Below are 57,671 nucleotides of genomic sequence, written 5' to 3' on the forward strand. Positions count from 1 at the left end.
GAGCTTCTGCCGGCTGCCAGAGCAACGGTGCGGCGCGGTTTAGAATGGACAGGCCGCGTTGAGAAGTTGTTCATGCAAGTCAATGCTTCATCGCACTTATGGGAAAAGCCGGTGGAAATGGCGGTTCATGCGCTCTATTCCTTTGCAGAGCAGACGCCACAGTCCCTCGATACACCGGAAAAGCAAGCGCGTTGGGCGGCTCTCATCCAACAGGCGGCAACAGACGCGAGCCCATTGGTTCAGCAATTGCGCCGAACGTTGAGAACATGGGAGGGGACGATTGATTCCTCTTCGCTTCAACCTGTGCAGCGCACCATCAGCCGTATCGAGCAGACGCTAGCGTCTATTCAAGAAACAGCGGCGCTAGTGAAACAACATCCAACAGGCGTCGAAGGGAAGATCACTCACCTGCGTGAACAAATGGCCTTATTGGACGCACAGGCGCAGCAACTTGATCAAGCATATCGCCAACGGCTGCTGCCTATGCTGCGGGCAAAATGGAATCAAACAGGGGAACAGGTGCGACAAGCGAAACAAACGCTTCTTCGCATGGATCAAGCGTTAAATGAGGCAGAGCAATGGTTGTCAAACACAGATCATGATTTAGCGGCCGCGCAACAAGCGCTAAAGACCGCACAGGCTCAATATCCATTTCTCTCCCGCCAGGTCCGCGAGCTGGCCGCCTTCCTATCGAAAATCAAAAGAGAAACCAACATCGACGAACTGATTCGCTTGTTGAAACAAGATCCACAGGCGAAAGGCGCCTTTTTGGCCCACCCGGTTGACGTCAAAACGTTCCGCCTTTTCCCGCTGCCGAACTATGGTTCGGGCATGAATCCATTTTACACGGTGCTGGCCATATGGGTAGGATGTTTGTTGCTTGTTTCCGTCTTGTCGACCGATCCTTCTTCGTTTTCGGAAGCGAATGAGCGGGAACGATATGCCGGACGGTTGTTGACCTTTTGGACGCTGAATGCTTTGCAGGCGATGGTCGTGACGGCTGGAGCGGCTTTCATCTTGCCGAATATTTTCGTCCGTGAGCCGGGATGGTTCATGACGTTCGGCCTTTTGTGCAGCTTTGTCTTTATGGCGGTGGTTTTTTCGCTTGTTTCCTTGTTCGGCAATGTGGGAAAAGCGATGGCGATTGTGTTGCTCGTCTTGCAAATTGCCGGAGCGGGAGGCACGTATCCGATTGAGCTGATTCCTCCGTTCTTTCAGCAATTAAACCCTTGGTTGCCGTTTACCTATGCCATTGACATCATGCGCGAGGCGGTCGGCGGGATCGTATGGGAACGTGTTGAGCATGACGTCAAGCGGCTTCTCTTGTTTGCCGTTGCCGCCCTTTTGGCCGGGCTTGTGTTGAAAGGCCCGTTAAGCCCGTGGATGCGCGTGCTGAAAGAGAAAGCCGCTCTAAGCGGGTTGTTTCATTGAAACATTTTCTCTATTTTCTTTTGGAAGCATCTGCTACAATAAGGACGAGAGCGTTGCTTCCTGTTCAATGGCCCCGTAGGATGCATGCTTCTCGTTTTGCGAGATGAGTGAACCAATGGCGGGGAAAAGGGGAGAGAATTGTGTCGATCCGTCGACTGCTTGGTGTTGCGTTCCTTTTTTTGGCGATTTCGATGTTTATCGAGCAAATGTGGTGGGTCGGGGGAATTTGCCTCTTGATTGGAATTGGAATGACGGGGAAGTGGAGGAAAAAGAAGCATATATGGTAATGATCGAGAGCGATAAGCTCAGACAGCACGATGAGCAGTTGATGATAAAAGCAGAACAGTTTATCATGGCCAGCTATCGGGAGCTTGGGAAAAGTGAGCAAGAAATAAAGCGGCGGGTGAATGAAATCCGTCGGGAAGTGGAACAAACCGGAACATACCGCCATACGTATGAAGAGATCAGCTACGGGGCGAAGATGGCTTGGCGCCACAGCAACCGCTGCATCGGCCGCTTGTTTTGGCAATCGCTCCATGTCATCGATGCGAGAGAGGCGGTTACCGTAGACGAGGTTTTTTCTTATCTATTCCATCATATTGAGTTTGCGACCAATGGCGGGAAAATCCGGCCGACGATCACGATCTTCCGTCCCAATGGGGAAGTGCGCATTTGGAATCATCAACTGATTCGTTATGCCGGTTATGAAACCGAAGAAGGGATCATTGGCGACTCCTCCTCCCTCACGTTCACCCGCGCCTGTGAACAGCTTGGGTGGAAGGGGAGAAAACGCCTTTTGACGTGTTGCCCTTGGTGATCCAGGTAGGCGGCCAGAAGCCTGTTTGGACGCCGATCCCTAAAGAATTGGTGCTTGAGGTGCCGATTGAACATCCGGCGTTTCCGTGGTTTCGCGATCTGCAGGTAAAATGGTACGCGGTCCCGATTATTTCCGATATGTGCCTCGAAATCGGCGGCATTCGTTATATGGCAGCACCGTTTAACGGGTGGTACATGGGTACGGAGATTGGAGCCCGCAACTTGGCGGACGACTATCGCTACAACATGCTTCCAAAAGTGGCCTCTTGCATGGGGCTTGACACCACCTCCAACGCATCATTATGGAAAGACAAGGCGTTGGTCGAATTGAATATCGCGGTTTTGTATTCCTACAAAAAGGCGGGCGTCAGCATCGTGGACCATCATACCGCCGCGCGCCAATTTCAGTTGTTTGAACAGCAAGAGAAAGCAGCCGGCCGCCATGTCACCGGCGATTGGACATGGCTGATTCCGCCTCTTTCTCCGGCGACAACCCACATTTTTCATCGGTCGTATGACAACGCGATGATGCTGCCCAACTTTTTCTATCAGGACCGTCCATACGAACCACAAAGGGGAGGGGAACAATGACCGTCATCATCCGCATGCGCGATGTGTCATGGGCAAGAGGAGAGCGCACGATTTTGCGCGATATAAACTGGGAAGTAAAAGAAGGCGAGCAATGGGCGATTCTTGGACTAAACGGCTCCGGGAAAACATCGCTTCTCAATATCGTCACTGGCTATCAGTACCCGACGCGCGGTGAGGTCGAGGTGTTGAGGTATCGGTTTGGGCAAGCGAGTTTGCCGGAGATGCGCCGGCACATCGGATTTGTCAGCAGCGCGCTCGATCAGTTTCACGACACGCTGCAAACCGAGACGGTTGAAGATGTCATCATCAGCGGCAAGTTTGCGACGATTGGCCTGTATGATGCGGTAACCCGCGAGGACCGGGATCAAGCGGAGGCATTGATGGAATCGTTCCGCCTGCAAGCGGTGAAAGGGAAGCGATACGCGACGCTGTCGCAGGGGGAAAAACGGAAAACGTTGATCGCCCGAGCGTTGATGGCGAATCCGAAGCTGCTCATTTTGGACGAGCCGACGGTCGGCCTTGACTTATTGGCCCGCGAAGAAATTTTAGCATTGATCGGACAGATCGTCACTCAGCCGTGCCATCTCTTATACGTCACCCATTATATCGAAGAAATCGTCGACTCCATTACCCATGTCTTGCTTTTGCAAGACGGGCGCATCCTTGCGGCTGGCCAAAAAGAGGAAGTGTTAACCGACGAGCGGCTTTCAGAAGCGTTTCGCCTTCCGATCCGCGTTCATTGGGAAGATGGCCGGCCGTGGGTGTCGATTGGACGTTGAAGACAGATGGACTACCGGCTCCCTAAGGTACGAAAACCATACCGGGAGCCCTTCCAACCGTAAAAACGCGCAAAAGCATGTCACAACCATCTAGCCGCCTGCACGATAATCCAGTTTTTCCTTGCCGGAAGAGCCGATGGAAAGATGGACGGAAATGTTTCGAATGGTATTCGTTTTCAATGGGATGATGCCGTTTTGTTCCCATTGTCTCCATTTATGAACGTTGCTGCGGTATAATTGGTCTGATACATTCAGCACGTCAATGTTTCGATTGACTCCCCATTCATAGGCTTGTTGGATTTCCTGTTTCACCGTTCGCGCCGTCAGCTTAGCCAGCTGTTCTCTTGACAGCGGCCGGCGCAGCTCGATCAGACTTCCTTGAGCTTGGATGGTCAACTGAAACGCAGGACCATCTTTGGTCGAAAGGACCGACCATTTCGCTTTTGGATGACGAACGACAAGAGAGGCAACCGTTTGCCGTCCTTCTTTCACGTAAATGGGCGTTCGGATCACATCCCGTTCTGTCCAACGAACGCCTAACAGCTTCTCACGGTCCGTGCATTGTTGTAGTTCGTAATCATGCAAAAAGCACACACCGCTAAGGGACAGCATTTTCTTTTTTTTCGTATCTTCTGTCCAACTAGCAGGGTCAAGGGTAATATACGGAATTCGAAGCGTTGCGCTACGTTCATCACTGATCGCAATCAGACGGTTAAATCGAAGCGGGCGAATAAAGGAGCTTTGCCTGAATAGTTCTTCAGGATTCGCCAGCATGGAAAAGTACGAAGAAGCATGCAATAATGGAGTCGCTTGAAACAAATCGCTCAAAGGAGCGTCGGTCGCGTAAACCCAAATGGTGTGGCGGATCTCATGATACCTCGTTAATAAATCGATGACTCCTCGCACCACTTCCTTTTTCAGCGCCCGTTTCGTAAACACGATGCTTTTGACGTGTCCCCACGAGACCATTTGCTGGATGGACGTGTAAAGTTCATGCGCGGCGATTTCGGGTGTTTCTCCTGCTGACCGTCCAATGACCACGGTTTCGGTCTGCCTTCCTCCGCCATACTCTGCTTTTGCCAATCCGCTGAAGTTGATGAGCTGTACGTACAAGACGAATTGGCGATGATCATAGTCAATGCCGATTGAGTGAATATAGACGATTTGGTCAATATTCCGGTTTCCCCAACAGCCGCTGAGCAACAACATCATCAGCCCCACGGCAACAAGACGGAGGTACATAGGAAATGGTCCTCCTCCCATTTTCACATTGATCCATTTTATCATTTTGAACCAAGAAGGTCCCCAACTTCCATGAATGAGCGTAAGTGGGAGAAAGATGATCGGGATGAGCCCCCGCCTAGAATATCCTGTTAGGAAAGGCTGGATTTGCTGTCTTTGAGAGTAAAACAGCCTAACCGTAGAACGCATGGGGATGGCTAGGCTGGCAAATAGTCGTGGGGCAAGTGTATCCAACACTCTTCCACCTTTGCGCCTTTGTATTAGATGGGAGAGCGTTTCATTTCCTAGCGGCTCAAAAGGCTCAGTTAACAGGCGGAAGATGGATGCCATCCGCCTCTTGGCGGCTGTCAGCTGGCGTCACTTCGATCACCGGCGGCCGACCGTTTTCAAAACCGCGGGCGATGTCGCGAATCGGGCTCATTTCATCAGGAACGCCGATCCCTGGGGTATAGCGCGGCAGGCTGGAAGCGGCGCCAGTTTCTTCCCAAGGCTCTCTCATGGATCAACACCTCCATGTTTTTAGTATGGCCATTGATGGAGACTGTATAAATGGAAATTACATCCTTTTCTGTCCACTTCTTCACGCACACCACTTGGTTTTCGCGGATGAGACGGGCGGACCGTTTGTGCAGGAAATCGTTCCGGCAGTTCGTGATTTTCTCATAAAGCTTGGCCACTCATCCTCCACTTACGTTCACGCGTGGATGTCAGGGTCTTCTCGGCGAGAGATAATAAAAATGTTTAAAATATTCTAAATGTGATGTATAATAAAAGAAAAAACATACTAACCGGTTGGTATATCATCTGTTGAAAACGGATTCAGAATCCAATCGAAAGGCGGGAAGATCATGAGGCTAAACGGAAAAGCGGCGATTGTCACCGGCGGCGCGAGCGGCATCGGCCGGGAGACGGCAATCCGCTTTGCGGAAGAAGGCGCCAAAGTGGCGGTGAGCGACATTAATGAGGAAGGAGGGGAAGAAACGGTCCGCCTGATTCGGGAAAAAGGAGGGGAGGCGATTTTTGTCCAGACGGATGTCGCCGATTCCAAGCAAGTGAGCCGCCTTGTCCAAACGGCGGTTGATGCCTTTGGCGGCCTCCATATTCTCTTCAACAATGCCGGCATCGGCCATTCGGAAGTGCGGAGCACCGACTTGTCTGAAGAAGAGTGGGACCGGGTCATTAACGTCAACTTAAAGGGCGTGTTTCTTGGCATCAAATACGCGGTGCCGGCACTGAAAGCATCCGGGGGTGGGGCGATTGTCAACACGGCCAGCCTGCTCGGGCTGAAGGGAAAAAAATATCAAGCCGCCTACAACGCATCAAAAGCAGGTGTCATTTTGTTAACTCAAAATGCCGCATTGGAATATGGGAAATTTAACATTCGCGTCAACGCCATTGCGCCGGGGGTCATTGATACGAACATCATCACGCCGTGGAAACAAGATGAGCGCAAATGGCCGATCATCTCGAAGGCGAACGCCCTCGGCCGCATCGGGACGCCAGAGGAAGTGGCAAACGCGGTGTTGTTTTTGGCGTCCGATGAAGCGTCGTTTATCACAGGCGCAACATTATCGGTTGACGGTGGCGGGCTGACGTTTTAGCGGCCGAAGTTTGAAAAAAGAAGGGCACGCCCTAACCGCTAGGCTAGCAACAGAAATGAGGGGAGAGGAAAACGATGCGTTTTTTGAATACCGTGGCCGTGGTCACAGGAGGAGGCAGCGGCATCGGCAAGGCGGCGGCTCTCCGTTTGGCGAAAGAAGGCGCCGCTGTCGTGCTTGTCGGCCGTACAGCAGCGAAACTGGAGGAGGCTGCAGAAGAAATCGCACGTCTCGGGACGCCGGGGGCGTTGACCGGTTTGCGGCGGATGTCACCGACCGCGAACAAGTGCAAGCATTGGCCGAGTATGTCCGACAGCGGTACGGCGACTTGCATGTGCTTGTCAATAACGCCGGTATCTCCACTCATGCGAGATGGCTTGAGTTGACGGAACAAGAGTGGGATGACGTCCAACGCATCAACCTCAAAAGCGTGTTTCTTGTGTCGCAGGCGTTCGCTTCGCTGATGATCGAAGGGGCAAAACGCGAGCGCGCCAATCGGTCGATTGTGAACGTAGCGTCATTGTCCGGCCATCAGGCCGGGGCGGAAATTCCGCACTACAGCGCGGCGAAAGCAGGGGTCATCAACTTGACTAAATCGCTCGCTTTGGAGCTGGCGCCGTATGGCATCCGCGTCAATTCCGTCTCGCCCGGTTTTGTCGAGACGCCGCTTACCGAGCGCGGACTGCAAAACGAGCGATTTGTGAAAGCCATCGAGCGCAACACTGCCTTGGGCCGAGTCGGGACGCCTGAGGAAATTGCGAACGTCATTGCGTTTCTTGCCTCCTCGGAAGCGTCGTACATGACCGGCTCTGATGTGTTGGTCGATGGCGGATGGCTCATCAAATGAAACGGAAAAGTTCAAAATGGAAAAGGAGAGGAAAGGAATATGGAAACCTCGCATTTGCTTGTGGAACAATCCGGTTCTGTATTATGGTTGACGCTGAATCGCCCGGAGCGGCTCAATGCCTTCAGCCCGGAGATGATTGCCGGACTGACGGATGAAATCGAACGCGCCGCGGCGGATGATGCCGTCCGCGCCATCGTCTTATCCGGCGCTGGGCGGGCGTTTTGCGCCGGCGGGGATGTAAAAACGATGGGGCAATCAAGCGCCTCGCAGGCGTATGAGCATATCGGCCGACTGAATCGGCTCATTCTGACTATGCAACGATGCGAAAAACCGATCATGGCCGCGGTGCACGGATTCGCTGCCGGGGCGGGATTTAACCTCGCGCTGGCGTGTGATTTGATCATTGCGGCGGATGATGCGCAATTCATTTTAAGCTTTGCCAAAGTCGGCCTTGTCTCCGACGGTGGCGGGTCGTATTGGCTCCCGCGGCTTGTCGGTCCGCATTTGGCGAAACAGTTTTTCTTCACCGCCGATCCGATTCCAGCCCGTCGCCTGTATGAATTGGGCCTCCTAAGCGAGGTCGTCCCAGCTGAGAAACTGCGCGAGGCGACAGAATCGCTCGCCTCGAAGCTGGCGTGCGGGCCCACGAAAGCCATCGGAAAACAAAAACGGCTGATTGAGCACGCCCTGACCGCGACACTCGAGGAGATTCTCGAAGAAGAGCGTCTCGTTCAAGGGCTGATGGTGGAAACCGAAGACCATCGCGAAGGGGTGGCGGCGTTTAAAGAGAAACGGAGCCCGGTGTTCCAAGGAAAATAAGCGAGCGGCAGTGCCAAAAGAGCGCTGCGCCCTGTTTCTCCATCAGCGAGAAACGGGGCGTATTTTGTTTTCACTTCGCCTCAAATGAAACAGCCCCCTTTCCAAATGGGGAAAAGGGGTGGCTGGTCGGGGAACGGTGCGATCAAGCGTCAAAGCGCCCCTGCTTGATTCCGGATGGGTTCTGCGAGCAACTGATCCACGTCGTCGATCAACTCGTCAACATGATCATACGGCGCATCCAGCTGCAGCATTTTCCGCAAGATCCGACGAGCGTTTGGCGATAAATCGAGCTCTTCTTCCCAGCTTTTTTCCTCGTCACTGGTCGGTTCATAGGCAGAATACAATAAAAACAAGGTGAAGTGTCCAAGGGCATAGAAATCGCTTCGTGGATGCGGTTCGCGCCGCAGCCGCTTCTCAAGCGGGTCGTCATCGCGGAAATCCACCGGTTCGCCGATGCGGCAGGCCAAGCCGAAATCGATGATCGCCGCCGTTCCATCGCGCCAAATGATGTTCGGGATGCGCAAATCGCGGTGGACGATGCCGAAAGCATGGACGTGCCGGACGACCTCAAGCACCTTCTTTAACAATCGAAACGCCTCTTGTTCCGTGTACTTGGCTTCCAGCTTGAAAATCTGGTCTTCCACCGTTTCTCCGTCGATATACTCCATCACGAGATGCGGCTGTCCGCGCTCCACAAACCGATCATACAGCCTCGGAATTTGCGGGTGGCGCAGGCGGGCGAGCACGTCAGCTTCGCGCTGAAGCAAGCGGCGGCCGTCTTCGCCTTTTGTCCGCCGCGCTTGTTTGATGACGACAAGACGGCCTGTCAGGTGATCGCGCCCTTTGTAGGCGATGCCGTAGCTTCCCATCCCAAGCTCTTCGATGATTTCATAGCGGCCCAAAAGCACCTTCCCGCCCCGATGCGGCCGATCAACCCAGCAGGAAACGAACGGATGGCGTTCAAAAAACCGTTTCATCAGCTGCCGAAAAAGCTTGAGAAGAAGCTGCCGCTATGATGTTTCTTTTTGTAGTGATGATGCCCGTACTGGGACGGGTGGTGGTGCGAATGATACGTCGGGTTGTAATAATGGTGGTCGCTGCTGCTGTAATGTTTATGGTAGTGCGACGGATGATGGGGATGGCCGAAAAGGGATTTTAGCCATTTTTTCAACATCGTGATCGCTCCTTTGCGATAGATTTATCTATATATACGAGGCAATGAGAGGGAGGTTTCAGATTCAAAGATGAAAAAGAAACCGCCAGGGGCATTAGCCCCCAGCGCCGTGCAGTAGTCTCATTCCTCTTTTTGGCTCAATGCCTGCTTGAGCAGCTCTCCTAAACTGACCCCAAACGATTCGTTCGACGCGCTGTATTTTTTGAGAAGCTCCCGTTCGCTTCCTTTTGCGGCGATGCGTTTGGTCTCGTCCGCTTTTTCGACAATATTGCACGGGCGGCATTGGAAATAAAGTCCTGCTTTTCCTTCATGCATTTCCATACGCCGGTGGCATTGCGGGCAACGGTGGTTCGACAGTTTCGGGTCGCGCCGGCGGCGGTAGCGGCACGCTAAGTTCGAGCAGACAAGCATCCGTCCGTCTTTCGTTTTCCGCTCTTTTAAAAGCGCACCGCATTCTGGGCATGTGAGATTCGTGAGGTTTGGCGCTTTGTATACCTGCTCGCTTTGCTTGATTTCGGCAACGAGTTGCTGCGTTTGCCGGCGGATGTTGGCCAAAAATTGTTGTGGATTTCCTTTTCCGCGGGCGATCGCCTCCAGCTCCCGCTCCCAGCAGGCGGTCAATTCCGGCGATTTCAGCTCTTTATTGACGAGCTCAATCAACTGTTTCCCTTTTTTCGTCGGATAAAACCGTCCGTCTTTTCGCTCGACCACTTCGGTTTCGACCAGCCGTTCGATGATGTCCGCCCTTGTCGCTGGCGTGCCGAGCCCGTATTTTTCCATTTGCGCGAGCAAGTCAGCTTCCGAATAACGGGCAGGCGGTTCGGTGAACGATTGTTCCCTCTCAAGCTGCACCGATGGGAGCGTCTGACCTTCTGCGAGGTGTGACAACGTCGGTTTGGCATCCGTTTCTTCTTTGCCGAGAACCGCTTTAAATCCGAAGTTCACAACCGCCGTCTCCTTGGCGACAAACATTTCGCCGCCGATGTCAAAGACAGCTGTCGTTGTTTCGGATTCATACGGCGGGAAAAACAGCGCCAAAAAGCGACGGGCGATGAGATCATACAGCTTGCGCTCATCAGTCGACAGCCTGCTAAGGTTGAGCCGCTCATCCGTTGGAACGATGGCGTGATGATCGGTCACTTTGTCATCGTTAAATACCCGCTTGGCTGCTTTGGCTTTGCCTTTGGCAAGGAGCGGAGCGATGACGTCCTCATAACCGGATTTCATCGCCAACAACCGCTCGGTCATCGTCGCTTCCATATCGCTTGGCAAATAACGCGAATCGGTGCGCGGGTACGTGACGAGTTTGTGTTGTTCATACAGCCGCTGCAACACCGAGAGCGTCTTTTTCGCCGAAAAGCCAAACCGCTTGTTCGCATCCCGCTGCAGTTCGGTTAAATCATACGGCAGCGGGGCGGGCTCGCTTTTTCGTTTCCGCTTGACGGACACGACGCGCGCCGGCTGACCGTCAAGGCGGGCGAGCAGCTGCTTCGCTTCGTCTTGGTCAAACAGACGATGTCCTCCATGCCGCTCCCATACGGCTGTGATGGACCCGATCTTGGCCCGAATTGTCCAATATGGCACGGGAACGAACGATTGGATCTCGCGTTCGCGCTCGATGATCATCGCGAGCGTTGGCGTCTGCACCCGCCCGGCGGAAAGCGGATCGTTGTATTTGGTTGTCAAGGCGCGCGAGACGTTTAACCCGATCAGCCAGTCGGCTTCGGCGCGGCAGACGGCCGATTGATACAGCCGGTCAAACTGCGCCCCGGGCTTGAGTTGGCGGAAGCCGTCGCGGATGGCGCGGTCGGTTTGCGAGGAGATCCATAGCCGCCAAATCGGCTTCGTCCAACCGATCATCTCTAAAATCCAGCGCGCCACCAGTTCCCCCTCGCGGCCCGCGTCGGTCGCGATGATGACATCTTTCACATCCGGCCGTTTCGCCAACCGTTCAATGGCGCGAAACTGGTGGCTCGTTTGCCGGATGACTTTCAACCCCATTTTCTTTGGGATGATCGGCAAGTCCTCCAGCCGCCATGTTTCATATTTCCGGTCGTAGTCTTCCGGCATCTTCAGCTCCACTAAATGGCCGAGCGCCCAGGTGACAATGTGCTGCTTTCCTTCAAAATAATGTTTATGCGCTTGCTTGCAGCCGAGCACGCGGGCGATGTCGCGAGCGACGCTCGGCTTTTCCGCTAACACGAGCGATTTCATCGATAAACCCCTTTCTGTCGTCTCTACATGAGCACAGTCTGCTTCTTAGTATAAAGGAAGAAGGAAAAAGACGCATCCGCCAAGGTTTGTCTCCTTGGCAGGACAAGACGCCTTGGCGCGGCGCAAAGCCGCATCTCCACACTTTCTGCACATTTGTCAAATAAAATAGTAAAATTGAAACGACACTCGGGCTTGATGGATGAGGAGAGGAATCCGTGCGAAAACTGTCATGGAAACTCGGAATGCTGTTTTTTGCCTTTGTCTTGGCCATTGAAATGGTGCTGTTCGTTTCCCTCTATGCTACGCTCGTCCATGCGCGCATCGAGGAAGAATTCGCGCAACTTCTGGCGCGGGGAAACAGCCACCGCAACGTCTTGGAGAAAAATAACGATCGAACGACATTGGCGCATGTTGTGATGATGGAATCGGAGGCGGAAACCGATGTCGCCATTACGGACGCCCGGCGCCGGATTGTATCGGCGTCTAGCGGCATTGTTCCGTTTGCCAAGCGCATCATTCCTTTAACGAACGGCCGCCATATTCCCCGCCGGGGAATGATGGTTGAAACCGACTGGAAGCGGGCGTCGCATATCGCTGCCGTCAGCCCGATTCAAATCAGGGGTGAAACAAGAGGATATGTGTATATGTTTCAAGACACCCGCTCGATCCGGACGATGGTGTATAAACTGAAGCATCATTTTATCGTCGTTGGCGTGCTGTCGGTGGCGATCACCGTGTTGACCATCGCCTTTTTCTCCCGCGCCATCACGATGCCGCTCCTTCGCATGAAACAGGCGACCGAGGCGCTCAGCCGGGGGATTTTTCCGTCCGCCTCGAGATGAAAGGCAACGACGAGCTGGCGCAACTCGGGAGAGCGATTCAAACGCTGGCCAACGATTTGGCGTATTTGAAACAAGAGCGGAGCGAATTTTTAGCGAGCATCTCTCATGAATTGCGCACGCCGCTGACGTATGTGAAAGGATACGCCGACATTGCTAGGCGTCCGCATCTGTCTGAGGAGCAACGGGCGAACTATATGGCGATCATTTACGAAGAAGCGGAAAAGATCGAAAAGATGGTCAAAGATTTGTTTGAATTAGCCAAACTGGAGCAACACTCGTTCCAGATTGAAAAGCAGCCGACGAATCTTTGTTCGTTTTTGACAAAATTGTGTGAAAAACTGCGCCCCGCGTTTCAGGAAAAATCGCTGTCGCTTGTGTGCCAGTGCCCTGGTTCGGTCATGGCCGCGATCGATCGGCAGCGGTTCGAGCAAGTGATGATCAACGTGCTTGACAATGCACGAAAGTACGCGTTTTCCGGCACGACGGTGGCCGTCGCCGTTCACCTTCAAAAGCAAGGAATCGTCATTGCCGTGTCCGATGAAGGAACCGGCATTCCGCCGGAAGATGTGCCCCGGATTTTCGAGCGGTTTTACCGGGTTGACAAATCGCGGTCGCGGACAAGCGGCGGGACCGGACTCGGTTTGGCGATTGCCAAAGAAATCGTCGAGGCGCACGGGGGAACGATCGCTGCTCGAAGCGAACAAGGAAAAGGAACGACCATCCTCATTACGCTGCCGGAGGGATAACGATGTATACCTTGCTGTTGGTTGATGATGAAGAGCGGATGCTTGATTTATTGGAATTGTATTTAGCGCCGAACGGCTACCGCTGCGTGAAACGGCGTTCAGGGGCGGAAGCCATTGACTATTTGCGGCGCCATCACGCCGATTTGGTGCTGCTTGATGTCATGATGCCAGAACTCGACGGATGGGAAACGTGCCGCCGCATCCGTTCGTTTTCGAATGTGCCGATCATGATGGTCACCGCTCGCGATGAGACGGCGGATATTGTCCAAGGATTGAAAATCGGAGCGGACGATTATGTGACGAAACCGTTTGACGAGGCGGAACTGCTTGCTCGCATTGAAGCGGTGCTGCGCCGTACAGCCGGCGGTCGTTCCGCCATTCGCGCGGCCGGGCTTGTATGGGACGAAGAGGAACATACGGTCCGCTACGAAGATAAGCCGATTGCGTTGACGCCGAAAGAATTTGCCATTTTGGGGCTGCTGTTAAAGCACCCGAATCAGGTGTTCAGCCGCGGGCAAATCATCGCATCGCTATGGGGCTATCTCGCTGATACGGAAGAGAGGACCGTTGATTCCCACATGAAAAACATCCGCGAAAAATTGCGGAAAGCGGGGTTCCCAGCGGACGAATATTTGCAGACGGTCTGGGGCGTCGGCTACAAATGGGAAGGGCGCAAGTCATAACCATTTTCGGAAAGAGAGGCGTTTGGGCCAAATGGAAGAACGGATGATTGAGTTCTTTCAAGCATACGGCGGAACGGCGTACTTCTTGAGTCTAGATTGCAATGTGGCGATCAGCGTGCTCGGGGTCGTACCAAGCGCCTTTTTGACTGCCGCCAATTTGACCGTTTTCGGATTTTGGCCCGGTTTTTGGGTGTCGTTTGCCGGCGAGGCGCTCGGAGCGGTCGTCTCGTTTGTCTTGTATCGAAAAGGACTTCGCCGATGGAGCGAGACGACATGGCTTTCCCATCCCAAGGTGAAGCCGTTGCTTCATGCAAGTGGCAAGGAGGCGTTTGGGCTCATTTTCGCGCTTCGACTGTTGCCGTTTGTGCCATCAGGCGCGGTGACGTTTGTTGCCGCCATCGGCCGCACGTCTCTTCTCGTGTTTGCGGCGGCGAGTTCGCTTGGCAAGCTCCCAGCTTTATGGATGGAAGCGTATGCCGTCCATCAATTCCTCGAGGCCGCCTGGCCGGGTAAACTGATGCTCGCTGTTGCATCGATCGTTCTTTTGTGGTTCGTCTGGCGAAAGATAGGGCAAAAAGCAGCGGGGTGAAACAGCCCCGCCCAAAAGGGAGTTCAGCCTAGGCGCCATACGGCCTTTAGCGGCAAATGGCCGGACGCCGTCGGCATGATCGTCACGACTTGTGCGCCCGCCGCGATGGCGAGGAATGGAAACAAAAGCGGTTTCTCCACAAAATCTGCACAAATGTCCGGTATGCTAACAAGGCAAGGAGGGTGAAAACGATGAAAAACTTGAAAATGTTGTTAGGCACAACTTCAGTTATGGCAGCGCTCTTGTTATCGGCCTGCACCGGTGCCAACGACAACAAAGCGCCAAAGGAACATACAGCTTCTCACACCGGGCATGAAGGAATGAATCACTCGGGTTCCAAAGAGGTTCCGGCTGGATTGAAGGAGGCGAAACAACCAAAGTATCCGGTTGGAAGCCAAGTCATCATCCATGCCGACCATATGCCGGGAATGGATGGAGCCAAGGCGACTGTCACCGGTGCCTTTGACACGATCGTCTATACGGTCACATACACCCCAACTACAGGCGGGGACCCAGTGAAAAACCATAAATGGGTCATTCACGAAGAAATCGAAAACGCCGGAGACAAACCGTTCCAGCCGGGCGATGAAGTCGTCTTGAATGCCGATCACATGGAAGGGATGAAAGGGGCCAAAGCAGTCATTGATTCGGCGAAACAAACGACGGTGTATATGGTCGATTACATCGATACGGAAACTGGTCAAAAAGTGACCAACCACAAATGGGTGACCGAAGACGAGCTGTCGCCGGCCAACTAACGAATCATCATCGGTGTTTCCGCAAAACGCGCAGCCATTTCCCTTGGAGCATAGGGGAATGGCTTGTTTTTTTCGGCTCATTTGTGAAAATTGTGGTATAATTATACGAAAATCCCCTATTTTTTCAAAACGGGAGAAAGAAAGGGAGAAACGATGCGGAGATTTTGGTTGGGAGTTATGTGGTTTTCAGTGGTTTGGGTGCTTTACGGCATCGGAGCGGCAGGGCATCACTTATGGACGGAACACCGGATGGACGGACAGGCGCTGATTCTCGCGCTCGGCATGGCGATCATGGCCTGGCGGGCATGGGACGAATATCGTGGGAACGGTTGGACACGAAAAAAGGAAGACGGGCGCCGTCTATGATGAAAGGACGCCCGTCTCTAGCTGTCGCCCGGGCGAAAAGAGGCGGTTTGGTTACGCCGTTCGCCCGGGCGCTTTTGTTGCTTGATGCTGCTTTTCTTTGACAGTGGAATAGATGAATAAGAGAACCAAGACGGCCACGCAGAGAAGCGAACCGATTCGATGCTCTCTTTGAAGCAAAAAGCCAAGCCAAATCGCCCCGAGCGCCCCGACCGCCGCCATCGTTGTGTACGGAAACCCTTTCGTTCGGAAAAACGGCTTCGTTTTGTAGTGCGGCCGCAGCTTCAGCTGAGCGGCGCCGATCATCATCCAAACGATGAGCACGGTAAACCCAGGAATCGTCATCAATTCCCCGATGATCCGCCCGGGCGCCAAGTAGGCGCCGATCACGCCAGCGGCGATGCAGATGGCGACCATGCCCATCCCGTACAGCGGAACCCCGTGTTTCGTCGTCCGCTGCAAGCGGCGGCTTGCTTCTCCTTGTTCAGCCATGGTGTAAAGCAGTCGAGAAGTCGCATAGACGCCTGTATTGGCCGCCGATAAGACGGCAATGAGCAACACCGCGTTCATGACATGGGCCGCGCCGGGCAACCCGATCGCTTCCAACACTTGGACAAAGGGACTGTTCGTTTCCGAAACGGTGTTCCATGGCATAATGCCGCAAATGATGGCCATTGGCAAAAGATAAAAGCCGACAACCCGCCAGATTGTGGTGCGAATGACGCGCGGCAGCACCTGCTCGGCGTCTTTCATCTCCGTCACCGCCACCCCGATCAGCTCCGCTCCGCCATAGGAAAACATCACGATAAGCAAGGCGCTGAGCGTTCCGGCAAACCCGTGCGGAAACCATCCGCCGTCGCCGGCAGACGGAAACGAGCCGCTTATGCCGCTTGGATCACGCCAGCCCATACGCCCGCCCCGAGCACGATAAACACCACTAGCGCCGCCACTTTCAGGCCGGCCAGCCAAAATTCCGCTTCCCCGTAATACTTCACAGGGAAAAGATTCAACCCCATGATCAGACACGCGCATAGGAGGGCAAGCAGCCATAACGGCGCAGACGGAAACCAATAGCTCAGGAAACTTCCGGCAGCCAGCAGTTCGACAACAGTGACCAACGTCCAATTGATCCAATACAGCCAGCCGACGATCCATGACAGGCGAAAGCCAAACGCCCGGCGGATCAAATGTTGAACGTTCGAACCCGGATACGCGATCGCCATCTCGGCCAGTGCAGCCATAATCCAAAACAACAGCACGCCGCCGATCAAGTACGTGAGCACGACGCTTGGTCCGGCGATATGAATGGCCTCGGCGCTTCCTTTAAAAATGCCGGTGCCGATCATCCCTCCTAACGCGATCAGCTGAACGTGGCGGGGCAATAGTCCTTTTTGCAGCTGGGACGGGATTGTTCCATGTTGACAACAACCTTTCTGTTCTGATGTTGATTCATAGATGTGCTTTTTCGCTTTTATGCGGTTAAGCAAAAAAGATAGTTTCAGAATATAATAGTTTGGTCGTTCTGTCAACGATTGTCGAAAAAAGGCATCGCCAACATGGAAATGTTTCGTTATACTGGAAATAGAAATGATGTGCAAAAAGGAGATTAAGAGAATGCTTCCTCATAGAGGCAAACCCATTTCATCAAAAGCGGTCACCGTGTGGCGTCTCACGGGGGCGCTTGGGGCATTGGCTTCCGGTGTGGCGATCGGGGGAATCATATGGCTGCTCTCGCAGTTCCATGCTCCTCCTTGGCTATTGATAGTGTTGGCCGGCGTTTGGATGGTGCAAGCCATTGTATGGGTCGTCTGGCTCCCGCCGTTGCGCCAAAGACGTTGGCGCTATGACATTCGCGAAGAAGAGATTGACATTCAGCGAGGAGTCTGGTCCACGAGACGGACTTTGATCCCGATGGCTCGCGTTCAGTACGTCGATGTGCGACAAGGTCCGCTTCTCAAGCGGTACGGGTTGGCTTCCATCGCGGTGTTCACAGCGGCGGCTGCCCATGAAATTCCCGCTCTTCCGATGGAAGAAGCGGAGCAGCTTTGCCGCTTGATTGCCGAGTGGGCGAAGGTGGCGGATGACGATGACGCCTAGACGCCGCCTTCATCCTGTTGCGATTATGGCGGGAGTCGGAAAAGAGCTGAAAAATATGGTCGTTCCGCTCCTTGTGATCATGGTGGCTGGCAGCCGCAACCGCTTCTCTTGGAGGGATTTCATCGTGCCGCTGGCGGCTGTCGTATACACGGTGGTGATGGGTGTTCTTTCTTGGATCCGCTTTACGTACGCTTGGGATGAAGACCGCTTGCTCGTGGAAGAAGGCGTGTTTGTCCGCAAAAGACGTTCGATTCCGTTCGAGCGCATCCATGGGATTTCGGTGACAGAGGGCATATGGCAACGGATGGCGGGAGTGGTTCAAGTACATGTTGAGGCGGCGGGCGATGCCCTCGGTGAAGCAGAAGTGACGCTTCGGGCCATATCAAAGGAAGAAGCCCGCCGCCTGCAACGATGCGTGGAACAGGCGAAAAACAAGGCGGAAAACGCCGCCCATCCGGAACCATCCGCGAACCGCCCACATCCTGCTCTGTTTACCTTATCGATGAAAGAAGTATGGATGGCTTCGTTGACAAGCGGCGGCACGCTTGGCGTGGTTGCCGCGTTATGTGCGTTTTTGTCACAATTAGGCGACTTCATTCCATATGAGGCGCTCATCCGTGATCTTCAGTCGACATGGAACGGACATGGAGGATTGCTTATTGCCCTATTCATCTTGTCGCTTCTCTTGGCCGCTTATGGAGTAGCTATCGTACAAAACATGATCCGGTACGCTTCGTTTGTCGTGCGGAAACAAGAAGACACGATTGTCATTGCCCGCGGATGGCTGGAACGAAAAGCGGTGTCCGTCCCAGTTGCCCGCGTCCAAGGTGTCGTGATTCATGAGAATTGGCTGCGCCGTTTGTTTGGGTACGCCTCTGTGTCCTTGATTCATGCCGGTGGGAGGCTCGATGGCGGCGGAGCAGGGGATGTTGTTCTTTGTCCGTTTGTCGAAAAGAGGAGAGTTGCGTCGATCATTCAAGCTTGTTTGCCCGAGTACGATCTCGGCGTTCCTTTTTCTCCATTGCCCAAGCGCGCGAAGCGCCGCTACATGCTTCGTCCGCTTGTTTGGATCGTGATTCCCGCCATCTTGGCGGCATATATCGAACGTCCATGGGGGGCGGCTGTGTTGGTGGTGTTGCCGCTCGGGGCATGGATCGGCATCCGCCGCTTTCAAATCGCGGGATGGGCGCTTTCGTCGAAGCAGCTGGCGCTTCGAAGCGGATGGTTTCGGCAAACGACGACGTATGTCTTGAAACGTCACGTTCAATCACTTGAAACATCAGCGACGTGGTGGCAAAAGCGAAAACGGCTGGCGACCATTTCCATTGCCGTCATGCCGCTTGGCACCCGCGTCCGCGTCGTGGATGTGGATGAAGCAGATGCGGCTTCGGTCTACCGCTGGCTGCAAGGGAAAAGGAGGAAGCAAACATGATGAGAGCCTCTTTTCATGGGATCATCCTTGCGTTTGGGCTCATGTTGCCGCTGGGGTGCAAAACGTGTTCGACAGATGAAATCTGCGAACATTCCGTGATGCCGCAGTATTCTCGTTAAAGCTCTCTAAACCGACCCCGTGAGACATCAAAAGACTTTCTGCATGTAGGAGAATGGGCTGTTTTTCACGAACGAATGATCTGGTACAATGAAGAAGAAAATAGAGAAAAGAAAGGGAAAGGGCATGTCAACAGGGCGTGAATCCCGCGGACGGATCATTTTTCATATCGACTGCAACTCGTTTTTCGCCAGCTGCGAGATTGCCCGCGCTCCGTCGCTTCGGGGAAGGCCGGTCGTTGTGGCGGGGATCCAAAAGAGCGGAGGGGGATCGTGCTGGCGGCCAGTTATGCGGCGAAACAACAGTTTGGCATCTATACGACGATGCCGCTTACGGAAGCGAAGAAGCGCTGTCCGTCGCTCGTTGTGCGTCCGCCGGATTTTGCCTTTTATCGCGAGATGAGCCACCGCTTATTCCAATGGCTCAAGCGTTTCTCTCCTGTATTGGAGCGCGCCTCGATCGATGAAGGCTATTTGGACATGACGGGCTGGGCGTCAACCGCTCATCCGCTGGTTGTGGCCCGTCAGATCCAGCATGGGCTGTTGAGGCAGCTGTCCATTCCGGTGAGCATCGGAATCGCCCCGAATAAGTTTTTGGCCAAAATGGCAAGCGAGATGAAAAAGCCGCTCGGCATCACTGTGCTGCGCAAACGCGACGCTCCGCACGTCCTTTGGCCGCTTCCGGTTGAACAGATGCATGGTGTTGGTGACAAAACCGCCAAGAAACTGCAGGCTCTAGGCATGCGTACGATCGGCGATATCGCGAACGCCGACCGGGCGCTTCTTGAGCAGGCGTTTGGCGTCTATGGCCTGCGTCTTTACGAGCGGGCGAATGGCATCGACCCGCGCCCGGTTGATCCAGCAGCGGCGGAGAAATGGAAATCAGTCGGGAACTCAACGACGCTGCCGCGCGATGTAGACGACGAACAAGAACTACGGGCCGTTTTGCGCAAGCTGGCCGAATCTGTCAGCGCGCGGATGAAACAAAAGCGGGTTGTCTCGCGGACTGTCCAGTTGACGATCCGCTACCACGATTTTCATACAATCACCCGCAGCCAAACCGAGACGGCGCCGTTGCAAACGGCGGACGACCTCTTTTTGACGGCGGCGCGGCTGTTGAAAAAGCATTGGGACGGACGCCCAGTGCGGCTTCTTGGCGTTGCCGCACTTCATGTGTTTGACGAACGGGAAGAAGGAAAACAGCTCGATTTGTTTCATTATGAAGAGGAAGAGAAAATGGAAGAACTTTGGAAGACCATCGAACAGCTGCGGACCAAATTCGGCGATCGCGTCCTTCGAACAGGCGCTGAGCTGATGAGCAGTGTCCATTCCGTGCGGGAAAACAGTGATGTCTGAATCCAAAGCGAAGAGGCGGGAACACTCCCGCCTCTTCGCTATTGAGAGGTTTTCGTCTTTTTGAATAGAGACCATAATCCCCATTTTGACGGTTTCCCTTCCCCCATAAAAGAGTCTTCTCCATGAATGATGGCGTTATCTTGGATCAAAACGGAGGCGGAAGGAAGGAATGCCGTCGCTTCATAGGTTCCGGAATCTGATTGCTGCCCGTCGGCTGAAATGTCGGATGCCGATGTTGGATCTTGCATCACCGCCTCTTGGCCATCGGGAGAAACTAGAGATTCCTGATTCTCTTTGATTTCCATGTTTGGGTCTGTTTTTTTAGGTCGTTCATCCTCGTTTTTTAACGGGTCCGCCGCTTTATGGATGCTTTCTAAACTCACTTCATCTGCCTGTGTAAACAGCTGGTGTTCCTTTTTCTGTTCCAGCCTTGAAGCGTCTGAGCGTTTTTCTAGATTTGGAGCAGTATGATCGTTTTGAACGCTTATGTTCAATCGGTTGTCCTCATCCTCTGCAAGAGGTGATGAATGCTGGGATGGGTGGCGATGATGGGAAGATGGATTTTCCATTCGGACGCGTTTGATTGGGACCGATTTTTGTGAATATAGATGGGATGTGGGAAAGTTGAAGGCATGCGTTTCTTTGCGTTTCACAGGTGAGACGACAATAGGTTGGTTGGTTCCATCCATAAACTCCTGTAATTTCAAAAAACTGTTAGGGGATGGCGGCGCCTTTTCCGTTTGCATGTTTGTTGAAAAGGGTTTAGCTGATTGGATCGGTAATGTTGCTGGTTCTTTCGATTTCTCATCAGAGGATGCCGTTAACCGCTCCATGAGTTGGGACAGCATCTCCTTCCATTCCATTGTATCGTCATTTGGCGATTCCTTGGGTGGGTCATTCCGCGATCGGGTTAAATCGGCGATTTGGTTCGAGAGATGCTTGATTTCACTGGCAAGACTTGTGACCTTTTCCATCATCAACTCCAACTCCATTTGTTGGGTGAACATATGTTTTTGCAGCATCAATGAGTCTTTTTGTCTTTCTAAATCCATTTTTGACAGTTTTTCTTCTGTTTCTTGAATTTTCTTGGTTAAAACGTCTACATCTTTTTCCGGTTCGTGTACTTTGGTACTGTTGCGTAAAGCGTTTTGCAGTTTTGGAAACTCCTTTGCGATTTTCTCTATTTGTTCCTTCATCACCTTATAATCGTTTTCCATTCTCTCTGACCAAGATGTCCATGAGTCGATTGATTCGTTCATAAAAGAAAGAGTCCCGTCCTTTCGTAGTCGATTTTTTTCTTTTGTTTTTGTTCGTTCTTCATTCCATTCCATTTCCTTTTGTTGAAACGCCTTCAGTGTCGCTTCTAAAGACTGGATGTGTTTTTGATTGGCTTCCGCTTGTTCTTGCCAGTAGACGCATTCTGTTTTCCATTGCTCTGTCTCCTGCCGCAGCCATTCTTTTTCTTCCTCCATTGTTTTCAATGCTTCCGATAAGCGCTCGATCTCATTCTTTTGCTCGGACAGCAGCTCTTCATAATGGCGGCATTGTTCGATGAGTTCATCATGCTTCGCCTGGAGTTCATCCTTTTCCGTGTGAAGACGCTCCCATTCTTCTTGAGAGCCTAATGAAGCGAGCAGTGTTTTGTATTTGTCCAATTCTGATTTCAGATGGATGATTTTCTGCTGCAATTGGGTGGTTTTTTGCTCCTTGCTCATGTCCATCACCTTTTTCCGCATGTCATGGTAGCCATTATATGCAGATATCGAAAAATGGGTGTCCTGCTTGCTCATGCATGAACCATATCATTTTTGTTTTCAAAAATGAATAAAAATAGTTGTTTTTACTATAACTTGTATTTCTCCCCATCATACTATAGAGTAGCCTGACAAAAATTCATGAAAGAAAGGATTGGTTCTATGCCTATCAATTTAGAGCAATTTGCTCAACAATTTGATCCAGAGTGCATTCAAGTGTGCAAAGTCTATGACTGGACGACACACGTTGTACAGCTGGCGCAAGACATCACGTTTACATTCCCGGCTGGTTCTTTAGATGGAGTCACGGTTTCCCAAGTCAATTGTTCGATCACATTGTTGGAGTGTGCGGAAGACGCTCCTCGCCGGGATATTGAGTGCACGGTCGGCAATCAAATTGTGACGTTGCAAGCCGTCACCTTAAGCAAAACGATTCAAGTCGTGTTGGAGGTAACGGGAACGAACGCAACGGGCGCTCAAGTGACCGTCGTCAGCAACCCCGCCTTAATCACAACCAGCGAGGAAGTCATCCTTTGCGCTCCAGAAGGCACAACGGTGTGCTGCAACGCTGTACAAAACACCTTTAATAGTTGCCGGGTCGGGGCGTTTACGCAAAGCGGAAACAGCATTACGGCGAATATTTCGATCCGCATTTGCCAAAGCATTGTCGTGACCTTTGAAGTTATTTTGGAAGTCGCTGCACGGTTCTGCCAACCGCGCCCGGAAATCATCTGTGAAGAAGAATGCCCGGTGGATGTCTTTCCGCCGCAATGCCCCGCTGTATTTCCTGCAATGTAAAAAACACGTCTCTAGTTGCGGAAAAAAGAGGAGATGTTCTCCTCTTTTTTTCATACATATACATTTAAGAAATGGAAAAGTGACGTCATAAGAGGGGAAAGATGATGGATTCGATTCTCGAGTTGGAACAGAAAATACAATCGATTGAGAAAGAACTTCGCGCTGTTAAACAAGCCGTAACGGAAATGAGACAGTTGCCGAAACAAGTCTTATCAGATGAAATTTGTGTGATTTGCTACTTCACCTATTCCTTATTGCTTCCGAAGTCAGGCGGGCAAAAAGGGATCATTGCCGGGAACTTTGTGATCCGCAATATGGGATCTTCTCCTTTGGAGAACCCCTATATTTGCCTGCGGGTTTCCCCTAAGGAGCATATGGTGTTATCCGCCAAGTTAGGGATGATATTCAATACGATCGCCGCCTTAATCCACTAGTGATGGAATCTTGGCGATATATGAATCAGGAGGCGGAGAACAGGGTGGAGGAGAAGGGGAATTTTGGCTAAAGCCGGTTCATGTGTCACGCATCGAGCCAGGGCAAACTCTCTCTTTTTCTAATTTCCAATTTCAAGTTGGTATGCGTGAAGTCTCAACCACCTACAAAGTGGACGGATTTTTTTTCTGCCAACAGCTGCCCAATGGAGTGCGATCATTGAACCATATTGTTGTCCATGCTTAACAGCCTGAAGACATATGCGCCATAAAGCAAAAACAACCGGCTCAGAGGGCAATCGCCTTTCGCTGAGCCGGTTTTTCCGGGTTATACGTTGCGAACAACAAGAGCGTTCAGGGCGCGAGTTTCCGCTGTAATGCCGCTTAGCAAGGTGGATAAAATCCCACCGTTCGTTTCAATCACAATGCGATAGACATGCGTCCCTACGCCCGGTGCGTCGACCCATGTCAAGTTCGGGAAAAGCGTTGTATTGGCAGCGAGTGACAGTACGGGGAGAAGGGATTCAACATCAAGCGATGCAATCGGGACAAAAACTCCTCCGTTTGTCGACCGTTCCAGCCGATACGTGATCCCTGTTAACGTAACGCCGGATAGAAGGGCTAAAACAGCCAGTTCCAACTCAACCATCGAATCGAGCTTGACGCGGTCGCCGCTGAGGGTCGTAATCGGCTGCAAACGAAGCACTTCCGTGACGGCAGTTCCGATCAGAGGAATGGTAATGGGCAAATCCGTTGAAGACTGCGTAAAAAACAATTGGGGAAACAATCCACCATTGCATACACAAGCCATTCGTCTATCATCCTTTCATAAATTTTTAGATTTGATACTACTGTATTAAATGATGATGCTAAAAAAATCGATTCTGACGAATAACTATTTTTTTAAAAATGAGAGAGAAACCTATAATCAAGGGTCATTGCTTTCATCTAGAAAATTTGAGCAAAAATATTGTTTCTCCTTTACAAATAAATATTAATTTATTATAATTCTAATGTACTAATCATTATCAATTATAGAAAGGGAAGAACGAATGGGGAACCAACAAAATGCTTCCAAATGTCCATATCATGGCAGCGTCACAAGCTACAACTCAAACCGAACAACCAATAAAGACTGGTGGCCGAACCAACTGAACTTAAACATTCTCCATCAACACGACCGAAAAACGAATCCTCATGATGAAGAGTTCAACTATGCTGAGGAGTTTCAAAAACTCGACTATTGGGCGCTCAAAGAAGATTTGCGCAAACTGATGACAGAAAGCCAAGACTGGTGGCCGGCCGATTATGGCCATTACGGGCCGCTGTTCATCCGCATGGCGTGGCATTCGGCGGGAACGTACCGCATCGGCGACGGCCGCGGCGGTGCTTCGACCGGCACGCAGCGTTTTGCGCCGTTAAACAGCTGGCCGGATAACGCCAACTTGGATAAAGCGCGGCGGCTATTGTGGCCGATCAAGAAAAAGTATGGAAACAAAATTTCTTGGGCTGACTTGATGATCCTTGCCGGCAATGTCGCCATCGAATCCATGGGAGGAAAAACGATCGGATTCGGCGGCGGCCGAGAAGACGTATGGCATCCGGAAGAAGACATTTATTGGGGCGCGGAAAAAGAATGGCTCTCTTCAGAACGTTACAGCGGGGATCGCGAACTTGAAAATCCGCTCGCCGCGGTGCAAATGGGGCTCATTTACGTCAACCCGGAAGGCCCTGACGGCAAGCCGGATCCGAAAGCGGCGGCGCGCGACATTCGCGAGACGTTCCGCCGCATGGGGATGAACGACGAAGAAACTGTCGCCTTGATCGCCGGCGGCCACACGTTCGGCAAAGCGCACGGCGCAGGCCCTGCCTCGCACGTCGGCCCCGAACCGGAAGCCGCCCCGATTGAAGCGCAAGGATTGGGATGGATCAGCTCATACGGAAAAGGGAAAGGCCGCGACACGATCACAAGCGGCATCGAAGGCGCGTGGACGCCGACACCGACGAAGTGGGATATGTCGTATTTCGATATGCTGTTTGGCTATGACTGGTGGCTGACGAAAAGCCCATCTGGGGCATGGCAATGGATGGCAGTTGACCCGAAAGAAGAGCATCTCGCACCGGATGTCGAAGACCCATCGAAAAAAGTTCCGACGATGATGATGACAACCGACCTGGCGCTTCGCTTTGATCCGGAATTCGAAAAAATCGCCCGCCGCTTCCATGAAAACCCGGATGAATTCGCGGATGCGTTCGCCCGCGCTTGGTTCAAACTGACGCATCGCGATATGGGGCCGAAAACGAGATACTTAGGTCCGGAAGTGCCGGAAGAAGATTTCATCTGGCAGGACCCGATTCCAACGGTCGACTATGAATTGACCGATGCCGAAATCGAAGAAATCAAAGCGAAAATTTTGAACTCGGGTCTGACCGTCAGCGAACTCGTCAAAACCGCTTGGGCGGCAGCCAGCACGTTCCGCAACTCCGATAAACGAGGCGGAGCCAACGGCGCCCGCATCCGCCTTGCGCCGCAAAAAGATTGGGAAGTGAACGAACCAGAGCGGCTCGCCAAATTGCTTTCGGTGTATGAGGACATCCAGCGCGAGCTGCCGAAGAAAGTCAGCATCGCCGATCTCATCGTTCTTGGCGGCAGCGCGGCGGTGGAAAAAGCGGCACGTGACGCTGGCTTTGATGTCAAAGTGCCGTTTATTCCAGGACGGGGCGATGCGACGCAAGAGCAAACCGATGTCCAGAGCTTTGCGGTGCTCGAACCGTTCGCCGATGGCTTCCGCAACTATCAAAAGAAAGAGTACAGCGTCGGTCCCGAAGAATTGCTCATCGACAAAGCGCAGCTTCTAGGGTTGACCGCACCTGAGATGACCGTGCTCATCGGCGGTCTGCGGGTATTGGGCGCGAACTATCGCGATCTCCCGCACGGGGTTTTCACTGATCGCGTCGGGGTGCTGACGAACGACTTCTTTGTCAACTTAGTCGACATGAACTATGAATGGGTGCCGACAGACAGCGGCATTTATGAAATCCGCGACCGGAAAACGGGCGAAGTGCGGTGGACGGCCACCCGGGTTGACCTCATTTTCGGAGCCAACTCGATCCTTCGTTCGTACGCCGAATTTTACGCCCAAGACGACAACCGCGAAAAATTCGTCCGCGACTTTATCAATGCTTGGGTGAAAGTGATGAACGCCGACCGCTTTGACATTCATTTGAAACAAGCCAAAGAGTCGGTCGCAGTTTAACCAGCAAAAAAAGCAGCTTGTCCGTTTAAGGGGCAAGCTGCTTTTTTATATTCATATCCAGGGATTCTTTCTTAGACTTGTTGTGGATCAAAAGGGAAAGATTCGTTGAAAGGAAACTAGAGCGCTCAATTACCTGTTTTTATGCTTATGTGTCAGAGATTTGCAGAGAGAAAAGAGCCTTCGGAGAATCTTTGAGAATAGTATGTATTTTATTGACAAATTATGTGTTTTTCAGTATGATTGCGGCAGAATTAAATCAAGATCAAATAGCATAGGGAAAGGGACAGGACAAACGTTCACGTCAAAATAAAAAGACAGCTCAGCCCTGCCCAACGGTGGCGGGGAAAACAACACCTTCTTTTTATGATTGTAAGGTATAAACGTGTTTTAGTCAACACAAAATGAATTTATGTATGGAAAGTATAGCTTTAAAAATTGGTGTTTGGGGAAACATGATATGGTTCTCTAATATGCTGGTACTCATTTATCTTTTGTCGTTAGTATCAAAAGTAAGGCGGTGATAATACGTGACAATCGCTGAAATTCACGGAAAGCTTCCAGAATATGAAGGGATGGAGGATTTGCTGACATCGGATGTGTTTTCTACTTTCAAATACTTACCATTAGAGCTCGCTTTCATTCCTTTTCTCCAACGTGCTGTGAATTTTCGCACAGGTGAAACGATCAACTATTCATTTGATGATGTCATAAAGGCAGAATATATCTTTTGGCCTAAAACCTCCTATTTTAAGCGGGAACCGGATTTACTTATTTTATTAACTCGGCAGAAGCAACCTCCAATTTCTATCGTCGTGGAGGCTAAATATCGAAGCGGAAAAAGTAATATCAATCGGGAACAAGATTTACAAGAATTACAAATACTTGATGGAGACCAACTGGCAGAACAATACTATGAATTGGTTAAAAATCATTTTAACATTGATTATCCATACAAAAAACTGTTAATGGAGTCAAAAGATCGATTTTTATTGTTTGTCACTGCACATGATGCGCTGCCGAAAAATGTAACGAATGAAACAGAAAAAATCCTCGGTAAATTAGGGTTATGTGATGAAGACACGATGCACTTTTACTGGGTAAATTGGCAAGCTGCATGGAATGTTGCTGATGAAGCGTTGAATAAAGAAACTAACATTCCTTTAGGCTTCAAATTAATGTTAGAGGATTTGAAAGTTTTATTAGAACGAAAGGGGCTTCGTCCTTTTAGGGGCTTCAGTCACCCAAAACTAAGCGTGCTTTTCAAAGACTTTTATTTTTGGGGAGAGGAAAAAATGAGTGTGGGAAAAGAAATTAAACATATATATGATGCAATGCTTAAAATATGTACTGAAGCGAGCCACTTCATTTCTGTTGTCAATGATCTGTTTATCAAATATGGTTGGAATCCTGTCGGGGAAATGGTGTAATGTGGGACCGTTCCACGCATTATGCTCAACCTCGCTTCTGGTTGCCATACTTTCAGCAACGTGTTTTTACAACTGAGCAAGAGCCTACAAAAGGAGTAGGAATCAACATTATCTTTGACGAAGCTTCTGGAGAGTTAACAAACACGATTCCTTTTGTTTCCTGCTGTTACATCAAAACAGAAAATAGTATCCCGTTAAATAAGTGCGATGAAATTTACTATGCAGGTTGGACTAAAACATCAGAAGTACTCAATGAAAAATATAGCAATCTCTATAAGGCGGTCCATCCAAATCGTATGACGATCATTAATTATTTTTTGCCGCTCGATGTGTTATCTAATCAGCAAGCAGTTGAAGGCTATATTATAAAACCTTTAATAGAAATATATAATGGGAACATAGCTAAAGCATATGAATTCATTGAGTCAGTTTGTCTTACAAGAGAAGAATTAAGTTCTTAATTAAACAGAAGTTTCACAGTGTAAATCAGGAACGTACGTATACGGAATAATTGTTTTTCAAGGAGTGGGATATATGCTTGATAAAATAAAGGGTGGGCTGTTTGGATTAGCGATTGGAGATGCACTTGGAGCTATAACTGAATTCATGAGTACAGCAGAGATTCAAAAGAAGTATGGAGAAGTTACAGATATAATTGGTGGCGGTTGGTTAAACTTATCACCCGGAGAAGTCACCGATGATACAGCAATGACCATTGCCGTTGCTAAAGGAATTATTAAGAACAAGGAAAATCCACTTCCCGAGATAGGCGAAGAATTTTTAAAGTGGTATGAAACGGATCCACCTGATGTGGGCACGATCATTCGAACCGTGTTGTCGCTATATGATGGGAACTGGTTTGATGCTGCATATCGAGCTTGCAGAAAACTCAATGGTAAATGCGCCGGTAATGGGTCACTAATGCATTGCTTGCCGATTGCTCTCGCCTATACGGATAAAAAACGGATGGAAGAAATAACATATCTTCATTCAAAAATGACGCATTACGACGATCAAGCGGCAGAAGCATGTCAAATCTATAATCGAATTGCTTTAAGGGTATTAAATGGAGAAGAATTGCAAGCTTCGATTGAAAAGGAAATAACCAACACTATATATCAGTCTATCTATCCTGAAAATTAATATTTTCATCCTTCTGATGCTGACGTAACTATGCGGCATGGTTGTCTCTTATGGAAGAACGAATGAACTTCCATCATCTGTAGTGCCGCGAAATGCAGCATGGGTGGCTATGATTCAAAAAGTTATTATCAACAAAAAGGTGGGGGTAATAGTGTTAGACAAGAAAAAAGTAGGAAATATATTAGGTGTCACGTCTTTGTTTCCTGTAATCATAAGTATCATTATTTTCTATGTTGAAAGAGGTCCAGATGCTGATGTTTATTTCGTGATCACAATTTATGGCATCTTATCAATTATTGGTATTTTATTCGCTGTGTTCTCGTGGTTGATGACGAAACGTTTCTTTCTGTCAATTATCAGCTTGATAGGAAATGGAGCGGTTTTGGCCATTGCTTTTCTTTTGCTATTGGCAATGGGGATTAGTGAACCATAAAAAAATATTCTTATTCAAAGATTCTGCCCGTAGTTGCAATCTTTCTTTTTCTCCTGTAAATACACAAAAGTAGGTGGCATATAAAAATGGAAATGAGTAAGTTTATACTTCTTGGCGATATATTGATTATGAAAGTAAAGATTGATGGCGTTGATTATACATTTAGCATTAGGTGGAAAGCACCGAAGAAACCTTATGATGAAACTTGGGAACTTGTATCATATGCGAAAAATTCGACTGGTGAAAAAGATTTAAGTGAAGAACAAATTAAGAAGTTTATGGATACAGTTAATCCTAAAATGAATTGGAATATAGCAGATTTTCAAAAATAAACTTCTTGAACTAACGGGTGTAATGAAAAATGCTCATCTACAGTGAAATGGTTGTAGTTTTGAAAGGGTTTATTTTACACGAAGGAAAAGTATTAATTGTACAACGCGCTAATGATGACGAAGTGGGCGGCGGAACGTGGGAGTTAGTCGGAGGGCAAATACACTTTGGAGAAGATTTAGAAGCGGCGCTGTTGCGAGAAATCCAAGAAGAAGTTGGATTGGATGTGACGGTGGAGCGGATTTTATATGCGACGACGTTTCAAACGCACGCAACGCGGCAAGTCGTCATTCTTACATACTTATGCAAAAGCGATCATCATGAAGTTGTTCTTTCGGAAGAGCATATCGATTATTGCTGGTCGACTAAAGAGAGAGTGCGTGAACTGCTGCCTCCGGCCATTCTTCACGACTTTGAAAGAAATGACGTGTTTTCGTTGGAAGAATGGGTATAGAGTAGAGATGGAAGATAGCTAAATGAGTTCAGTTCATGCCGAGTAAGATCCGCGGACCGCGCTATCCAAACAAGTTTTATCGGGTCACAATCTCAACTTCCAACACACAAACCATATCTACCAATTGCTTAATAAAATATTAATCGGGAGCTGATTCAGATGAGGGCATCACAGGAATTTATAAAGAAATTAGAAGAATTGTATCAAATCTATGAGAATGAGGTAAAAGAAAAATGGAAAGAAGGTCTGTTAGCTGATGACACGGCAAAAACATATCTGTGTCATTCGAGAAACTTTGTAAAATGGTGCCGAAATGAATTTGTTCCAGGTGGAAGAAACGAAAAGAAATAGTTACAGTCACCATTGAAGTTGAAAAAGATTTCATTGTATCTGATGATGAACAATTTGATGAATATGTAAAATGGGAAGCTTCAGTTAATACAAGCTAGTATCTGCATATATCTCTATAAAATTTAGGTGAATCGTAATCTGATGTTAGATAACGAATATACGTTTCTGTAATATCGTTGAGCTGTACAGAGTAACCATGTTGAATTTAAGAAGTTCTCCAAACCGCGGAAAGGACTCATTATCGGGATTAAACTTGAGCAACTGTTATCCAGCCTGATTTTGCCTGCTGCCTGGCTGAGCTACCGAATCGAACCCTAGGAAACAGATCGGGAGAAAGAGTGGCAAGCCATTCTGGAGCATAAGGAATAAAGCGGCGTGATGAGACAGTACTTGCACTTTACTGTCTCTTTTTTTGTTTTGCGATTTATTTCCATTCATTAATTAAAGTGAGGAAGGGATTATTACGAATATTTTAATTTATATAGACAATAAGAACATTTGTTCTTATAATATATTTTAAATAAATATGGAAGGGGTTTTAAAGATGACAAGAAAAAATATAAAACGAACGTTGGAGGTAGACGAAATTATAAAACTTTATCTTGAAGGTGCTAGTACTACTGAAATTGCAAAGCTTTCTAATGTGTCTCCGAGATATATAAGAATGATTTTGTCTGATCATAATATTGAAAAAAGGCCGTTTGGTAGTTGGAAGCGTAAGTATAAGTTAAATGAAGATTATTTCAAGACTTGGTCTAAAAATATGGCTTATATCTTAGGTTTTTTTATAGCGGACGGTTTTGTCTCCAATGATTTTCAGACGATCGGATTCGCGCAAAAAGAAAAATATATTTTAGAACAAATCAGAGACGAATTAGGGTCTAATCAACCACTTTATCAAAATAAGCAAACTGGTGTTTATATGTTATATCTCAATAGCAAAGTTATGAAAAACGATCTAATGGAGATACATGGTATCACACCAAATAAATCATTGGATATAAAATTTCCGTATGTTCCAGAAGTGTATTTAAATCATTTTATAAGAGGCTATTTTGACGGTGATGGAAATATTTATTCTCGTGGCTATTTAGTCAGTTTTGTTGGCGGTTCTCTCGATTTCATGACGGTATTAGAACATCATCTAAAAGCGCGAGGATTTGACGTGTACTTAACCAAAAAAGAAAAACATATTCGTTTATATATGAGCGGCAGAAAAAACATTAAGGAATTTTACGACTGGATTTATCACGATAAAGGATTATACTTAAAACGCAAATTTGAAGCGTTCCCAGATAAAAATATGGATGCAGAAACATTGCAAAATGCGAAATTAAAAAGAACAAAACAAGCTGTTGCAGCAAGAAAAAAAGCTTTTATCGATGAATATCGAAAAAGTTATTGCGTTCATCAAGCATGTGAAACAGTTGGAATTACATTAGGAACTTATTTTAGATGGTTGAAACAAGACAAACAATTTAGCGAAGAATTTTATCAAATAAAGAAAGAGTAGTGGTAATCAAAAGCCACTCATATATTTTTTAAATTTTAGTAGACATAATATAAATTATAGGAAGTTATATTCGGTTTTGTCTCAATAAAAAGTAATCTTTTGATAGTGAGACGAAAAGCAAAGAAACAACGACATCCGTCATGAATGAGCGCTTTTGCAGCATACGCATGCAGCGGACATATTTGGCTGCTAAGCTCCTCGCCACCTGGAAATCCGTTATAGGTATAAAGGAGTGCGCGATGATGAGATGCGGGCTCGTCCATATTTGTTGTGTCATACCAAAAAAATCAAGAGTCGTCGCCGATTTGGTTTTTGCGCCGTTCCTAGCTTGTGCCCGAGCAGTATGTGTTTCACCGCAATCATTTTCCGCATCCGTCTCGCCTTCCTGATCGTTTGACAGTGGCTGGGCTTGTCCCTTTCTCCTGCCGAGTTGAAAGGCGTGCGGATGCAAATAAAATAAAAACGTGCAGTGTTCCCGAGTGGTTCATGAAACACTGCACGTTACCCGCTGCGTGTCGATTGTCGCAGGAAAGGCATGCTCCCATCCTTTCTTTTTAACTTTCAACGTTATGCAATGTCGGTGTGGCGATAGCGGACGCCTTTATACCGAACGCGAACCGGCATGCCTTTCTCTTGTTTGTACCTGATGAGCATCCGTCGAGCTTTTGAAAAGGCTTCCATCATCCCAGATGCCGGAATCGCCTCATCCCAGACAGACGTTCTTCCTTGGTCTGTGTAAAAGGAAAAGACGTACTGTTTCACCCTCTTCACCTCCCTATGTACTTATTATAATCAGAGACTGTTTTTCCTAAATACAAAAACTGTTACAATTATGTTAACATTTTCTGTGCCGCGGCACTATGAAAAAATGGCTGGCGGAATGGGCCGCCGTGTCACGTTCTTTTTTTTGATCTATGGAGCTCCTTTCAGTATGTTCGTTGTCACCACCGGAATCAGCCTGCCGCCATGCTGCAAAGCCAGCGGTCTCTCTCTTGTCGCCGCAAAGAAAACCGGCACCTTATTCGATGCCGGTTTGATGTTTGTATTGTTTGACAGCCGACGGATAGTCGGCTTGGATGGCGTCTTTGTCCCGCCCGAGCCGCACGCTTAAAAACTCTAGCACAGCGGCGTCGTAGGCGAGCCCTGCCGCAAACTGCCGCTTTAACCATCGCTCGCCCGCGGCTTCATCGGGAAAGGTGCGAGCCTCTCCCCCGTCGGCATACCATGTCCATCCCTGTTCCGTCTGGCGGCTTAACCACCACTGGCCCTGATGATTCGTCCAAAACACGCCTTCTGCCTCTTCCCGCTTGTTCAGTTGGTTTTGTTCCGCATCGCCATAAACAGGCGCAAGCGGGAACGTCTCGATGACAAACAGCGGAAAGGTCGTGTCATCCACAAAACAACCCGATGCCTTCGGGTGGCCGCCGCCGCCAAACTGCTTCGCGAATTCGGCGACGTTGACATTGTCATGGATGGTGCGAAACCCGATATGTTTTGTCCCGAGATTGACTAGGGCGATCAAATCTAGGTGCGGATGCCGTTTGGATAAGGCGTTGCCAAGCTCCGACAGATGGCGTTCAGCGAACACGACGCCGATGCAGTAATCGCCGATCCAGCGCTGAACGAGCTGCTTTTGCTTCTGTCGGATGTAGCGTTGAATTTTCTTTTCTTCCATATCCAGAAGCAGCTCTTCCGTCTCGGTCAAGGAGAACGGTTCTCTGGAGGCGAGCCGCTCGCTCATCGTCTCCCAAAAGCCGTCAAGCCCGAAAATCGTCAACAAATCATTCAGCCGCTTCGCTTGCAAATTCCCATTCTCTTCCCATTCCCACGTGTCGTATTGGCGGACGAGCTCGACGAACCCATCTAGCGTTTCATTAGGTGCGAGTTTTCCCTCGCGGACGAGATAGTCGTAAAAGAGCGAGGTGGCGCACGTCTTTTTGCCATCATCCCTCACCGGTACCACCTGTCCCCACGGGTAGTCATTGAAATGAAGCGCCGTCACGTGGTGGTCGATCACTTGCACATGGCCGCCGCGCGCCGCCCGTTCAGCGAGTTGCTGTTCCACTTCCTTGCCGACGGCCAAGTCGGTGATAAACAACATGGCGCCGTTGGCCTCGTCGCTTTGCAAGAATTGGACGACCCGTTCATCCAAATTGCGATAGGAACAAAACGAAATGTTCACCTCGGCAAACGCCAGCTTCGCGAGCAATCCGCAGCCGATGCCGTCTAGATCGCTGTCAGTGAATAATTTGATCATGGGGTCCCACCTTTTTGTCACAAACTTTTTTGCAACCACGTTTTCAAGAGCGGCAACAGCCGATCCGGCAACTCGCTCACATGCGGAACAAAGACGCGGAAGCGACCATAGATGTTTTCAATCGTCCGCCGCGTTGACTCATCGTCGGCCCCGTGGCCTAAAAAGAGATTGACGACCTCAATGCCGCGGCGGCGCGCTTCGGCGACTGCTTCGTGCGTATCGATGATGCCGTTTTGTTCATATCCGTACGCGGCGGGTTCGCCGTCAGAGAAGACGAGCAGCACTTTTTGTGCTTCCGGGCGCTTGAGGAGCTGTTCGGTCATCCAGCGAATCGCCAATCCATCGCGATTATCTTCATGCGGCTCGAGCTGCAGGATCGCCGGGCCGCTCGACGGCTCAAGCGAGCGATGGAATGAGACCGCCATCTGCAAATAGTTCGGCTGACGCGAAGCGGTTGCTTCGTTCGCATCTTCCCAAAATCCGACAATTTGGTGCGGCACGCGCAACGTTTTCAACACCTCATGGCAAAGAACGAGCCCGGTTTTCGTCTCTTCCATTTTGTCATGCATGGAAGCTGAGCAATCGACAAGCAGGCCGAAGACCGCATCAAACCGCCGCGTCGGCTCGCCTTTTTTGTAAAACAAGCGCGGCCGCTCATCCGTGAAAAACGACACCAATTGTTTGCGCAGCCGACCGACGGGCAAGTTCGTGCGCCAAGCGGAGCGCTTGTGTTCAAGCCATTGTTCCATGATGCGCACAAGCCGTTTTCGGTACGGCGCCACCGCCGCCTGTTTGGCGCGGTATTGCTCAAGATGCGCGAGGTTGGGTGACGAAGGAAGAAGCACAAGATCGGCTTGGCGGTTGGCCTCGCCATACGGCGCACGGTTTCCAATCGGCGGCTGTTCGCTGAAGGATGCTTGCGCTTCCAGGCCATACTCGTTTCGCGCCGTCGGCCGAGACGTTCCTTTCACGACGGCCAGAGCCTGATCGCCGTCTTCACCCGGCCTCGCCTCATCGCTGATGATCTCGGTGCGGCTGCCTCGTTCGAGCTCAAAGCGGAGAAAGCTTCCACCCGCCCGGCTCGTTTCCCGATGCCATGTTGGCAGCACTTGCCGCTTGGCCTCTCCATCCGCCTCTTGAAGGGCATCGCGGTTTTCCAATGGGTTGGTCCGTTTGAGATCTTGAAGCGTCATCGTTTTCTCGTCCGCACCATCCTCAACGATTGGCAGCGATGTATAGGCATTGACCATATCATGAGGCAGCACGTCCTCCATCAGTTCCACAACGGCGAACGCCCAGTCCGCCACCTCGGCTGTCGAGGAAGCATCAAAAAATTGCGGCCATAACGTTTCAAGGCGCGCCTGCACCGCTTCATCCGCCATCGGAGCCAGCGGCGCATCATCAAGCGGCGAATCAGCCGTGAGCCGCAAATACATCCCCGCCAAAAACTGATCAGCCCAAGCGCCGCGCGTCCTGTTTGCTTGCCATTGCTGAGTGAAGTAGCGGCGGTACATGCGGCGGCGCGTGCGGAACCATCGCTTCATCCCGGGACGTTCCCGCTCGCAGACGGCTTCCAAGCGAAGATCTTCAGCGAATGTAAACAGCTGTTTGGAAAGCTTGGGGAGCGGTCGGGATTCCACCGCATGTCGGAAGGCGCGAACCGCCAATCGGTCGGTGTGCCGATACGTGCCGATGATGCGCAAGCCGACGTCGCTTTTCATTGCCGTTTCCCGCTCCAATGGTGGATACCCATCCCAAAAATGGCTGACGTAAACGACCGGCTTGACACAATGCACGCCGGAATGGGCGGCGAACTGGATGGCAACGTCGCGGCGGCGCATGAGCGTTTGGGCGAGGTCAGAAAGCTGCATGACCAAACTCGAGTCGACCGTTCGGTCATTGAACATCATAAACCGCTCCATGCCGAGCCTCCTATTCGTCAAACCACGTTTCGGCGATGTTGCGCACCGCCGCCCGTTCCCGTTCATCGTCAAGCTTATCGACGATGCTTCGCTCAATGGCCCGCAATGGCGGCATGTATGCCGCCAAATCGCACGCATCCAACAAAGCGCGCACCGAAGCCGCTTCCTCGGCGATTTGTCCGTTTCGCACCTGCGCAAGCAGATCCGCCGACAGGGCGACGAAACGATCGATCAACGTTTCATCCGTTAATGTAGTTTGCGCCAACAATACCGATTTTAATGTTTCTCCTTGCACATACGGGACATTGATGACGACAAACCGGTTTTTGAGCGCCTCATTGAGCGGTACGGTGCCAATATAGCCTTCATTGATCGCGGCGATGACGCCAAATGTCGGTTTCGCCTGTACGACATCGCCAGTCAGCGGATTGGTGAGCCGCCGCCGGTAGTCAAGGACGCTGTTTAAAATCGGCAGCGTTTCCGGTTTCGCCATATTAATTTCGTCAATGTATAGCAAATGCCCTTTTGTCATCGCCTGGATGACGGGTCCGGGCACGTACTCGATCACCGCCTGGCTGTTTTGGTGCACGATCGTCTTAAAACCGAGCAATGCTTCGGCGTCTAAGTCCACGGAACAGTTGATGCTGTGCATCGGTTGACCAAACAAAGCGGACAACGTTTCAGCAAGCCGCGTTTTTCCCGATCCGGTCGGGCCTTTTAAGAGCACGTTTTTCCCAAGCGCGAGCGCAATGGCGGCATCGTGCACGATCGCCTCATCTGCCGCCTTGTACCCGCCCGCTCCAATCAACGCGCGATCCGGATCGCGGCGGAACAGTTCTTTTCGCTTTTCCATTTCTTTCGTGACCGTCAACGGCCATGTTCCCATCTTCTGACTTCCTCTCTGTGGCGATCTTCCCCTCTCATTCTACTAGATCGCCCGGCGGGACGCAAAACAAAAGAACTAGACCATAAATATATTATGTAAACATAACAAAGAAAAAACGAGGCGCTCTCAACCGAAGTTGTCCTCAATCGCCTTGCGAATGAGCGCCGCGCACCGATCAAGCTCCGCCTTGAGCTGGCGTTTGTACAGCTTCGCCTTTTCCTGTCCGCCCTCGGCGAACCGATAGTAGACGACTTCTTGGTACTTCATTCCCTCTTTTTTCTGTTTCACTTGTTTTAAAATGCCGTCTTCGATCAAATCGTGCAGCGCCTTATACACTTCGGAGTGGTTCGGCCGGTAGCCGAACGGCTTGAACTCTTGGCGCAATACATCAAGCAGCTTCAGCCCGTAGAGCCGCTCCTGTTCGGTGAGCGTAATCAAATACAATTTTAAAAACGCACGTTGTTTTAACAGAAAACCGCTGGGCGTCCGTTTTTCTCCCATAGGCAGGCTTTTTCCCTCCTTCCCTACGGATGAAATTTCGCTCTTTGGGCGGCGAAATCCTGCTTGTCTTCATTATACCATGCGGGAAAGGAAAAATCCTCTCCCGCTTGGTTTCAATAAAACACGATCGTTTTGTTTCCGTGGATGATGACCCGGTCTTCCAAATGCCACCGAAGCGCCCGGGCGAGCACCGTTTTTTCAATCAGTCGGCCGATCCGCTTTAAGTCGTCCGGATGGTGGCGGTGATCCACGCGGGCGACGTCCTGCTCAATGATCGGCCCTTCATCCAAATCGTCGGTGACGTAGTGCGATGTGGCGCCGATCAATTTGACGCCGCGCTCATACGCCCGCTCATACGGACGCGCGCCGATAAAGGCGGGCAAAAATGAGTGGTGGATGTTGATGATCCGTCCCGGGAATTCAGCGACAAACGCCGGCGACAAAATTTGCATGTAGCGGGCAAGCACGATGGTGTCGATCTGATAGTCACGAAGCAGACGGATTTGTTCGGCTTCGGCGTCCGCTTTCGTTTCTTTCGTCACCGGAATATGCACATACGGGATGCCAAACGACTCGACCGTCTCGCGCAAGTCGGGGTGGTTGCTGATGACAAGGGCGATGTCGGCGATCAGCTCTCCCGCCTGCCATTGCCAAAGAAGTTCAAGCAGACAATGCTCGGCTTTGGAGACAAAAATCGCGATTCGCCGAATATCGTTGTGCAGCCGAAGCTGCCAACGCATCTGAAATTCAGCAGCGATCGGGGCGAACGCCGCTTCGATCTCTTCTTTTCGCTCGGCGATGTTCGGACAGTCGAACTCCAAGCGGAGAAAAAACGTCCCTCCCTCAGGGTCAGTCGAGTATTGGCTCGATTCAACGATATTCGCCCCTTGTTCGTACAGAAACGACGTCACCGCCGCGACGATGCCCGGGCGATCTGGGCAGGAAATAAGGATTCGAGCGCGTTGCTCGTAACCTTGCAAAAATGATTGCCAGCGATGTTGGCGAAATGTCGTCATGCGTTGTCTCTCCCTTTTCTTGCTTTTCCTTGCCATTCATCATACAAAAAATTCATGAACTTGCCAACAGGGAAGATAACAAAAGGAGGGTGTCCCAAAAGGATCGGGACACCCTTTCTTATTACCGTATATAGGTATAAAACAATTATTAAGGAACAATATGTTGTGTTTTGTTAAGGAAAATGACCCTTTTGGGTCAGCCCCCTGGCAAGCGAAAAACCTCTCTCAGTCTTTCGTCAAATCGCCGGCCGGGCCGAAAAATTCGTAATGGATGTGCTCCTCTGGCACACCCCATTGTTTTAGAGCGCGATAGACGGTTTTTATAAACGGCACCGGGCCGCAGAAATAAAAGTCTGCGTCTTTCGTCGGGATCACGGATTGCATCCATGCAAGGTCAATCCGCCCTTCTTTGCAAAAATGTGGATGGCGGCGGTCCTCGTCGGATGGCGACTCATAACAAATATGATAAGAAAATGACGGGCGTTCCGCCAACATCCGAAGCTCCTCGTCAAACGCGTGCACGCGGCCATTCAAAGCAGCATGCAAAAACGCCGCTGGGCGGGTCGGTTGGCGGATGGCCAACGTATGCGCCATGCTCAAAAGCGGAGTGATGCCGACGCCGCCGCTGATGAACACAACCGGCGTCGTTTTGGACAAATCAAGCGTAAAATCGCCGGCTGGAGCGCTAAGCTCGAGCACGTCGCCCTCTTGGACATGATCATGCAAATAGTTGGAAACAATGCCGGCCGGCTTGTCCGCTGTAGCTGCTTCCCGTTTGACGCTGATGCGGTAATACCCTTTTCCAGGTGCATCCGATAAGCTGTATTGGCGAATATGCGTATACGTCTCGCCCGGAATCGACAGTTTGACGCTCACGTATTGACCCGGCAAATAATCACTGATGGCCTTGCCGTCTTCCGGCTCCAAATAAAACGAAGTAATGACGCCGCTTTCTTTCACCTTTTTCACGACGACAAATCGGCGAAAGTCACGCCAGCCTCCGTGTTTGGCCGCTGCCTCATCGTAGAGCTCTTTTTCCACTTGAATGAAAACGGACGCAATGGCTTCATATGCTTCCGCCCAAGCCGTGATCACTTCGTCGGTGGCGGCGTCGCCGAGCACGTCTTTGATCGCCAGCAACAAATGCTTTCCGACGATCGGGTATTGTTCTGGTTTGATTCCTAAGCTGCGGTGTTTATGGCCGATTTGCCGCACAACCGGCAAAATCGCATCAAGCTGGTCGATATAGCGCGCTGCCGCATACACGGCTGCGGCCAAGGCGCGTTGCTGCCGCCCTTGCTTTTGGTTGGCGTGGTTGAAAATATTGAGCAGTTCCGGATGATTGGAAAACATGAGTTCATAAAACCGCTTCGTAATTTGTTCGCCATGTGTTTCCAAGACAGGCACCGTTGATTTCACAATTTCAATCGTTTTTGGATGCAATTTCGTTGTCGTTGTCATGATTTCATCCCCTTGTAAAACATGTATTTTTAATACATCTTTTATTCAACCATGAGCACTGCGAAAAAGCAATATTTCAAATACATCTTTAATAAATTGTTCACAATTCTCCGTTCGAATCAGGTGTGGTACAATGGGATCAAGAATGTCGCTTAAAGGTTGTGAATCACGATGCAGTTGACGAACTATACGGAATACGCCTTGCGCGTCCTCTTGTTTTTAGGCGCGCTTGATGAAGAAGAAAAAACAAACATCAAAGACATTGCCGCTGCCTTTTCCATTTCAGAGCATCATTTAAGCAAAATCGTCTATGAGCTTGGCAAACTCGGCTACATTGAAACGATCCGTGGGCGCAACGGTGGAATCCGCCTTGCGAAACGCCCCGCGGAGATTGTCATCGGCGCGGTTGTTCGCGAAACGGAGGAAAACTTGTCGCTTGTCGAGTGTTTTGCCGCCCACGGCAATGAGTGCGTCTTAACGCCGGTATGTCGGCTTCGCTTCGCACTTCACGAGGCGTTAGAGGCGTTTTTGCGTGTGCTGGATGCATATACGCTCGCCGACTTGCTTGAAGACCGAGCGTCGCTTCGTTCTTTATTGAAAGAGCGGCGCGGTTGAGGAAACTTTCTGGCTATAAGCTGGAGAGTTTTTTGGCGTTTGGCAGGCACACGATCACTAAGCATCGCTCTACGGAAGGAAGACGCGGGATGATGCGAAACCGATGGCGGCCTTTGCGGCGATTGGCACCTTGGCGCTCGGCCTTTGCGCGGGATGTGGCGGCAAGAACGATCATCAGTTGGAAAAACGAAACCAGTCGTCAAACATGGGCGGCGGGATGAATACGTCCGGCACCGGCCGATCACATCCCCTTTGTTTGCCACAAGACGAAGAATATATTAAGATTAGAAAGGTGTGAAAACATCTGCATGACTAAAGGAGGTCACAATGAAACACGAAGGAAACGCTTTGCCACCTTACTTGCATATGGACAATGGAGAGCTTTGGCTCACCGAAGATGATCGCGACAACTTAAAAATCAGCTATCGAATCAAAGAGGTGATTTTTGCCGAGCCGTCCGAGTACCAGCATGTGATGATTTTGGATTCGTACGATTTTGGCCGCATGCTCGTACTCGATGGCGTCGTGCAAACGACCTCGATTGACGGCCATATTTATAACGAAATGATTTCGCACGTGCCGCTGCAGTTTCATCCGGAAGCGAAGCGGGTGCTCATCATCGGCGGCGGCGACTGCGGCGCAGCTCGTGAGACGGCGAAATACGCTCATCTTGAAGCCATCGACATGGTGGAAATCGACGAAAAAGTCGTCCGGGCGTGCAAAGAGCATTTGCCAGCCGTCTCCGGCAACTTATCGGATCCGCGCGTGCGGTTTGTTTATGATGATGGCGTCAAGTTTGTGCAAGGGAAGGAAAGCGTCTACGACGTCATTATGATCGACTCGTCCGACCCAGTCGGCCCGGCGGAGGCCTTGTTTTCACCGGAGTTTTACGCCAACGTCCATCGCGCGTTGAAAGCGGATGGGCTGATGGTCTGCCAAAGCCAGTCGCCGATTTTCCATCTGGATATTTTGAAGCGGACGTACCGCAATATTCGCGAACTGTTCCCGCATGTGCTTGTGTACACCGCCGTGGTGCCGACGTATCCAGGAGGGTTGTGGAGCTTTACGATCGGCTCGAAACGGCCGCTCGATTTTCCGGCGCAGACTACCATTCCAAATGACACGAAATATGTGAACGATGGGATCTTTCGCCAATGTTTCGCGTTGCCGGCATTTTTGCGTTCGGCGCTTGAGGTGGAATAACCGCTTGGCATCAAAAAAGCTGTCCCCCACAAAGCAGGGACAGCTTTTTCGTGTTGCTTGAGTCCGTTCTGTTTTATGGAGCAGGTGGGTTGTGAGACAATGCCCGCTTGGCAAGCCATTGAAGCGTCAAGTCGTCAGCAGGCGGGTTGTAGAGCCCAGCGCGGACGTCACGGTAATGCCGCTGAAGCGGATTGTCAGCAAACAAGCTTTGTCCGCCGACAATGCGCATCGCCCAATCGACGACTTCAAGCGCGGTATTGGTGGCGACCAATTTGGCTGTTGCCAACTCCTCTTTCATTTCCATCCGTTTTTCCGGATAGCGATCCCATAAATCGGCGACCGCGTACAGGAAATGGCGCGCATGGGTGAGGCGCCATTCCATTTCAGCGATTTTCCGCTGTACTTCGGGCGTCGAGGCGATTGGGTGAGGCAGGGTATTAGGCTGGTACGTCTTGGCAAAGCGAAGCGCCTCATTGCGCGCCGCAATGGCGATGCCTAAGTAACAAGCCGGCACGTGCAACAGCCATCCTTGCGCCGGAGCGGCTTCGTTCGCTTCTCCAAGCGTCTCTACGAGCGCCTCTTGGTCGACTTCGACTTCTTCAAGAACAAGATCATCGCTGCGCGTCGCCCGCATGCCAAGCGTGTTCCACGTCGGTTCGATGCGAATGCCTGGAGCAGACATCGGCACGAGAAATTCACCGACCCGACCATCTTCCATCGTGGCGGAAATTAAGACGTAATCGAGCGCAGGGGCTAACGATGCAAATGTCTTTCGCCCCCGAAGCACAAAGCGGCCATGGCGAAAGACGGCCGTCGTTTCCGGTTTACCGCCGCGCGCCGGGCTGCCAGTTGTCCGTTCAGAGTGGGCGCTGTTGATGAGCACGTGGCGGCAAACGACTTCATTCGCCAAACGGGCGAGAACGGGCTCCGGCCAGCGGCGAAGCAAAAACAGCCGCATGAGAATGCTGGCGTGCCAACCAAACGACAATGCCGTTGCCCCAGAACCTTGGGCGATCGTCTCTTGCACGAGCACGAGCTCATAAAGCGACGCCCCTTGGCCACCGTATTCAGTCGGGACGGTCAAGGAAAGGAATCCAGCCTCTTTTAAATCGGCAAAATCGGCAAATGGAAACGTTGCCCGTTCGTCATCATGCGCTGCCCTTTCCGCAAACCGTTCCGCAAGGCGACGCGCTTGGTCGTACAATTGTTGCTCCCGATCGGTTCGCACAAGCAAATGGTACAATTCGTTCATCGGTTCTCCCCTTCTTTTGGTCAAGATGCCTTTATTGTACCGAGTTTTGGCTAGGACTGAAAACAAAAACGCACGGGAAAATGACCGTCCTTGCTCTCGGAAGCTTAAAAGAGAAAGAAATGCCGAATGTACCGATCATCGTCACGGTGGACGAACTCATTTTTCCCAGCATCGTACTCGTATTCCTCCTGCCAGCGGCGGCCATAGCGGGCGATTTGACGGACGGCGCGGATGATCGCATACACTTCTTCGTTCGTCATCGTAGGATGGAGCGACAGACGCACCCATCCTGGTTTGGCGAGAGGATTGCCGTTTTTGACTTCTTGAAGCAACATAGCGGATTGTTCCTTGTCGATGCCAAGCAAATAGTGGCCGTATGGTCCGGCGCAGGAACAGCCGCCGCGCGCTTGAATGCCGAAGCGATCATTCAGCAGTTTGACAACAAGGTTGTAATGCAATCCATCTATGACAAATGAGATGATGCCAAGACGGTCGTCCCGATGTCCTTCAAGCACGCGAACGCCGGGAGTGCTTTTTAGCGCCGGCAAAAGAAGGGAAACAAGTTCCTTTTCGCGGGCGCGCATCTGTTTTACGTTCATTTGCTCTTTCAGCTGGATGACCAACGCTGCCTTGATGGTTTGCCAAAACGGCGGTGTTCCGCCATCTTCGCGTTCCTCAATGGCTTGGATGTATTCATAGTTCCCCCACGGGTCAGTCCAGTACACCGTCCCGCCGCCGGGGTGATCCGGAGCGTGCTGATGATAAAGCCGGCTGTCAAAGATGAGCACGCCGGCGCTTCCCGGCCCCCGAGAAACTTATGGGGGAGAAATAAATGGCATCAAGCTGCTCCATTGGGTCGTCCGGATGCATATCGATGCGGACGTACGGAGCGGAAGCAGCAAAATCAACAAAGCAAAGGCCGCCATGCTCGTGCATGATTTTCGCCAGCTTATGATATGGGGTTTCCAACCCCGTGACGTTCGAGCAAGCAGTAAAGGCACCGATTTTTTGCGGTCGATCTCGGTAGCGCTCCAGCAGCTCGCGCAAATGGTCAAGATCGACATCCCCGTTTTCTGTCGGACGGACCGCCACGACTTCCGCGATGGTTTCCACCCATGGCAATAAATTTGAATGGTGCTCCATATGGGTGACAAAAACGACTGGCCGCTCCTCATCATGAAGGGACAAGCGGCGCTTCCACCGTTCCGGTACGCGCAAGCCAAGCAGACGCTGCAGCTTGTTGACGGCGCTTGTGGTCCCGGCGCCTTGCATAATCAAGACATCGTTTTTCCCGGCATGAACGTGCTGTTTGATGATTTCTTTTGCATAGCGATAGGCAAGCGTCGTTTTCGTTCCGGTCACATTCGATTCCGTATGCGTGTTGCCGACAAATGGACCGAGCTCATGCGTCAGCTTCTCTTCAATCGGCCGGTACAGCCGCCCGCTTGCTGTCCAGTCGGCGTAAATAAGCCGCTGTTTGCCAAACGGCGTAGAAAACGGATGAAAGCGGCCGATCGTTCCATCGCGAAACGGCTGAAAATACGTCTCAAGCTCCCCGCGGCATGTATACACCGCATTGCCGATCACAGCGTGAATGGCCATGTTGATTCCCCCTTTCCGCCATTTCGTCTATTTACAAAGTATGTCGCCTTCGGTGGTTCGGTCCAAAAAACGTGGGAAAGTTGAAAATGAAAAATCCGCCGTACAGGCGGATGGTATTCACTCCCTTTTTTTGCACGATAACGGCGAAATCGTTTCCCCCACGGACGGCGCAAGGTATTCGGCAAGCATGGTCCGCAAGTCATCGGGCAATGGTTCGCTCGTTTGGGTTTGGAAATTAAAATGGACGACCGCTGCCTCTCCGATGGCGATCAGTCTTCCTGTTTCCTCTTCCATGATGCGATGAATGCATTGAAAGCTTTTATTGCCGATCCGGGAGACATTGGTTTCCACGCGCAATCGTCGTCCGAAGAATCCTTGGTTGATAAAATCGCACTTGGTGGAAGCTAAAATAAAATGCCAGTCGTCCGTTCGCCCGCCGTAACGCAATTCATCAAACAGGCGGGTGCGCGCTTCTTCTAAATAAATAAAATAGCTAATGTTGCTTAAATGTCCGAGCGCATCAGTTTCACAAAAGCGTGGGTTGACGGTAATGATGTGCGTCTTCATTTCTCCCTCTTCCTTTCTTGCTTTTTTTGCCCCTTTCGGCCCACAATATTCGTTTGGGTGAGCATGGGGCGGGAGCAAGTTTGATTTGTAGCTACCAACTAGTCAGTATGTTGTTTTTATCATACTCCGATTGATTGGGATATGCAATTGTTTTTTTTTGGGTTATTGATTATTTAGAACATTGTTTGTGACATGAAATATTGTCGCGAATCCAGTACGTTGCACGAAAGGATGAAAATCTCTTTCAATTAAGTTGAATTTTTGGTTTACACTTCGCCGATTGCCTGACACATTAGATTGCATCCGCATGTATCGAAGTGCAAATGGTAACGAACAATTGGAACCTATATAGTTTTGACATTTTCAGGGTAGATAAAAAAGCCCGGCGAGGGCAGACGGGGCGTCTGCGGTCAACCGGCCCAAAGCGGCAAAAGAACGTATCCTGCAAGCGACACGCCGGCGCAAAGGAGAGAGAGGCGCAATTTGTATTTCGCATAGCTCATCAAGTCCATATCCATAATGGCTGCCGTTGTAATCGTCGTATCGCCAAGCGGCGAAGCAAAGGCGCCAAACGTCCCGCTCGCAAACACGGCGCCGACTGTCACCTCGAGCGGCGCCCCGGTCGCATGGGAAAGCGTGACGCCAAGCGGCATCAAAATGCCCCACGTTCCCCATGAAGAACCGATAAAGTATGATAAAAACGATCCGACCAAAAACACGGCCGCTGGCACGAATGCCCCCGGCAGCCATGTGCCGAACGTCGACGACACGTACTCCGCAAATCCGAGTTCCCCCGCCACCGCCGAGACCGCCCATACGAGAACGAGCATGCCGATCGGCGCCATCAGCTCGTTTCCTCCGGCAAAAAAGTGGTACGTCAACTCTGAGAGCGATTGTCGGCGCCACAAATAAAACATCATCGACAAAAGGATGGTCACAAACAACGCCAACAGCATCGCCCATGTCGCATCGGCCGCGGAAAACGCCTCCCACCAATTCTCTGCCCCGCGTTTCCTCCCGTCGTACACGAAAAAGGCAAACGTCAGCGCGATTAACAGCGCCAGCGGGACAAACAAGTGCAACGGCTCCCCGTTGATCAGCGCCAGCTCCTTGCGCAATCCGAGCCCGTGCAGTGTATTCGTTTCCCCTTCTCCTTTTTTCGCCCGCGGTTTGCCGATCCGGATGTTCAACATCGTCGTCAACACCCCGACGGCCAGAGCGACAATCGCAAACAAGTTGTACGGCAGGCTGCGCAAAAACACGTCATACGGCGATTCGTGAATGTCGTTTTGCTCAAGCGCCGCGGCGACAACAGAAGTCATAAAGCCGACGAACGCTGTCGCCGCTGGCAAAAGCACGATGATCGGCTCGGTCGAGACGTCGATCATGTACGCCATGCGGCGGCGGTCGATGCGAAACTGGCGAAGGACCGCTTTCATCACTGGTCCAAGGAGCATAATGCGAAACATCGGCATAAAAAACGTCACCGGCACCGTCAGCCAAACGAACAACAAAATCCCCCGCTTCGAGCGGATGCGGCCGGAGAGTCTCTCGACAAACCCTTTGATCCCGCCGGTAATTTGCATCATGCCGACAAGCGAACCGAACAAATACAAAAACGCGGCCACCTTCATATGCTCCGGATCGGTCAGGGCGTGAAGAACAGCGGAAACAGCGCGCTCAATCGCGCCGACAGCCGACCACTCAAGGCAAAACGCTCCGACGAGCAATCCGGCCACGAGGCCGGGCAAAATTTCTTTCAGCCATACCGCCAACGGAATGATGAGCAGAAAAGGCAACAGCGACCACCATGTTCCTTCCACGTCGGCGCCTCCTTTGCGATGATGTTGTTACCAAGAAGGATAGCCATAATGCAGTTTTTTTATGATTTTCATTGAAGATTTAGAACATAGTTTTATTTATAAAATTTATGTTGCCCGCGCAAACAAAAAAAGCCGCGCTGCAGTTTGCAGCGTGGCCCACACTTCCATCCGCCCCGGGCTGACTCCCAAACAACCTGGGGCACAGAAGGCGTTGTCATTTCCGGCGCGCAAAATCGACAAATCGGAACTTGTCGAGCCGGTGACGCGATTCCGTATATTGAAACAATGCAGCATTGCTTAAATACACATAGTTTTTGACGACAACGACGCGGTCATCGCCATGCAAATCCAAATAGCGCCGGTCTTCGTCCGTCGCTTCGTCGACCGATATTTCTTTTTTCGCAAAGCTGATCGGCAAATACAGCTTCGTTTCCAAATATTCATAAATCGAGTCTTCGCAAATCTCTTTGGTCAATAGCGGCACATGCTTTTTCAGAAAAAAGTCTTTATCCAAAATAATCCGCTCTCCGCCGATTTCCCGGACGCGCACGACTTTCCACACTTCGTCTTTGCTTGAGGCGCGCAGATGCTGCCTGAGCTCGCGATCCGGCTTGATGATCGCCAGTTCATGCACGATCGTCCGCACCGGCTGCTTCATCGTCTGCGCCAGTTCTTTAAAGCTGACCAATCCGGATACGGGAAAGTCATATTTGCCGACGTCAAGAACGATAGATCCTTTTCCTTTCATTTTTTGGATATAGCCGTGCTCGGACAACAAATGGAGCGCTTTGCGAATCGTCTCGCGCGATGTCTCATATCGGGCGGCCAGCTCGTGTTCCGATGGCAGCTTGTCGTACGCCTTCCATTCTCCGCGGCGGATGCGGGAAATGAGGTCATGGTAAATGGTTAAATATTTGTTTTCATGCATAAGAATCACCGCTTGTATTGTATCACGGCCGGCGCAAAAGATAAACAACCGATTCGTATGGGCGCAGCTGCATGCGGCGAAAATCGGCCGGCGCGTCCGAATAATTGGCAAGCAGCAGTTCTCCCGTATAGCCATCGGCTCCTGCTTCTTTCGGCAGCGTGAACGTCGTTTCGATTGGATAAAAATTGTTGACAACAAGCAGCTTTTCTCCATCGCCATGACGCATATAGGCGAAAATATGCGGATCGTCCGCAAGCAGCAGCTCATAGCGCCCGGTCGTAATGAGATCATACTGTTTGCGCAGCTCAATGAGCCGCTTATAGTGGTAGAAAATCGAGTCGCGGTCGGCGAGCGCCTGTTTCACGTTAATGCGCCGGTAGTTGTCGGCGACGCGAATCCACGGCGTCCCGGACGTGAAACCAGCATGCGGGCTGTCGTCCCATTGCATCGGCGTGCGTGAATTGTCGCGCGATTTTCGCTGCAAAATCTCAAGCACTTCCCGCTCGCTTTTGCCTTGTTCTCGCAAAATCCGGTACATGTTGAGCGACTCAACGTCGCGGTAGTCGCGAATATCGGTGAATTTCGGATCGGTCATGCCGATTTCTTCGCCTTGGTAAATATAGGGCGTCCCTTGCATCAAATGGATCGTCGTCGCCAGCATTTTCGCTGACTCTTTCCAATACGTCCCGTCATCGCCATAGCGCGACACGATGCGCGGCTGATCGTGGTTGCACCAAAAGAGCGCATTCCAGCCGCCGCCTTCATACATCCGGACTTGCCATTCGGACAAAATGCGTTTTAAGGCAAGGAAATCAAATGGGGCGACTGCCCATTTTTCTCCGTTCGGGTAATCGACCTTCAAGTGGTGAAAGTTAAACGTCATATTGAGCTCGTGGTTTTCCGGGTTCGTGTAGCGGATGCAATGATCGATCGTCGTCGACGACATTTCCCCGACCGTCATGACGTCATATTTCGAAAACACTTCGCGGTTCATCTCTTGCAAAAACTCATGAATGCGCGGTCCGTCCGTATAAAAGCGGCGCCCGTCCCCCGGCGGCACCGAACCGTCATCATCCGGGAAGCGCTGGTCTTTTGACAACAAGTTGATGACGTCAAGCCGAAAGCCGTCCACTCCTTTTTTGAGCCAAAAATGCATCATGTCATAAATGCGGCGGCGCAGCTCTTCGTTTTCCCAGTTCAAGTCCGCTTGTGTCACATCGAACAAATGCAAGTAATATTGGCCGGTTTGTTCGTCGTATTCCCACGCCGAGCCGCCGAATTTCGATTGCCAGTTGTTCGGCGCTCCGCCGTCCGGCTTCGGGTCGCGCCAAATGTAAAACGAGCGGTATGGGTTCGTTTTCGAGGAGCGCGCCTGCTGAAACCATTCATGGTCGGTTGAGGTATGGTTGACGACCATGTCCATCACCAGCTTCATGCCGCGCGCATGCACTTCGTGAAGCAGACGGTCAAAATCGTCCATCGTTCCGTATTCGTGATGGATGCGGAAATAATCGCTGATGTCATAACCGTTGTCGCGCTGCGGCGACGCGTAGATCGGCGTCAGCCAAATGACATCGACACCCAATTTTTGTAAATAATCGAGCTTCTCGATCACGCCCGGCAAATCGCCAATGCCGTCTCCATTCGTATCGTAGAAGCTTTTCGGATAAATTTGATAAACGACCGCTTTTTTCCACCAAGGGGTTGTTGACATCTCTCTTCACCTCGTTCGTCGGGATAAAAAACATACCATTGGCATCGGCGGCCAATGGTACGGGCGGGAAATAAATGATTTCGCACATCGTTCTCTTGCTTCCACACACGGCAATCATGAGCGGGCGGCTTTACGCACTTTCCCAAAGACAAACGTCAGCGCAAACGGCACCGCAATCGCGATCGCCATGCCGATAAAGAACGGCGTCCACTTTTGCGGCACGATCGACAAGAAACCCGGCAGGCCGCCGACACCGATCGACGGAGCGATGACTTTATTGAGCGTAATAAACATGCCGGCGATTGCCGCCCCTGTCATCGCTGCGATAAACGGGAAGCGAAAGCGCAAGTTGACCCCGAACATCGCCGGTTCCGTGATGCCTAAATACGCGGAAACAGCCGACGTAAACGACAAACCGCGCAGCTTTTCCTCCTTCGCGACAAACATCATCGCCAACGCTGCCGAACCTTGGGCGATGTTTGACATGACCAAAATCGGCCAAAGGAACGTGCCACCGGTATTGGCAATCAGCTGCAAGTCAACCGGCAAGAACGTATGGTGCATCCCGGTGACGACAAGCGGCGCATACAACGCTCCATACAACAATCCTCCAAGAGCCGGAACCGTGTCAAAAATCGTGACAAACAAGTGGGTAATGGCATTGCCGATCGCAAATGTGATCGGCCCAATGGCGATGAACGCCAAAAAGCCCGTAATGAGCAACGCAAGCGGCGCGACAAGCAACAGCTGAAACGCATCCGGAATGCGCTTGCGCAAAAACAGCTCCAGCTTCGCCAGCACGTAGGAAGCCACCAGCACCGGCAGCACTTGTCCTTGGTAGCCGACTTTTTGCACTTCAAAGCCGAACAAGTTCCAAACTGGAATCTCTCCTTTTTCTTTCGCCGCTCCCCAGCCCCAAGCGTTGAGCAAATCTGGGTGGACGAGCATCAAACCAAGGACAATCCCTAAGAGCGGGCTGCCGCCGAATTTCGTCACCGCCGACCAGCCGATCAAACCGGGCAGGAAGACGAACGCCGTATTGGCGATCAAGTTGATCATGTTCGCCAAATCGGCCCATTCTTTGTGCACCTCGACAAACGATTTCCCTTCGTAAAAAATGCCTGGGCCTGTCAAGACGTTGTTAATCCCCATTAACAAACCGGCCGTCACGATTGCCGGCAAGATTGGAATGAAAATATCAGCCAGCGTCTTAATCGCGCGTTGCAGCGGATTGAGCTTCGCTTCCGCAGCGTCTTTAATCTCCTGCTTTGTCGCCCGGCCGATGCCCGTCAGCTCGATGAGGTCGTCATACACTTTATCGACAAGCCCTTGGCCGATGACGACTTGAAACTGGCCGTTTGCCGAAAACGACCCTTTGACGACATCGATGCGCTCAAGCGCTTCCTTATTGACTTTTCCTTCCTCTTTGAGCGCAAACCGAAGCCGCGTCACACAATGCGTGGCGGCGACGATGTTTTCTTTGCCGCCGATGGCTTCAACGATTTGCGCGGCTGCTTGTTGGTATGCCCCCATGATGAACGCCTCCCTTTTCTTTCCTTAACGACCGCTATAGCGTTAAATCGCTTTCAGCAACCGGTTGCAAACAAACTTGTATATACAACCTGAATTCATTTTATCTTGTATATACAAGTTTGTCAACATTTTTCGATGACCACCTTCATTTTTCGACAATAGTTGTTGTTTTTTTGCTAACTTCCACTTCTTTTGTTATGTTTTGTCAAGCGGCAGGAAAATCAACGACCGAGTAGGAAAATAAAACATAACGCAAATCAATGCCAAAAGACGAGAAAGGATGAGGGAATGCGATGAAAACCTATACACTCCGCGAAGCAGCGAAAAAAATCGGGGTCACCGCCCGCGATTTGAAACAATGGGAAAAACAGTTCGCCGGATCGATTGCCGTCCCACGCACAACCGAGGGGGCACGCATGTACACCGACGAGCTGATCGACCGGTTTCGCCATATCCGCACTTGGCTTGAGGACGGCCGCCATCCGCGCGAAGTGGCTGAAATGATCAGGCAAATGGACAGACAACCGGCAGAGCGAGCCAACGAGACAGCCGCTCAAGTGGAAACAGCCGTCATGGAAGGGGAAATCATCGATGTGCCCCGCCTGCTGCATCAAGGGATGCCATACATAGCCGAGCAGTTGGCGGCCCGCTTAAAAGACGATATCGTCGACGCCTTGAAACAGGAAACGACAGCCACGGTCCGGCAAGCGATGGATGAGGTGAAAGGCCGCCTTGACTACATCGAGGAGCAAACGACGGCAGCTGCCGAAACGGTGCGCCGTTCACTCCGCGATTACGAGGACGCATGGCAGCAAAAAACGGAACAGCTGCATGAACATTTGGAAACGGTCGTCGCGTTCTGTCAAGAGGAAAAAGTAAGACAGGAAGAGGAGCGAAAACAGCTCGAACTGCGCATTTTAGAACGGGAAAAAGCGTTTCGCGAGCTCGTGTTGTCGTTTCGGCAAACCGCTGCGGGCACGAGCGCTGCTCGAACACGGGCAAATAAATGGTGGAAGTTTTGGTGAGACGATGTTGGCATCCATGTATGTAACAAGGGCACCCGTTTTGGATGCGCCATACCTCCGTCAAAAATCAAAAAAGGGCCCCGCCAAAACGCGGGCCCCTTTTTGCGTCATATTCGGCGGCTCTCGGCCGCATGTCGTTTGATGGCTTCGATCAAGTGCGCTTCTTCTTGTTTGCTGACATGGAGGCGGACGCCATAATAGTAGGCGTGGACAAACGGTCTTTCCCAGACAAGCTGCCCCCGCAGCGTAAAGGGGGCAGCGTTTAGCCAAAACGAGATGTCAACCAGCGTTCCCCCTGTTGAAAAGGGAAGGCGGCCTTCCGTTTCGATTTTCATCCCGTGCGGACTTAGATCGTGAATGTAGACGCTGCGCTCGCCATCGGCTGTGCGCAGTTCAGCCGGGAGCGGCCGGCCAAACTGATACCGGAACGGTTCTTGACGCTTAAACCTCATCCTTCCTCCCCTTTTCCAAGCAGCTTCGTCGGTTCTTTCCAGACATCCACCACTATCCCGGCTTCGTCAGTGTCAACGACAAACGAACCCGTGCTGTAGCGGTCGGAGAGACGAAGGGAAGCGGCTTCGATCGTCTCTACCACCCCTTTTTCCGTCCGCAATCCGACCATTTCCTCATCGTTGCTGACAAAGACGGCGCCGACAACTCGGTGCGGGTTGGATTTCACTTCACGTACGATCACAACGCCGCGCTTCGCTCGTGAGGACGGCTCAAACTCGCTCATCGCCACTTTTTTCACCGCTCCGCGCTGCGTCACGACGACGAACGAGCCCCCTTTTCTAGGCGAACGGGGCACGCAGCGGCGACAAAGTCCCTTCCTTCAATTGAATCCCTTTCACGCCAGCCGCGCGCACGCCAACAAGGCTGATCTCCTCCTCGGCAAACAAGAGCGCATGTCCATCATGCGTCGCAAGCCAAAGATGGCCGCATCCATCCGTCGCGTAGACGGCGATGACGTCATCATCCTCTTTCACATTAACGGCCACAAGCGGGCGGGTGTAGCGCTGCACTTGGTATTGAGCGAGCTCCGTTCGCTTTACGAGCCCTTGTTTCGTCACAAAGATGAGCTGCTCCCCGATGTCAAAGGAAGAGACTGGAACAGCGGCGACGAGTTCATCGTCGCGTTCAAGCGGAATGAGATGGGAAATGTGCTGGCCGACCTCTTTCCAACGGATATCAGGGAGCGTATGCACCGGGCAGTATAAATAATAACCGCGGCGGGTGAAAAGCAAGAGCACATCGGTCGTATTCATCTCGAGCTGGGCGAGCAGCCGATCCGTTTCCTTCATGCCCATGTCTTGACCGTTTGAGGCGCTGTATGAACGATAGCTCGTCCGCTTCACATATCCTTCTTTTGTCACGGTGACGATCACGTCTTCCGCCGGAATGAGCGCCTCCACCTTCACTTTCAGCTCTTCAATCTCCTCTTCAATCACCGTCCGCCGCTCATCGGCATATTGCTTTTTCATCGCCTTCAGCTCTTTTTTGATGACGCCAAGCAGCTTCTTTTCATCTGCGAGAATCCCCGTAAGTTCCGCAATCGCTTGATCCAGTTCTTCCGCTTCTTGACGCAGCGCCGTGATGTCGGTGTTCGTCAACCGATATAGCTGGAGCGTCACGATCGCCTCGGCCTGCGCTTCGGTGAATCCGTAATGAGCCATCAGCCGTTCTTTGGCGTCGCGCTTGTCGCTTGAAGCACGAATCGTCGCAATCACCTCATCCAAAATGGAAAGCGCCCGAATCAAGCCGTCGACGATGTGCTTCCGCTCATTCGCTTTTTTCAGCTCAAAATGCGAGCGGTTGGTGACGACGTCCTTCCGGTGGGCGATGTAGGCATCCAACAGCTCCGGCAAACTCATCAGCTTCGGCCGGCGCTCATGGATCGCCACCATGTTGAAGCTGTATGGCACTTGCAAATCCGTATTTTTGTACAAGTAGTTGAGAATCGCTTCCGCATCGGCGTCTTTTTTCAGCTCGATGACGATCGACAGCCCGTTCCGGTCCGTTTCATCGCGCACATCGGCGATGCCGTCGAGCTTTTTGTCGAGGCGAAGCTCGTCAATTTTTTTCACTAAATTCGCTTTGTTCACTTCATACGGCAGTTCCGTGATGACAATGTGCTTTTTCCCACCTTTTCCCTGCTCGATGGCGGCTTTGGCGCGGATGATGATTTTCCCGCGGCCGGTCTCATACGCCTTGCGGATGCCGTCTTTCCCTTGGATGATGCCGCCGGTCGGAAAATCAGGGCCAGGAAGAACCGTCATCAGCTCGTCAATAGTGCAATCCGGCCGGTCGATCCGCATCAAGACGGCGTCGATCACCTCGCCAAGCGCATGCGGCGGAATATCGGTCGCATAGCCGGCCGAAATCCCGGTCGAGCCGTTCACCAACAAATTCGGAAACATCGCCGGCAAGACGGTCGGCTCATCGGTCGTATCGTCAAAGTTCGGCACAAACGGAACCGTTTCTTTGTCAATATCGCGAAGCAACTCGGCGGCAATCGCCGACAGGCGCGCTTCCGTGTAGCGCATCGCCGCCGGCGGGTCGCCGTCGATGCTGCCGTTGTTGCCGTGCATCTCCACCAGCACGTTGCGCAGCTTCCACTCTTGGCTCATCCGCACCATCGCTTCATACACCGATGAGTCGCCGTGCGGATGAAAGTTGCCGATCACGTTTCCAACCGTTTTCGCCGCCTTGCGAAACGGTTTATCAGCCGTGTTGCCATCCATGTACATCGCATACAAAATGCGGCGCTGCACGGGCTTCAGCCCGTCGCGCGCATCCGGGAGCGCCCGGTCTTGGATAATGTATTTGCTGTAGCGGCCAAAGCGGTCGCCAAGCACGTCCTCTAACGGCATTTCCAGCAATCGTTCTGCCATCGTCATTCTCCTTTCCTAACACATCAGCGCCAAAAAGGCCGCGCCTTTTCACGCCGCCATCAGCCGATCCATCCCGGTTCCTCTTCGAGCCCGAAGGCGACGTGCGTTTCGATCCATTTGCGGCGCGGCTCGACTTTGTCGCCCATGAGCGTCGTCACCCTCCGTTCGGCGCGGGCCGCATCTTCAATGCGCACGCGGATGAGCGTACGCGTCTGTGGGTTCATCGTCGTTTCCCATAATTGATCGGCGTTCATTTCGCCGAGCCCTTTATAGCGCTGAATCGTATAGCCGCGGCCCATTTTTTTCGTAATTTCTTTCAGCTGCTCGTCCGTCCACGCATATTCGACGATTTCGTTTTTGCCGCTTTTTTTGCTGATTTTGTAAAGCGGCGGCAAGGCGATGTACACTTTTCCCGCTTCAATCAGCGGACGCATGTAGCGGTAAAAAAACGTCAAAAGCAGCACTTGAATATGGGCGCCGTCCGTGTCGGCATCGGTCATAATGATCACTTTGTCGTAGTTGACATCATCGAGCGAAAAATCAGCCCCGACGCCGCCGCCGATGGCGTGGATGATCGTATTGATTTCCTCGTTTTTCAAAATATCGCCAAGTTTCGCCTTTTCCGTGTTGATGACTTTTCCGCGCAGCGGAAGCACCGCCTGGAAGCGGCGGTCGCGCCCTTGTTTCGCCGAACCGCCCGCCGAATCGCCTTCAACGAGATAGAGCTCATTTTTTTGCGGATTGCGCCCTTGCGCCGGCGTCAGCTTGCCGCTTAAAAGCGCCTCTTTCCCTTTCCGCTTTTTGCCGCTTCTCGCCTCTTCGCGCGCTTTGCGGGCCGCTTCACGCGCCTGATAGGCTCGGATCGCTTTCTTAATGAGCATCGCGCTTACGTCCGGGTTTTCTTGCAGAAAGTACATCAGCTGCTCGGACACCACCGCATCGACGGCCGAACGCGCTTCGCTCGTTCCGAGCTTTCCTTTCGTCTGCCCTTCAAACTGCAGCAAGTGCTCTGGGATGCGCACCGAAACGACCGCGGACAACCCTTCGCGAATATCGGACCCTTCGAGGTTTTTGTCCTTTTCCTTCAGCAGACCAACGCGGCGGGCGTATTCGTTAAAAACGCGCGTCATCGCCGTTTTTGCACCCGCTTCATGCGTGCCGCCGTCTTTGGTGCGCACGTTGTTGACAAACGACAGCACGTTTTCCGAATAACCGTCATGAAACTGGAACGCAAACTCGACTTCAATGCCGTTTTGCTCGCCAGCAAAATACACAACCGGGTGGAGCACATCTTTCTCCTCATTCAAATAGGCGACAAACGCTTCAATTCCGTTTTCGTAGTGGAACACCTCGCGCATGCCGGTCCGTTCGTCAACGAGTTCGATTTTCAACCCTTTCAGCAAAAACGCCGATTCGCGCAGCCGTTCACTCAATGTTTCATAATCGAAGACCGTCGTGCTGAAAATCGTTGGGTCCGGCTTAAATTGAATGATGGTTCCGGTTTTGTTCGTTGTGCCGATTTTCTCTAGCGTCGTCACCGGTTTGCCTCCATGCTCAAACCGCTGCCGGTAAATGAAGCCGTCGCGATGAATCGTGACGACCAGCCATTCTGATAAGGCGTTGACAACCGACGCCCCGACTCCGTGCAGGCCGCCGCTCGTTTTATAGCCGCCTTGGCCGAATTTGCCGCCGGCATGAAGCACGGTCAAAATGACTTCCGGCGTCGGCTTGCCGAGCTTATGCATCCCGACCGGCATGCCGCGCCCTTCATCAAGGACGGTGATGCTGTTGTCTTTATGTATTTGCACCAAAATGTAGTTTCCGTATCCGGCCAACGCTTCATCGACCGAATTGTCGACGATTTCATAAACAAGATGATGCAAGCCGCGGCTGTCGGTGCTGCCAATGTACATCCCCGGCCGCTTCCTGACTGCCTCGAGCCCTTCCAACACTTGAATGGCATCTTCGTTATATTCGTATGTCGCTCGCTTTGCCACAAGGCCACCCTTCCTACAAAAACAAGAACATCTGTTTCTATTGTACCACAAACTTCCCGACTGTCCATTGCCTTTTGACATCCCCGACAAATTC

At 51.3% G+C, this 57,671-nt stretch carries 50 protein-coding genes and 6 pseudogenes (1 of these 56 cut by a window edge); 31 read left to right on the plus strand and 25 right to left on the minus strand.

Annotated elements, in window-relative coordinates; all coding sequences use genetic code 11:
• The 3 genes and pseudogenes from A0V43_RS05675 to A0V43_RS05685 form a co-directional block, all read left to right on the plus strand.
• On the plus strand, positions 1–1,431 hold the 3' portion of the coding sequence (locus A0V43_RS05675) for a YhgE/Pip family protein (protein ID WP_236930945.1). It extends 222 nt beyond the left edge of the window; 1,431 of the gene's 1,653 nt are visible here — the last part of the coding sequence; its start codon lies beyond the left edge, outside the window; it ends in the stop codon at positions 1,429–1,431.
• A 280-nt stretch (positions 1,432–1,711) separates the two neighbouring features.
• A pseudogene (locus tag A0V43_RS05680) lies at positions 1,712–2,838 on the plus strand (nitric oxide synthase oxygenase).
• The gene (locus A0V43_RS05685; protein ID WP_063192598.1) at positions 2,835–3,617 is read left to right on the plus strand and encodes an ABC transporter ATP-binding protein; all 783 of its coding nucleotides are present in this window, start codon (positions 2,835–2,837) and stop codon (positions 3,615–3,617) included. The pseudogene A0V43_RS05680 and the gene A0V43_RS05685 overlap by 4 nt, the downstream one beginning before the upstream one ends.
• 90 nt (positions 3,618–3,707) lie before the next feature.
• On the opposite strand, the gene A0V43_RS05690 is transcribed toward A0V43_RS05685, so the two are convergent.
• Both A0V43_RS05690 and A0V43_RS05695 read right to left on the minus strand, forming a co-directional pair.
• Positions 3,708–4,859 carry a Ger(x)C family spore germination protein gene (locus tag A0V43_RS05690; protein WP_063192599.1) on the minus strand — a complete coding sequence of 384 codons (1,152 nt, stop codon included), beginning with the start codon at positions 4,857–4,859 and terminating at the stop codon, positions 3,708–3,710.
• A gap of 301 nt (positions 4,860–5,160) precedes the next feature.
• Positions 5,161–5,358 carry a hypothetical protein gene (locus A0V43_RS05695; RefSeq protein ID WP_020753944.1) on the minus strand — a complete coding sequence of 66 codons (198 nt, stop codon included), beginning with the start codon at positions 5,356–5,358 and terminating at the stop codon, positions 5,161–5,163.
• Between the two features lie 349 nt (positions 5,359–5,707).
• Between A0V43_RS05695 and A0V43_RS05705 the strand changes: the two genes are divergently transcribed.
• The 3 genes and pseudogenes from A0V43_RS05705 (at position 5,708) to A0V43_RS05715 (ending at position 8,123) form a co-directional block, all read left to right on the plus strand.
• The gene (locus A0V43_RS05705) at positions 5,708–6,460 is read left to right on the plus strand and encodes an SDR family NAD(P)-dependent oxidoreductase (RefSeq protein ID WP_063192601.1); all 753 of its coding nucleotides are present in this window, start codon (positions 5,708–5,710) and stop codon (positions 6,458–6,460) included.
• Between the two features lie 74 nt (positions 6,461–6,534).
• Positions 6,535–7,304, plus strand: a pseudogene (locus A0V43_RS05710) (SDR family NAD(P)-dependent oxidoreductase).
• Between the two features lie 39 nt (positions 7,305–7,343).
• Positions 7,344–8,123, plus strand: a complete 780-nt coding sequence (locus tag A0V43_RS05715) for an enoyl-CoA hydratase/isomerase family protein (RefSeq protein ID WP_063192602.1) — start codon at positions 7,344–7,346, stop codon at positions 8,121–8,123.
• A gap of 149 nt (positions 8,124–8,272) precedes the next feature.
• Here A0V43_RS05715 and A0V43_RS05720 read toward each other — a convergent pair whose 3' ends face one another.
• The 3 genes from A0V43_RS05720 to A0V43_RS05730 all read right to left on the minus strand — a co-directional run bounded on the left by A0V43_RS05720 (position 8,273) and on the right by A0V43_RS05730 (position 11,511).
• Positions 8,273–9,100 (minus strand): serine/threonine protein kinase, encoded by an 828-nt coding sequence (locus A0V43_RS05720; protein WP_063192603.1) that lies wholly within the window; start codon positions 9,098–9,100, stop codon positions 8,273–8,275.
• Positions 9,100–9,297 (minus strand): hypothetical protein, encoded by a 198-nt coding sequence (locus A0V43_RS05725; protein WP_011231182.1) that lies wholly within the window; start codon positions 9,295–9,297, stop codon positions 9,100–9,102. The genes A0V43_RS05720 and A0V43_RS05725 overlap by 1 nt, the downstream gene beginning before the upstream one ends.
• A gap of 120 nt (positions 9,298–9,417) precedes the next feature.
• Positions 9,418–11,511: a DNA topoisomerase III gene (locus A0V43_RS05730; RefSeq protein ID WP_063192604.1), complete on the minus strand. Its 2,094-nt coding sequence runs from the start codon at positions 11,509–11,511 to the stop codon at positions 9,418–9,420.
• A gap of 215 nt (positions 11,512–11,726) precedes the next feature.
• Here A0V43_RS05730 and A0V43_RS20985 point away from each other — a divergent pair, with 215 nt between their 5' ends.
• From A0V43_RS20985 to A0V43_RS05755, 6 genes are all read left to right on the plus strand, one after another.
• Complete coding sequence (locus A0V43_RS20985) at positions 11,727–12,353, plus strand: hypothetical protein (RefSeq protein ID WP_442899710.1); 627 nt, start codon at positions 11,727–11,729, stop codon at positions 12,351–12,353.
• Entirely contained in the window at positions 12,350–13,099 is a 750-nt protein-coding gene (locus A0V43_RS20990; RefSeq protein ID WP_442899711.1) for a sensor histidine kinase, read from the plus strand. Before A0V43_RS20985 ends, A0V43_RS20990 begins: the two co-directional genes overlap by 4 nt.
• 2 nt (positions 13,100–13,101) lie before the next feature.
• Complete coding sequence (locus tag A0V43_RS05740; RefSeq protein ID WP_011231185.1) at positions 13,102–13,782, plus strand: response regulator transcription factor; 681 nt, start codon at positions 13,102–13,104, stop codon at positions 13,780–13,782.
• A gap of 31 nt (positions 13,783–13,813) precedes the next feature.
• Positions 13,814–14,371 (plus strand): TVP38/TMEM64 family protein, encoded by a 558-nt coding sequence (locus A0V43_RS05745; RefSeq protein WP_063193817.1) that lies wholly within the window; start codon positions 13,814–13,816, stop codon positions 14,369–14,371.
• Between the two features lie 191 nt (positions 14,372–14,562).
• Positions 14,563–15,129 carry a YdhK family protein gene (locus A0V43_RS05750; protein ID WP_063192605.1) on the plus strand — a complete coding sequence of 189 codons (567 nt, stop codon included), beginning with the start codon at positions 14,563–14,565 and terminating at the stop codon, positions 15,127–15,129.
• A gap of 177 nt (positions 15,130–15,306) precedes the next feature.
• Positions 15,307–15,495, plus strand: a complete 189-nt coding sequence (locus tag A0V43_RS05755; protein WP_236930948.1) for a hypothetical protein — start codon at positions 15,307–15,309, stop codon at positions 15,493–15,495.
• 51 nt (positions 15,496–15,546) lie between these two features.
• Here the strand turns inward: A0V43_RS05755 and A0V43_RS05760 are convergent.
• Positions 15,547–16,909, minus strand: a pseudogene (locus A0V43_RS05760) (amino acid permease).
• Between the two features lie 197 nt (positions 16,910–17,106).
• Between A0V43_RS05760 and A0V43_RS05765 the strand changes: the two are divergent.
• From A0V43_RS05765 to A0V43_RS05775, 4 genes and pseudogenes are all read left to right on the plus strand, one after another.
• The gene (locus tag A0V43_RS05765; RefSeq protein WP_063192606.1) at positions 17,107–17,589 is read left to right on the plus strand and encodes a PH domain-containing protein; all 483 of its coding nucleotides are present in this window, start codon (positions 17,107–17,109) and stop codon (positions 17,587–17,589) included.
• On the plus strand, positions 17,579–19,021 hold the full coding sequence (locus A0V43_RS05770; protein ID WP_063192607.1) for a PH domain-containing protein: 1,443 nt from the start codon (positions 17,579–17,581) through the stop codon (positions 19,019–19,021). Before A0V43_RS05765 ends, A0V43_RS05770 begins: the two co-directional genes overlap by 11 nt.
• A 243-nt stretch (positions 19,022–19,264) precedes the next feature.
• Positions 19,265–19,375: pseudogene (locus A0V43_RS20885) on the plus strand (hypothetical protein); the annotation flags it as partial.
• Positions 19,333–20,493 carry a DNA polymerase IV gene (locus A0V43_RS05775; RefSeq protein ID WP_236931019.1) on the plus strand — a complete coding sequence of 387 codons (1,161 nt, stop codon included), beginning with the start codon at positions 19,333–19,335 and terminating at the stop codon, positions 20,491–20,493. The pseudogene A0V43_RS20885 and the gene A0V43_RS05775, both read left to right, overlap by 43 nt.
• Positions 20,494–20,531: 38 nt before the next feature.
• On the opposite strand, the gene A0V43_RS05780 is transcribed toward A0V43_RS05775, so the two are convergent.
• Entirely contained in the window at positions 20,532–22,208 is a 1,677-nt protein-coding gene (locus tag A0V43_RS05780; RefSeq protein ID WP_063192608.1) for a coiled-coil domain-containing protein, read from the minus strand.
• A 201-nt stretch (positions 22,209–22,409) separates the two neighbouring features.
• Between A0V43_RS05780 and A0V43_RS05785 the strand changes: the two genes are divergently transcribed.
• Together A0V43_RS05785 and A0V43_RS20295 are read left to right on the plus strand one after the other, a co-directional pair.
• The gene (locus A0V43_RS05785; RefSeq protein WP_063192609.1) at positions 22,410–23,045 is read left to right on the plus strand and encodes a BMQ_0737 family morphogenetic spore coat protein; all 636 of its coding nucleotides are present in this window, start codon (positions 22,410–22,412) and stop codon (positions 23,043–23,045) included.
• A 101-nt stretch (positions 23,046–23,146) separates the two neighbouring features.
• Complete coding sequence (locus tag A0V43_RS20295; protein ID WP_236930949.1) at positions 23,147–23,479, plus strand: hypothetical protein; 333 nt, start codon at positions 23,147–23,149, stop codon at positions 23,477–23,479.
• 325 nt (positions 23,480–23,804) lie between these two features.
• Here A0V43_RS20295 and A0V43_RS05795 read toward each other — a convergent pair whose 3' ends face one another.
• Complete coding sequence (locus A0V43_RS05795) at positions 23,805–24,287, minus strand: hypothetical protein (protein WP_063192610.1); 483 nt, start codon at positions 24,285–24,287, stop codon at positions 23,805–23,807.
• 241 nt (positions 24,288–24,528) lie between these two features.
• Here A0V43_RS05795 and katG point away from each other — a divergent pair, with 241 nt between their 5' ends.
• The 9 genes from katG (at position 24,529) to A0V43_RS05840 (ending at position 32,384) form a co-directional block, all read left to right on the plus strand.
• The gene (gene katG / locus A0V43_RS05800) at positions 24,529–26,733 is read left to right on the plus strand and encodes a catalase/peroxidase HPI (RefSeq protein ID WP_063192611.1); all 2,205 of its coding nucleotides are present in this window, start codon (positions 24,529–24,531) and stop codon (positions 26,731–26,733) included.
• Positions 26,734–27,260: 527 nt separating this feature from the next.
• Entirely contained in the window at positions 27,261–28,160 is a 900-nt protein-coding gene (locus tag A0V43_RS05805; protein ID WP_063192612.1) for a hypothetical protein, read from the plus strand.
• On the plus strand, positions 28,160–28,621 hold the full coding sequence (locus tag A0V43_RS05810; RefSeq protein ID WP_063192613.1) for a hypothetical protein: 462 nt from the start codon (positions 28,160–28,162) through the stop codon (positions 28,619–28,621). Before A0V43_RS05805 ends, A0V43_RS05810 begins: the two co-directional genes overlap by 1 nt.
• A gap of 73 nt (positions 28,622–28,694) precedes the next feature.
• The gene (locus tag A0V43_RS05815) at positions 28,695–29,303 is read left to right on the plus strand and encodes an ADP-ribosylglycohydrolase family protein (RefSeq protein ID WP_063192614.1); all 609 of its coding nucleotides are present in this window, start codon (positions 28,695–28,697) and stop codon (positions 29,301–29,303) included.
• A gap of 151 nt (positions 29,304–29,454) precedes the next feature.
• Entirely contained in the window at positions 29,455–29,736 is a 282-nt protein-coding gene (locus A0V43_RS05820) for a hypothetical protein (protein ID WP_063193818.1), read from the plus strand.
• An 86-nt stretch (positions 29,737–29,822) separates the two neighbouring features.
• Positions 29,823–30,068 (plus strand): hypothetical protein, encoded by a 246-nt coding sequence (locus A0V43_RS05825; protein WP_020755374.1) that lies wholly within the window; start codon positions 29,823–29,825, stop codon positions 30,066–30,068.
• 29 nt (positions 30,069–30,097) lie between these two features.
• Positions 30,098–30,520 carry an NUDIX hydrolase gene (locus tag A0V43_RS05830; protein WP_020755373.1) on the plus strand — a complete coding sequence of 141 codons (423 nt, stop codon included), beginning with the start codon at positions 30,098–30,100 and terminating at the stop codon, positions 30,518–30,520.
• Between the two features lie 159 nt (positions 30,521–30,679).
• Positions 30,680–30,871: a hypothetical protein gene (locus A0V43_RS05835; RefSeq protein ID WP_020755372.1), complete on the plus strand. Its 192-nt coding sequence runs from the start codon at positions 30,680–30,682 to the stop codon at positions 30,869–30,871.
• Positions 30,872–31,415: 544 nt separating this feature from the next.
• Complete coding sequence (locus A0V43_RS05840; protein WP_063192615.1) at positions 31,416–32,384, plus strand: helix-turn-helix domain-containing protein; 969 nt, start codon at positions 31,416–31,418, stop codon at positions 32,382–32,384.
• A 567-nt stretch (positions 32,385–32,951) separates the two neighbouring features.
• On the opposite strand, the gene A0V43_RS05845 is transcribed toward A0V43_RS05840, so the two are convergent.
• The 7 genes from A0V43_RS05845 to hmpA form a co-directional block, all read right to left on the minus strand.
• Positions 32,952–33,146, minus strand: a complete 195-nt coding sequence (locus A0V43_RS05845) for a hypothetical protein (protein ID WP_063192616.1) — start codon at positions 33,144–33,146, stop codon at positions 32,952–32,954.
• Positions 33,147–33,402: 256 nt separating this feature from the next.
• Positions 33,403–34,641, minus strand: a complete 1,239-nt coding sequence (locus A0V43_RS05850; protein WP_063192617.1) for a DHH family phosphoesterase — start codon at positions 34,639–34,641, stop codon at positions 33,403–33,405.
• A gap of 17 nt (positions 34,642–34,658) precedes the next feature.
• Positions 34,659–36,563 carry a nitric oxide reductase activation protein NorD gene (locus A0V43_RS05855; RefSeq protein WP_063192618.1) on the minus strand — a complete coding sequence of 635 codons (1,905 nt, stop codon included), beginning with the start codon at positions 36,561–36,563 and terminating at the stop codon, positions 34,659–34,661.
• A gap of 10 nt (positions 36,564–36,573) precedes the next feature.
• The gene (locus tag A0V43_RS05860) at positions 36,574–37,449 is read right to left on the minus strand and encodes an ATP-binding protein (RefSeq protein WP_063192619.1); all 876 of its coding nucleotides are present in this window, start codon (positions 37,447–37,449) and stop codon (positions 36,574–36,576) included.
• Positions 37,450–37,575: 126 nt separating this feature from the next.
• Positions 37,576–37,950 (minus strand): replication termination protein, encoded by a 375-nt coding sequence (locus A0V43_RS05865; protein WP_011231227.1) that lies wholly within the window; start codon positions 37,948–37,950, stop codon positions 37,576–37,578.
• A gap of 113 nt (positions 37,951–38,063) precedes the next feature.
• Positions 38,064–38,966 carry a formyltetrahydrofolate deformylase gene (purU, locus tag A0V43_RS05870; RefSeq protein ID WP_013523764.1) on the minus strand — a complete coding sequence of 301 codons (903 nt, stop codon included), beginning with the start codon at positions 38,964–38,966 and terminating at the stop codon, positions 38,064–38,066.
• Between the two features lie 225 nt (positions 38,967–39,191).
• Entirely contained in the window at positions 39,192–40,427 is a 1,236-nt protein-coding gene (gene hmpA / locus A0V43_RS05875) for an NO-inducible flavohemoprotein (RefSeq protein WP_063192620.1), read from the minus strand.
• A 171-nt stretch (positions 40,428–40,598) separates the two neighbouring features.
• On the opposite strand from hmpA, the gene nsrR reads away from it, so the two are divergent.
• The 3 genes from nsrR (at position 40,599) to speE (ending at position 42,245) form a co-directional block, all read left to right on the plus strand.
• Positions 40,599–41,042: a nitric oxide-sensing transcriptional repressor NsrR gene (gene nsrR / locus A0V43_RS05880; RefSeq protein ID WP_011231230.1), complete on the plus strand. Its 444-nt coding sequence runs from the start codon at positions 40,599–40,601 to the stop codon at positions 41,040–41,042.
• A 103-nt stretch (positions 41,043–41,145) separates the two neighbouring features.
• Positions 41,146–41,340: a hypothetical protein gene (locus tag A0V43_RS05885; protein WP_020755390.1), complete on the plus strand. Its 195-nt coding sequence runs from the start codon at positions 41,146–41,148 to the stop codon at positions 41,338–41,340.
• Between the two features lie 29 nt (positions 41,341–41,369).
• On the plus strand, positions 41,370–42,245 hold the full coding sequence (gene speE, locus A0V43_RS05890) for a polyamine aminopropyltransferase (protein WP_063192621.1): 876 nt from the start codon (positions 41,370–41,372) through the stop codon (positions 42,243–42,245).
• 73 nt (positions 42,246–42,318) lie between these two features.
• Here the strand turns inward: speE and A0V43_RS05895 are convergent, their stop codons facing one another.
• From A0V43_RS05895 to treP, 7 genes and pseudogenes are all read right to left on the minus strand, one after another.
• The gene (locus A0V43_RS05895; RefSeq protein WP_063192622.1) at positions 42,319–43,497 is read right to left on the minus strand and encodes an acyl-CoA dehydrogenase family protein; all 1,179 of its coding nucleotides are present in this window, start codon (positions 43,495–43,497) and stop codon (positions 42,319–42,321) included.
• 104 nt (positions 43,498–43,601) lie between these two features.
• Positions 43,602–45,099, minus strand: a pseudogene (locus tag A0V43_RS05900) (aminotransferase class V-fold PLP-dependent enzyme).
• A 117-nt stretch (positions 45,100–45,216) separates the two neighbouring features.
• The gene (locus tag A0V43_RS05905) at positions 45,217–45,666 is read right to left on the minus strand and encodes an acyl-CoA thioesterase (RefSeq protein WP_063192623.1); all 450 of its coding nucleotides are present in this window, start codon (positions 45,664–45,666) and stop codon (positions 45,217–45,219) included.
• 410 nt (positions 45,667–46,076) lie between these two features.
• Entirely contained in the window at positions 46,077–47,489 is a 1,413-nt protein-coding gene (locus A0V43_RS05910; protein WP_011231236.1) for a Na+/H+ antiporter NhaC family protein, read from the minus strand.
• A 214-nt stretch (positions 47,490–47,703) separates the two neighbouring features.
• The gene (treR, locus tag A0V43_RS05915) at positions 47,704–48,417 is read right to left on the minus strand and encodes a trehalose operon repressor (RefSeq protein ID WP_033005839.1); all 714 of its coding nucleotides are present in this window, start codon (positions 48,415–48,417) and stop codon (positions 47,704–47,706) included.
• A 22-nt stretch (positions 48,418–48,439) separates the two neighbouring features.
• Positions 48,440–50,131 (minus strand): alpha,alpha-phosphotrehalase, encoded by a 1,692-nt coding sequence (gene treC, locus A0V43_RS05920; RefSeq protein ID WP_063192624.1) that lies wholly within the window; start codon positions 50,129–50,131, stop codon positions 48,440–48,442.
• Between the two features lie 114 nt (positions 50,132–50,245).
• Positions 50,246–51,664 carry a PTS system trehalose-specific EIIBC component gene (gene treP / locus A0V43_RS05925; RefSeq protein ID WP_023634518.1) on the minus strand — a complete coding sequence of 473 codons (1,419 nt, stop codon included), beginning with the start codon at positions 51,662–51,664 and terminating at the stop codon, positions 50,246–50,248.
• A 293-nt stretch (positions 51,665–51,957) separates the two neighbouring features.
• Here treP and A0V43_RS05930 point away from each other — a divergent pair, with 293 nt between their 5' ends.
• Positions 51,958–52,689 carry a MerR family transcriptional regulator gene (locus A0V43_RS05930; RefSeq protein ID WP_063192625.1) on the plus strand — a complete coding sequence of 244 codons (732 nt, stop codon included), beginning with the start codon at positions 51,958–51,960 and terminating at the stop codon, positions 52,687–52,689.
• Positions 52,690–52,796: 107 nt separating this feature from the next.
• Here the strand turns inward: A0V43_RS05930 and A0V43_RS05935 are convergent, their stop codons facing one another.
• From A0V43_RS05935 to parE, 3 genes and pseudogenes are all read right to left on the minus strand, one after another.
• Positions 52,797–53,141, minus strand: coding sequence for a PilZ domain-containing protein (locus tag A0V43_RS05935; protein ID WP_063192626.1), 345 nt, complete (start codon positions 53,139–53,141; stop codon positions 52,797–52,799).
• Positions 53,138–55,580 (minus strand): annotated as a pseudogene (parC, locus tag A0V43_RS05940) (DNA topoisomerase IV subunit A). The gene A0V43_RS05935 and the pseudogene parC overlap by 4 nt, the downstream one beginning before the upstream one ends.
• A 59-nt stretch (positions 55,581–55,639) precedes the next feature.
• Positions 55,640–57,577: a DNA topoisomerase IV subunit B gene (gene parE, locus A0V43_RS05945; RefSeq protein WP_013145317.1), complete on the minus strand. Its 1,938-nt coding sequence runs from the start codon at positions 57,575–57,577 to the stop codon at positions 55,640–55,642.
• Positions 57,578–57,671 lie beyond the last annotated feature (94 nt).

The sequence above is a fragment of the Geobacillus sp. JS12 genome (assembly GCF_001592395.1).
GTDB classification, from domain to species: Bacteria; Bacillota; Bacilli; order Bacillales; family Anoxybacillaceae; genus Geobacillus; species Geobacillus zalihae.

Bases quoted from the DNA above. Each gene is read 5' to 3' on its own strand.
- A0V43_RS05785 (WP_063192609.1), top strand. From the start codon at position 22,410: ATGCCTATCAATTTAGAGCAATTTGCTCAACAATTTGATCCAGAGTGC.
- purU (WP_013523764.1), bottom strand. From the start codon at position 38,966: ATGACGACATTTCGCCAACATCGCTGGCAATCATTTTTGCAAGGTTAC.
- A0V43_RS05825 (WP_020755374.1), top strand. From the start codon at position 29,823: ATGGAAATGAGTAAGTTTATACTTCTTGGCGATATATTGATTATGAAA.
- A0V43_RS05720 (WP_063192603.1), bottom strand. From the start codon at position 9,100: ATGAAACGGTTTTTTGAACGCCATCCGTTCGTTTCCTGCTGGGTTGAT.
- A0V43_RS05885 (WP_020755390.1), top strand. From the start codon at position 41,146: ATGGCGGCCTTTGCGGCGATTGGCACCTTGGCGCTCGGCCTTTGCGCG.
- A0V43_RS05770 (WP_063192607.1), top strand. From the start codon at position 17,579: ATGACGCCTAGACGCCGCCTTCATCCTGTTGCGATTATGGCGGGAGTC.
- treP (WP_023634518.1), bottom strand. From the start codon at position 51,664: ATGGGGGCATACCAACAAGCAGCCGCGCAAATCGTTGAAGCCATCGGC.
- A0V43_RS05830 (WP_020755373.1), top strand. From the start codon at position 30,098: ATGCTCATCTACAGTGAAATGGTTGTAGTTTTGAAAGGGTTTATTTTA.
- A0V43_RS05840 (WP_063192615.1), top strand. From the start codon at position 31,416: ATGACAAGAAAAAATATAAAACGAACGTTGGAGGTAGACGAAATTATA.
- A0V43_RS05705 (WP_063192601.1), top strand. From the start codon at position 5,708: ATGAGGCTAAACGGAAAAGCGGCGATTGTCACCGGCGGCGCGAGCGGC.
- A0V43_RS20295 (WP_236930949.1), top strand. From the start codon at position 23,147: ATGATGGATTCGATTCTCGAGTTGGAACAGAAAATACAATCGATTGAG.
- A0V43_RS05835 (WP_020755372.1), top strand. From the start codon at position 30,680: ATGAGGGCATCACAGGAATTTATAAAGAAATTAGAAGAATTGTATCAA.
- A0V43_RS05930 (WP_063192625.1), top strand. From the start codon at position 51,958: ATGAAAACCTATACACTCCGCGAAGCAGCGAAAAAAATCGGGGTCACC.
- katG (WP_063192611.1), top strand. From the start codon at position 24,529: ATGGGGAACCAACAAAATGCTTCCAAATGTCCATATCATGGCAGCGTC.
- A0V43_RS05685 (WP_063192598.1), top strand. From the start codon at position 2,835: ATGACCGTCATCATCCGCATGCGCGATGTGTCATGGGCAAGAGGAGAG.
- A0V43_RS05860 (WP_063192619.1), bottom strand. From the start codon at position 37,449: ATGGGAACATGGCCGTTGACGGTCACGAAAGAAATGGAAAAGCGAAAA.
- treC (WP_063192624.1), bottom strand. From the start codon at position 50,131: ATGTCAACAACCCCTTGGTGGAAAAAAGCGGTCGTTTATCAAATTTAT.
- A0V43_RS05855 (WP_063192618.1), bottom strand. From the start codon at position 36,563: ATGGAGCGGTTTATGATGTTCAATGACCGAACGGTCGACTCGAGTTTG.
- A0V43_RS05715 (WP_063192602.1), top strand. From the start codon at position 7,344: ATGGAAACCTCGCATTTGCTTGTGGAACAATCCGGTTCTGTATTATGG.
- hmpA (WP_063192620.1), bottom strand. From the start codon at position 40,427: ATGACAACGACAACGAAATTGCATCCAAAAACGATTGAAATTGTGAAA.
- A0V43_RS05745 (WP_063193817.1), top strand. From the start codon at position 13,814: ATGGAAGAACGGATGATTGAGTTCTTTCAAGCATACGGCGGAACGGCG.
- A0V43_RS05865 (WP_011231227.1), bottom strand. From the start codon at position 37,950: ATGGGAGAAAAACGGACGCCCAGCGGTTTTCTGTTAAAACAACGTGCG.
- A0V43_RS05750 (WP_063192605.1), top strand. From the start codon at position 14,563: ATGAAAAACTTGAAAATGTTGTTAGGCACAACTTCAGTTATGGCAGCG.
- A0V43_RS05695 (WP_020753944.1), bottom strand. From the start codon at position 5,358: ATGAGAGAGCCTTGGGAAGAAACTGGCGCCGCTTCCAGCCTGCCGCGC.
- speE (WP_063192621.1), top strand. From the start codon at position 41,370: ATGAAACACGAAGGAAACGCTTTGCCACCTTACTTGCATATGGACAAT.
- A0V43_RS05815 (WP_063192614.1), top strand. From the start codon at position 28,695: ATGCTTGATAAAATAAAGGGTGGGCTGTTTGGATTAGCGATTGGAGAT.
- A0V43_RS20990 (WP_442899711.1), top strand. From the start codon at position 12,350: ATGAAAGGCAACGACGAGCTGGCGCAACTCGGGAGAGCGATTCAAACG.
- A0V43_RS05730 (WP_063192604.1), bottom strand. From the start codon at position 11,511: ATGAAATCGCTCGTGTTAGCGGAAAAGCCGAGCGTCGCTCGCGACATC.
- A0V43_RS05935 (WP_063192626.1), bottom strand. From the start codon at position 53,141: ATGAGGTTTAAGCGTCAAGAACCGTTCCGGTATCAGTTTGGCCGGCCG.
- A0V43_RS05850 (WP_063192617.1), bottom strand. From the start codon at position 34,641: ATGATCAAATTATTCACTGACAGCGATCTAGACGGCATCGGCTGCGGA.
- A0V43_RS05795 (WP_063192610.1), bottom strand. From the start codon at position 24,287: ATGGCTTGTGTATGCAATGGTGGATTGTTTCCCCAATTGTTTTTTACG.
- A0V43_RS05755 (WP_236930948.1), top strand. From the start codon at position 15,307: ATGTGGTTTTCAGTGGTTTGGGTGCTTTACGGCATCGGAGCGGCAGGG.
- A0V43_RS05810 (WP_063192613.1), top strand. From the start codon at position 28,160: ATGTGGGACCGTTCCACGCATTATGCTCAACCTCGCTTCTGGTTGCCA.
- A0V43_RS05740 (WP_011231185.1), top strand. From the start codon at position 13,102: ATGTATACCTTGCTGTTGGTTGATGATGAAGAGCGGATGCTTGATTTA.
- A0V43_RS05690 (WP_063192599.1), bottom strand. From the start codon at position 4,859: ATGTACCTCCGTCTTGTTGCCGTGGGGCTGATGATGTTGTTGCTCAGC.
- A0V43_RS05895 (WP_063192622.1), bottom strand. From the start codon at position 43,497: ATGAACGAATTGTACCATTTGCTTGTGCGAACCGATCGGGAGCAACAA.
- nsrR (WP_011231230.1), top strand. From the start codon at position 40,599: ATGCAGTTGACGAACTATACGGAATACGCCTTGCGCGTCCTCTTGTTT.
- A0V43_RS05905 (WP_063192623.1), bottom strand. From the start codon at position 45,666: ATGAAGACGCACATCATTACCGTCAACCCACGCTTTTGTGAAACTGAT.
- A0V43_RS05725 (WP_011231182.1), bottom strand. From the start codon at position 9,297: ATGTTGAAAAAATGGCTAAAATCCCTTTTCGGCCATCCCCATCATCCG.
- A0V43_RS05780 (WP_063192608.1), bottom strand. From the start codon at position 22,208: ATGAGCAAGGAGCAAAAAACCACCCAATTGCAGCAGAAAATCATCCAT.
- treR (WP_033005839.1), bottom strand. From the start codon at position 48,417: ATGCATGAAAACAAATATTTAACCATTTACCATGACCTCATTTCCCGC.
- A0V43_RS05765 (WP_063192606.1), top strand. From the start codon at position 17,107: ATGCTTCCTCATAGAGGCAAACCCATTTCATCAAAAGCGGTCACCGTG.